At 26.4% G+C, this 57,671-nt stretch carries 58 protein-coding genes and 3 pseudogenes (2 of these 61 running past the window's edge); 7 read left to right on the plus strand and 54 right to left on the minus strand.

Features of this window, described 5'->3' with window-relative positions; genetic code table 11:
- The 38 genes and pseudogenes from PSOL_RS00625 to PSOL_RS00810 all read right to left on the minus strand — a co-directional run.
- Positions 1-1,163, minus strand: the 5' portion of a protein-coding gene (locus PSOL_RS00625; protein WP_349402038.1) for an ATP-dependent helicase. It extends 1,009 nt beyond the left edge of the window; only the first 1,163 of its 2,172 coding nucleotides appear in the window; its start codon is at positions 1,161-1,163; its stop codon lies off the left edge, out of view.
- A 33-nt stretch (positions 1,164-1,196) separates the two neighbouring features.
- Positions 1,197-2,822: a glutamine--tRNA ligase gene (glnS, locus tag PSOL_RS00630; RefSeq protein WP_349402039.1), complete on the minus strand. Its 1,626-nt coding sequence runs from the start codon at positions 2,820-2,822 to the stop codon at positions 1,197-1,199.
- A gap of 1,205 nt (positions 2,823-4,027) precedes the next feature.
- Positions 4,028-4,996: an IS3 family transposase gene (locus PSOL_RS00635; RefSeq protein ID WP_349401936.1), complete on the minus strand. Its 969-nt coding sequence runs from the start codon at positions 4,994-4,996 to the stop codon at positions 4,028-4,030.
- Between the two features lie 474 nt (positions 4,997-5,470).
- Positions 5,471-6,118, minus strand: a complete 648-nt coding sequence (locus PSOL_RS00640) for a hypothetical protein (RefSeq protein WP_349401927.1) — start codon at positions 6,116-6,118, stop codon at positions 5,471-5,473.
- Positions 6,119-6,276: 158 nt separating this feature from the next.
- Positions 6,277-7,602, minus strand: a complete 1,326-nt coding sequence (locus PSOL_RS00645; protein ID WP_349401935.1) for a toprim domain-containing protein — start codon at positions 7,600-7,602, stop codon at positions 6,277-6,279.
- A gap of 11 nt (positions 7,603-7,613) precedes the next feature.
- Positions 7,614-9,107, minus strand: coding sequence for a replicative DNA helicase (locus PSOL_RS00650; RefSeq protein ID WP_349401934.1), 1,494 nt, complete (start codon positions 9,105-9,107; stop codon positions 7,614-7,616).
- A 14-nt stretch (positions 9,108-9,121) separates the two neighbouring features.
- A pseudogene (locus PSOL_RS00655) lies at positions 9,122-9,652 on the minus strand (hypothetical protein); the annotation flags it as partial.
- A gap of 157 nt (positions 9,653-9,809) precedes the next feature.
- A complete protein-coding gene (gene ltrA / locus PSOL_RS00660; protein WP_349401933.1) occupies positions 9,810-11,552 on the minus strand; it encodes a group II intron reverse transcriptase/maturase in 1,743 nt (580 codons plus the stop codon).
- Between the two features lie 739 nt (positions 11,553-12,291).
- A complete protein-coding gene (locus PSOL_RS00665; protein WP_349401932.1) occupies positions 12,292-12,438 on the minus strand; it encodes a hypothetical protein in 147 nt (48 codons plus the stop codon).
- Complete coding sequence (gene tmk, locus PSOL_RS00670; RefSeq protein ID WP_349402040.1) at positions 12,422-13,054, minus strand: dTMP kinase; 633 nt, start codon at positions 13,052-13,054, stop codon at positions 12,422-12,424. Before tmk ends, PSOL_RS00665 begins: the two co-directional genes overlap by 17 nt.
- 74 nt (positions 13,055-13,128) lie before the next feature.
- A complete protein-coding gene (locus tag PSOL_RS00675) occupies positions 13,129-13,683 on the minus strand; it encodes a hypothetical protein (RefSeq protein ID WP_349401931.1) in 555 nt (184 codons plus the stop codon).
- 395 nt (positions 13,684-14,078) lie between these two features.
- Positions 14,079-15,500 carry a hypothetical protein gene (locus PSOL_RS00680; protein WP_349402041.1) on the minus strand — a complete coding sequence of 474 codons (1,422 nt, stop codon included), beginning with the start codon at positions 15,498-15,500 and terminating at the stop codon, positions 14,079-14,081.
- Between the two features lie 210 nt (positions 15,501-15,710).
- Positions 15,711-16,043: a hypothetical protein gene (locus PSOL_RS00685; protein ID WP_349402042.1), complete on the minus strand. Its 333-nt coding sequence runs from the start codon at positions 16,041-16,043 to the stop codon at positions 15,711-15,713.
- A gap of 21 nt (positions 16,044-16,064) precedes the next feature.
- Complete coding sequence (locus tag PSOL_RS00690) at positions 16,065-16,379, minus strand: hypothetical protein (protein WP_349402043.1); 315 nt, start codon at positions 16,377-16,379, stop codon at positions 16,065-16,067.
- 81 nt (positions 16,380-16,460) lie between these two features.
- Entirely contained in the window at positions 16,461-16,811 is a 351-nt protein-coding gene (locus PSOL_RS00695; protein WP_349402044.1) for an SVM family protein, read from the minus strand.
- Between the two features lie 127 nt (positions 16,812-16,938).
- Positions 16,939-17,167, minus strand: a pseudogene (locus PSOL_RS00700) (hypothetical protein); the annotation flags it as partial.
- A gap of 104 nt (positions 17,168-17,271) precedes the next feature.
- Complete coding sequence (locus PSOL_RS00705; RefSeq protein ID WP_349402045.1) at positions 17,272-17,619, minus strand: SVM family protein; 348 nt, start codon at positions 17,617-17,619, stop codon at positions 17,272-17,274.
- A gap of 88 nt (positions 17,620-17,707) precedes the next feature.
- Complete coding sequence (locus tag PSOL_RS00710) at positions 17,708-18,196, minus strand: SVM family protein (protein ID WP_349402046.1); 489 nt, start codon at positions 18,194-18,196, stop codon at positions 17,708-17,710.
- Between the two features lie 23 nt (positions 18,197-18,219).
- Positions 18,220-19,374 (minus strand): hypothetical protein, encoded by a 1,155-nt coding sequence (locus tag PSOL_RS00715; RefSeq protein WP_349402047.1) that lies wholly within the window; start codon positions 19,372-19,374, stop codon positions 18,220-18,222.
- A gap of 122 nt (positions 19,375-19,496) precedes the next feature.
- Positions 19,497-21,179 (minus strand): DNA double-strand break repair protein Rad50, encoded by a 1,683-nt coding sequence (locus PSOL_RS00720; RefSeq protein WP_349402048.1) that lies wholly within the window; start codon positions 21,177-21,179, stop codon positions 19,497-19,499.
- Positions 21,179-22,402 (minus strand): AAA family ATPase, encoded by a 1,224-nt coding sequence (locus PSOL_RS00725; protein WP_349402049.1) that lies wholly within the window; start codon positions 22,400-22,402, stop codon positions 21,179-21,181. The genes PSOL_RS00720 and PSOL_RS00725 overlap by 1 nt, the downstream gene beginning before the upstream one ends.
- A 56-nt stretch (positions 22,403-22,458) precedes the next feature.
- Positions 22,459-23,055 (minus strand): hypothetical protein, encoded by a 597-nt coding sequence (locus tag PSOL_RS00730; protein ID WP_349402050.1) that lies wholly within the window; start codon positions 23,053-23,055, stop codon positions 22,459-22,461.
- Complete coding sequence (locus tag PSOL_RS00735) at positions 23,055-23,420, minus strand: hypothetical protein (protein ID WP_349402051.1); 366 nt, start codon at positions 23,418-23,420, stop codon at positions 23,055-23,057. The genes PSOL_RS00730 and PSOL_RS00735 overlap by 1 nt, the downstream gene beginning before the upstream one ends.
- A gap of 35 nt (positions 23,421-23,455) precedes the next feature.
- Positions 23,456-24,028, minus strand: a complete 573-nt coding sequence (locus PSOL_RS00740; RefSeq protein ID WP_349402052.1) for a DUF2963 domain-containing protein — start codon at positions 24,026-24,028, stop codon at positions 23,456-23,458.
- A 39-nt stretch (positions 24,029-24,067) separates the two neighbouring features.
- Positions 24,068-24,472 carry a hypothetical protein gene (locus tag PSOL_RS00745; RefSeq protein ID WP_349401992.1) on the minus strand — a complete coding sequence of 135 codons (405 nt, stop codon included), beginning with the start codon at positions 24,470-24,472 and terminating at the stop codon, positions 24,068-24,070.
- Between the two features lie 345 nt (positions 24,473-24,817).
- A complete protein-coding gene (locus PSOL_RS00750; RefSeq protein WP_349401991.1) occupies positions 24,818-25,297 on the minus strand; it encodes a hypothetical protein in 480 nt (159 codons plus the stop codon).
- Between the two features lie 42 nt (positions 25,298-25,339).
- Positions 25,340-25,528, minus strand: a complete 189-nt coding sequence (locus PSOL_RS00755; protein WP_349401990.1) for a hypothetical protein — start codon at positions 25,526-25,528, stop codon at positions 25,340-25,342.
- A 108-nt stretch (positions 25,529-25,636) separates the two neighbouring features.
- Positions 25,637-26,008: a hypothetical protein gene (locus PSOL_RS00760; protein ID WP_349402053.1), complete on the minus strand. Its 372-nt coding sequence runs from the start codon at positions 26,006-26,008 to the stop codon at positions 25,637-25,639.
- A gap of 206 nt (positions 26,009-26,214) precedes the next feature.
- Positions 26,215-26,505 carry an HU family DNA-binding protein gene (locus PSOL_RS00765; protein ID WP_349401988.1) on the minus strand — a complete coding sequence of 97 codons (291 nt, stop codon included), beginning with the start codon at positions 26,503-26,505 and terminating at the stop codon, positions 26,215-26,217.
- Positions 26,502-26,774, minus strand: a complete 273-nt coding sequence (locus tag PSOL_RS00770; RefSeq protein ID WP_349401987.1) for a hypothetical protein — start codon at positions 26,772-26,774, stop codon at positions 26,502-26,504. Before PSOL_RS00770 ends, PSOL_RS00765 begins: the two co-directional genes overlap by 4 nt.
- Positions 26,775-26,791: 17 nt before the next feature.
- Positions 26,792-26,977, minus strand: coding sequence for a DUF2963 domain-containing protein (locus PSOL_RS00775; protein WP_349401986.1), 186 nt, complete (start codon positions 26,975-26,977; stop codon positions 26,792-26,794).
- Complete coding sequence (locus PSOL_RS00780) at positions 26,926-27,093, minus strand: DUF2963 domain-containing protein (RefSeq protein WP_349401985.1); 168 nt, start codon at positions 27,091-27,093, stop codon at positions 26,926-26,928. Before PSOL_RS00780 ends, PSOL_RS00775 begins: the two co-directional genes overlap by 52 nt.
- Before the next feature lie 31 nt (positions 27,094-27,124).
- Positions 27,125-27,679 carry a Panacea domain-containing protein gene (locus PSOL_RS00785; RefSeq protein WP_349401984.1) on the minus strand — a complete coding sequence of 185 codons (555 nt, stop codon included), beginning with the start codon at positions 27,677-27,679 and terminating at the stop codon, positions 27,125-27,127.
- Complete coding sequence (locus PSOL_RS00790) at positions 27,676-27,876, minus strand: hypothetical protein (protein ID WP_349401983.1); 201 nt, start codon at positions 27,874-27,876, stop codon at positions 27,676-27,678. Before PSOL_RS00790 ends, PSOL_RS00785 begins: the two co-directional genes overlap by 4 nt.
- A 19-nt stretch (positions 27,877-27,895) precedes the next feature.
- Complete coding sequence (locus PSOL_RS00795) at positions 27,896-28,708, minus strand: DNA adenine methylase (RefSeq protein ID WP_349402054.1); 813 nt, start codon at positions 28,706-28,708, stop codon at positions 27,896-27,898.
- Entirely contained in the window at positions 28,698-28,889 is a 192-nt protein-coding gene (locus PSOL_RS00800; protein ID WP_349401981.1) for a hypothetical protein, read from the minus strand. The genes PSOL_RS00795 and PSOL_RS00800 overlap by 11 nt, the downstream gene beginning before the upstream one ends.
- A gap of 88 nt (positions 28,890-28,977) precedes the next feature.
- Positions 28,978-29,292 (minus strand): single-stranded DNA-binding protein, encoded by a 315-nt coding sequence (locus PSOL_RS00805; protein ID WP_349401980.1) that lies wholly within the window; start codon positions 29,290-29,292, stop codon positions 28,978-28,980.
- Between the two features lie 4 nt (positions 29,293-29,296).
- Positions 29,297-29,932, minus strand: a complete 636-nt coding sequence (locus PSOL_RS00810) for a sigma-70 family RNA polymerase sigma factor (protein WP_349401928.1) — start codon at positions 29,930-29,932, stop codon at positions 29,297-29,299.
- A gap of 126 nt (positions 29,933-30,058) precedes the next feature.
- Here PSOL_RS00810 and PSOL_RS00815 point away from each other — a divergent pair, with 126 nt between their 5' ends.
- From PSOL_RS00815 to PSOL_RS00830, 4 genes and pseudogenes are all read left to right on the plus strand, one after another.
- Positions 30,059-31,630 (plus strand): hypothetical protein, encoded by a 1,572-nt coding sequence (locus tag PSOL_RS00815; RefSeq protein ID WP_349402055.1) that lies wholly within the window; start codon positions 30,059-30,061, stop codon positions 31,628-31,630.
- Positions 31,631-31,716: 86 nt separating this feature from the next.
- Positions 31,717-32,573 (plus strand): annotated as a pseudogene (locus tag PSOL_RS00820) (hypothetical protein).
- A gap of 24 nt (positions 32,574-32,597) precedes the next feature.
- Entirely contained in the window at positions 32,598-33,566 is a 969-nt protein-coding gene (locus tag PSOL_RS00825; protein ID WP_349402056.1) for an SVM family protein, read from the plus strand.
- Between the two features lie 217 nt (positions 33,567-33,783).
- Positions 33,784-34,953 (plus strand): IS3 family transposase, encoded by a 1,170-nt coding sequence (locus tag PSOL_RS00830; RefSeq protein ID WP_349402057.1) that lies wholly within the window; start codon positions 33,784-33,786, stop codon positions 34,951-34,953.
- A 368-nt stretch (positions 34,954-35,321) separates the two neighbouring features.
- Here the strand turns inward: PSOL_RS00830 and PSOL_RS00835 are convergent, their stop codons facing one another.
- The 6 genes from PSOL_RS00835 to PSOL_RS00860 all read right to left on the minus strand — a co-directional run bounded on the left by PSOL_RS00835 (position 35,322) and on the right by PSOL_RS00860 (position 40,073).
- The gene (locus tag PSOL_RS00835) at positions 35,322-35,936 is read right to left on the minus strand and encodes a hypothetical protein (RefSeq protein ID WP_349402058.1); all 615 of its coding nucleotides are present in this window, start codon (positions 35,934-35,936) and stop codon (positions 35,322-35,324) included.
- 450 nt (positions 35,937-36,386) lie between these two features.
- Positions 36,387-36,677 carry a hypothetical protein gene (locus PSOL_RS00840; RefSeq protein ID WP_349402059.1) on the minus strand — a complete coding sequence of 97 codons (291 nt, stop codon included), beginning with the start codon at positions 36,675-36,677 and terminating at the stop codon, positions 36,387-36,389.
- Between the two features lie 77 nt (positions 36,678-36,754).
- Complete coding sequence (locus PSOL_RS00845; protein WP_349402060.1) at positions 36,755-37,033, minus strand: hypothetical protein; 279 nt, start codon at positions 37,031-37,033, stop codon at positions 36,755-36,757.
- A gap of 559 nt (positions 37,034-37,592) precedes the next feature.
- Complete coding sequence (locus tag PSOL_RS00850) at positions 37,593-37,991, minus strand: hypothetical protein (RefSeq protein WP_349402061.1); 399 nt, start codon at positions 37,989-37,991, stop codon at positions 37,593-37,595.
- A 742-nt stretch (positions 37,992-38,733) separates the two neighbouring features.
- Positions 38,734-39,603: a hypothetical protein gene (locus PSOL_RS00855; protein WP_349402062.1), complete on the minus strand. Its 870-nt coding sequence runs from the start codon at positions 39,601-39,603 to the stop codon at positions 38,734-38,736.
- A gap of 71 nt (positions 39,604-39,674) precedes the next feature.
- On the minus strand, positions 39,675-40,073 hold the full coding sequence (locus tag PSOL_RS00860) for a hypothetical protein (protein ID WP_349402063.1): 399 nt from the start codon (positions 40,071-40,073) through the stop codon (positions 39,675-39,677).
- Positions 40,074-40,878: 805 nt separating this feature from the next.
- Between PSOL_RS00860 and PSOL_RS00865 the strand changes: the two genes are divergently transcribed.
- Positions 40,879-42,522: a DEAD/DEAH box helicase gene (locus tag PSOL_RS00865; protein WP_349402064.1), complete on the plus strand. Its 1,644-nt coding sequence runs from the start codon at positions 40,879-40,881 to the stop codon at positions 42,520-42,522.
- A 170-nt stretch (positions 42,523-42,692) separates the two neighbouring features.
- Here PSOL_RS00865 and PSOL_RS00870 read toward each other — a convergent pair whose 3' ends face one another.
- Positions 42,693-43,085 carry an Hsp20 family protein gene (locus PSOL_RS00870; protein ID WP_349402065.1) on the minus strand — a complete coding sequence of 131 codons (393 nt, stop codon included), beginning with the start codon at positions 43,083-43,085 and terminating at the stop codon, positions 42,693-42,695.
- A 317-nt stretch (positions 43,086-43,402) separates the two neighbouring features.
- On the opposite strand from PSOL_RS00870, the gene PSOL_RS00875 reads away from it, so the two are divergent.
- Complete coding sequence (locus tag PSOL_RS00875) at positions 43,403-46,192, plus strand: S1 family peptidase (RefSeq protein WP_349402066.1); 2,790 nt, start codon at positions 43,403-43,405, stop codon at positions 46,190-46,192.
- Between the two features lie 47 nt (positions 46,193-46,239).
- Here the strand turns inward: PSOL_RS00875 and PSOL_RS00880 are convergent, their stop codons facing one another.
- The 5 genes from PSOL_RS00880 to yihA all read right to left on the minus strand — a co-directional run bounded on the left by PSOL_RS00880 (position 46,240) and on the right by yihA (position 52,868).
- Positions 46,240-47,079 (minus strand): energy-coupling factor transporter transmembrane component T family protein, encoded by an 840-nt coding sequence (locus PSOL_RS00880; protein WP_349402067.1) that lies wholly within the window; start codon positions 47,077-47,079, stop codon positions 46,240-46,242.
- Positions 47,076-48,797 (minus strand): ABC transporter ATP-binding protein, encoded by a 1,722-nt coding sequence (locus tag PSOL_RS00885; protein WP_349402068.1) that lies wholly within the window; start codon positions 48,795-48,797, stop codon positions 47,076-47,078. Before PSOL_RS00885 ends, PSOL_RS00880 begins: the two co-directional genes overlap by 4 nt.
- 92 nt (positions 48,798-48,889) lie before the next feature.
- Positions 48,890-49,432: an ECF-type riboflavin transporter substrate-binding protein gene (locus PSOL_RS00890; protein ID WP_349402069.1), complete on the minus strand. Its 543-nt coding sequence runs from the start codon at positions 49,430-49,432 to the stop codon at positions 48,890-48,892.
- Positions 49,433-49,503: 71 nt separating this feature from the next.
- A complete protein-coding gene (locus PSOL_RS00895; RefSeq protein WP_349402070.1) occupies positions 49,504-52,098 on the minus strand; it encodes a valine--tRNA ligase in 2,595 nt (864 codons plus the stop codon).
- A 188-nt stretch (positions 52,099-52,286) separates the two neighbouring features.
- Positions 52,287-52,868, minus strand: a complete 582-nt coding sequence (gene yihA / locus PSOL_RS00900) for a ribosome biogenesis GTP-binding protein YihA/YsxC (protein ID WP_349402071.1) — start codon at positions 52,866-52,868, stop codon at positions 52,287-52,289.
- Positions 52,869-53,086: 218 nt separating this feature from the next.
- On the opposite strand from yihA, the gene holA reads away from it, so the two are divergent.
- Positions 53,087-54,064 carry a DNA polymerase III subunit delta gene (holA, locus tag PSOL_RS00905; RefSeq protein WP_349402072.1) on the plus strand — a complete coding sequence of 326 codons (978 nt, stop codon included), beginning with the start codon at positions 53,087-53,089 and terminating at the stop codon, positions 54,062-54,064.
- Here the strand turns inward: holA and PSOL_RS00910 are convergent, their stop codons facing one another.
- The 4 genes from PSOL_RS00910 to rplI all read right to left on the minus strand — a co-directional run.
- Positions 54,065-54,643: an L-threonylcarbamoyladenylate synthase gene (locus PSOL_RS00910; RefSeq protein WP_349402073.1), complete on the minus strand. Its 579-nt coding sequence runs from the start codon at positions 54,641-54,643 to the stop codon at positions 54,065-54,067.
- Positions 54,636-55,700, minus strand: a complete 1,065-nt coding sequence (gene prfA / locus PSOL_RS00915) for a peptide chain release factor 1 (protein WP_349402074.1) — start codon at positions 55,698-55,700, stop codon at positions 54,636-54,638. The genes PSOL_RS00910 and prfA overlap by 8 nt, the downstream gene beginning before the upstream one ends.
- 124 nt (positions 55,701-55,824) lie before the next feature.
- Positions 55,825-57,168, minus strand: coding sequence for a replicative DNA helicase (dnaB, locus tag PSOL_RS00920; protein WP_349402075.1), 1,344 nt, complete (start codon positions 57,166-57,168; stop codon positions 55,825-55,827).
- A protein-coding gene (rplI, locus tag PSOL_RS00925) for a 50S ribosomal protein L9 (RefSeq protein ID WP_349402076.1) crosses the window boundary here: on the minus strand, positions 57,165-57,671 show its 3' end. The gene runs 2,028 nt beyond the window's last position; 507 of the gene's 2,535 nt are visible here — the last part of the coding sequence; its start codon lies beyond the right edge, outside the window — the gene reads right to left on this strand; the stop codon is at positions 57,165-57,167. The genes dnaB and rplI overlap by 4 nt, the downstream gene beginning before the upstream one ends.

A 57,671-nucleotide genomic window follows, 5' to 3' on the forward strand; every position in this document is an offset into this window, starting at 1 on the left:
ATGCCTGCACTGATAAAATATTTTTCTAAAAATAACCCTAAAGAGTTGTTACGATATAAAATAGCAAAATCTTGATAATTATAATTAGAAGTTTGTATTAAAGTTTTAATTTTTTGAACTATATATTGAGCCTCAATCCTACTATCTGCAAAAAAATGAGAATTAACTATTTTTCCTACCCCTTTAACGCTATTTAATATCTTTTTAAAAGGATGATCTTTATTATGGCTAATCAAAAGATTAGCTTTTTCTAAGATATTTTGTGAAGAACGATAATTTTGCGTAAGAATATATATTTTAGGCTTGAATTTATTTAAAAATAATTGACTATTTTCAAAACAAGCTCCCCTAAAAGAATAAATATTTTGATCAGGATCACCGACTACAAAAATACAAGGATTTTTTTCAATTAAAAAAGTTAAAATTTGATATTGATAAAAATCCGTATCTTGAAACTCATCCACCAAAAGATATTGAAACTTTTCTTGATAAAATTGTTTGACTGACAGCTGTTCTTTTAATAATTGATAAGTATATAAAATTAAATCATCAAAATCAATTAAATTATTTTTTTGTAAATGTTTTTGATATTGGATTTTAATTTTGTTAACCAAAGATGATTTGGAAGCAAGAACATTATGCTCATTTTGTCTAGTTTTGTTAAGAAAACTTTCTATGTCTTCTTGTAAATTATCTTTTCTTTTGAGGTTAGAAATTTGTTGTCTTAATTGATTAACATCTAAGATTTTAGCGTCAATATTGATTTCTTTTAAAACTATCTTAATAATTCGATTACAATCTTTACTATCTAAAATAATAAAATTTTTGTTATAGTTGAAAGGTAAAAGATCAATAAATTTCCTTAAAATTTGATTTCCTAAAGCATGAAAAGTTAAAATAGTTACCCTTTTGCTTTGTTCTCCAACCATTTCTAAAACTTTTTCTTTCATTTGGTTAGCAGATTTATTAGTAAAAGTAAGAGCTAAAATATTTTTGCTAAGAACTTTTTGTTTTGCGATTAAATAAGCAATTTTAGTTGTTAAAGTGGTGGTTTTACCAGTACCTGCTCCAGCTAACAAATAAGTTACTAGTTCTTTAGAAATTACTGCTTCAATTTGATATTTATTTAATTTTTTCAACCAAGTATCTATTTTAGAAGACATTATTTTAACCTTTCAATGGTTTTATGATCATTTTTAAGTGCTCACTTTTAAACTTACTATTTCATTAAAATTTAGTTTTTTATCTTCTTTTTTTGCTAAAACAAAAAAACCTTGTCTTAAAAATTGAAATGTATTTTGAGAAGTTTCTTTTTCTAAATTGTTTTCAACAAAACCTTTTTTACTTTGATAAGAATGTTCATTAAAAACTCCGTTTTCTGTTAAAAGAGGTTTAAAAAAATTAAAAGTGGCTTCTAAAGTAGTTTTACTTTCGACAAAATGAATAGTGCCATTAGGTTTCCGTTCTTTAAAACCACTGCCACTTTTAGTTTGGGGATCGTATGTAGCAATCACTTCAATTACTTCTCCTTGAACGTTTGTGACAATATCACAAGCTTTGATAAAGTAAGCGTGAAATAAACGCACTTCTCCACCTAAAAACAGTCTTTTATATTGAAGATTAGGTTGAGTAATAGCAAAATCATCTTTTTCGATATATAAATGACGAGAAAAGTAAATTTCCCTTATTTTGTTGTTATTGTATTCTTTCGGAAAAAATGGTGCTTCGAGTTTTTCTGTTTGGTTTTCAGGATAATTAAGGATAGTCACTTTTAGAGGATTAATAACTGCCATCCTAGGAAAAGCTTTCGGTTGTAAATCATTGCGGACGAATGATTCTAACATTTCTTTTTTAACTTGGGAATTAACTTTTGATAAACCTGTTTCTGAAACAAAATTTTTAATAGCTTGTGGAGTATATCCTTTATTTCTGATTCCTGATAAAGTAGGCATTCGAGGATCATCCCAACCAAAAACTTTTTTTTCTTCAACTAAAGCTTTAAGATGCCTTTTGCTCATTAAAGTTTGAGTTAAATTAAGACGTCCAAACTCGATTTGACGAGGAATATGAGGAACTTGAGTTTCTTGGATAATCCAATCATATAAAGGTCTGTGATCTTCAAACTCTAAAGAACATAAAGAGTGAGTTATTTTTTCAAAAGCATCTTCTAAAGGGTGAGCATAATCATAAGTGGGGAAAATATACCAATGTTTTTTATTTAAAGTAAAAGCTGAAAAAATGCGGTAAAGAACCGGATCCCTTAAATTAAGATTAGGGCTTGACATATCAATTTTAGCACGCAAAACTTTGCTTCCTTCTGGAAATTGGCCAGCTTTCATTTGTGTAAAAAGTTTTATATTATCTTCAATACTACGATTGCGATAAGGAGAATTAGTACCTTTTTTTAATAAATTTCCTCTTAATTTAGTAATTTCTTCGGCAGTTAAATCATCTATATAAGCTTTTTCTTGTTGAATTAAAAAAAGAGCTTTTTCAAACATTTTATCAAAATAATCCGAAGCGAAAGTAACTTTATCAGGTTGATAGCCTAACCACATTACATCTTGTAAAATAGCATCAACATAAGCTTGTTTTTCATTATTTGGGTTAGTATCATCATAACGTAAATAAGTTTTGCCATGAAAAAATTTGGCTAATTCAAAATTAATAATAATGGCTCTTGCATGTCCTAAATGTAAAAAACCATTAGGTTCAGGCGGAAAACGAGTAATAATTTGTTGATATTTATATTCTTCTAAATCTTTTTGGATAATAGTTTTAATAAAATTAGAATTTGATTTTATTTCTTTGAACTTTTGCATATTTAAAACCTTATTTCCTTGTTGGTTTTTTTAATTTTGACACAAATAAAATTATTTTTAATTAATTTTTGTATAAATTTTAATTAACCTATAATAATACTTATTTTAAACAATTTTTTTCATAAAAAAAACCTATATAAATATTTTACCAAAAGAAATTATGTAAATTAAAATATTTTTTGATGTTAAAAAATGATCATTTCTTCAAGAGCGCAAAAGATGCCTCAATATCAAACGAATTAACCAATCGTAGAGCGACAAATCTCTAAAGACATATGATTTGCCCAGCTTCACTTAACGAAAGACAAGTGAATTACAGCAGACCATAAAAACGGGTTGCAATAAATAAAGTAGTTTAATCAAGAAGATCCCACAAACCAAAGGAAACATGGATAAGTCTTAAAAAGACCTAAGAACAAAAGTAATGTAATATAGCAACCTGTCGACAGCTACATAAACCCGTCAGTCTAGAAAACTAAACATATTTTGTTGGTGTATTAGTATTGTAAATTTAAAAAATCTAGAATCCACCAGAATAAACCCATACCTAATTGATGGTATCTGGTAATGTCATCCTAAATTTCCAAGGTAGATATTGAGAGTAACTTTGAGATTCCTAAACCCCACCTAAAAGGTTAAAATAAATGGACTAAAGAATAAGCCATTTTGAGGCAAGAAAAAAGAGACTACATAGTAATCGTGGGAGTAAAACTTAATTTGGAATAATTAAAAAAATCGTCCCACCAAGCCGAGAATTAACAACTCTTAGAAAGTGAAAGTAGTTAGTATTTATTTGATTAATGCTCAAAAAAACTAATTAGGATTGTATCCAAAGGATAATTCAACGAAATACGTAGCGATCACGTACTAGTCCTTGAAAGAGTGCGCTGTTCCGTTTTTTTGGACATTTTTTTATTTAAAAATTACTCTTTAAGACTTAAAAATAAGTAGATAATTTCATATCTTTTCAAACAAACAAATTATTAAAATTACAAATAAAAAGTGTCTAAACTTTTTTAAATTTGCTAGTTTCAAAAGATATTTTTTTTAAATATTATATCATTTCACTAACTAGCTAGGGAAAAAAAGTGGAAAATCCCCCTAGAAAATGAAATTAAAATTATTTTTTTACGCAATTATGTTGTTTTTAAAAAAAGGTGCAAAAAGATAACCTTTTTCAAGGTTGAATATTTAAATAAAAAATATTATCTAAAATTTAAGGAATATTGAGAGGGAGATGAATAATTTAATTTAGCTAAAAACCATTTAGTATTCCAAAATTTAGGGAAATAATTGATTATTTTTTTAACTTTTTCGGTTGATTTTTGAAATAAAAATGGATTTTGATATTGTAAAATGCTTTTGCTTTTCATTTGGCCAAAAAAGTTTTCAATGACTGCGTTGTCCCTTGGATTGGCTTTACGCGACATACTAATTAAAAAACCTTTTTTCGTTAAAGTTTGTTGGATTTTTTGAGATTGATAAACTGTGCCCTGATCAGAGTGAATGATGCATGGATTTTTTAATTTAGGTAATTTTTTAATTGTATTTAAAATTAATTCTTTATTTTGATACTTTGAAGTATGCCAAGAAATAATTTGGTTGTTAAAAGAATCGATAATACAAGAAAAATATAAAAACCCTTGGGAAGTTTTAAAATAAGTGATGTCGGTAAATAGTTTTTGCATGGGATTAGTTGATATAAAGTCTTGATTGATTAGATTGTCTACTACTTTTAATTTAGGTTTTAAATTGTTTTTATAACTATATTTATTTTTTTTAATTCTTAAACGACAACAAATGCCATTTTCTTTCATAATTGAATAAACTTTTTTCTTGGTAATTATTTCATTAAAGGTTTGTTGATATAAATTAGTGATTTTCCGATGGCCGAAAAAATATTGATTATTTAAACATAAAGCATTAATTCTTTTTTGTTGTAAAAGGTTTTTTTCTTCTTTTTCTTTAATTTTATTTTCGACTTTCAACCAATAATAATAAGTACTTCTTTTGATTTTGATAGTTTTTAAAATTGTGGTTAAATTTAAACTATTTTTAAATTTTTTGACTAAATTAAAAACTGTTTTTTTATTAGTTTTTTGGGTTGTTTTCATTAGAGTTTGTAATAATTTATTTTTTTGTTTTAATATTTCTTTTGATTTTATATTTTTCATGATTGAAATATCGTTTTCCTTTTTTTTATATCATATACATAAATTATTATAGCTCTAATAATTGTATTTGTTTTTAAAAAAAAGGGGGGTACGCGCAATTTGGGGGGCTCTTTCTTTTTCGTCTTTTTTCTTTTATTATATATACTTATAAATTTTGTTAGCGCTTCAGCGCGTTTAGGGCTTTTGGTTGGTTTTGGATTTAAAAAATCTCTTTTAATAATTGGAAGGGGAAATGGGGAATTATTTTTATATCGAATAATAATAATGATGGGTAAAGGATATAACGATAATATCAAATATCGAGTATCATTATCATTATCGATATAATATATAAAATATCACCCCCCCTTTAATGTTTGGTTTTGGCAAGGAAATTTAACTATTCAAATGGTAACAAAGTGGTAACTGAGTGGTAACAAAGTGGTAACTGAGTGGTAACAAAGTGGTAACCAAAAGGTAATAAAGTGGTAATAATTATTTATTAATTTTTGTTTCTTTTTTATTTAAATTTGATAAATATCCAGATCTAAGCTTTTTAACACGATAGCCTTGTTTATTTTTGGTAATAAATAATTTTATATATTTTAAATCTTCTAACTGATAATAAATAACATTTAATCCTTTTTTATAGTTTGTGTTGATGGGGTTATTGTATTTATCTAGTTTTTTGGTATCTAATTTATATAATTTTAAAGTGTCTAGTTTGTCTACATTTATTTTGCCTATCAATTCTTTAATGTAGTCTTTTTGTTCGTTAAGATAATTAATTTGGAAGATAGGGAAATGCGTTTTAAGGGTATTATTTTGGCTTTTAAGGGGCGTTGTGGGGTTGGTGAGTGTTATATTATTATTATCGTTTTCAGGAGAACGATTTTTGATTATTTCTATTCTATACTTTTTGATTTCTTCTAAGATTTGAGGGTCTACAAAGAGGGTTTGGTTTTTTGGGCGGTAATTTGCTTGTTGATAGGAATTTTTCTTTTTAGAGTGAGAAACAATCGTAATATTTAATAAATCTTGTTTTAATGTTTGTAAAAAGTTTTTAATTTGAACTAAGTCGTTGGGGAGTGATTTTGTTTCCCAACCTCCGATTCTAATTTCTTGGTTTGTGTCGTTTTTCATTTTTTTCTCCTTTTAGATTGTTTTGTTGGCTATAAAAATAATAACCCCTAATTTGCGAAAATAAAACGCAAAATTTAGGGGTATATACGTGTTTATAAGGGTATGTTAATGTGGTTTATATGTGCGAGTGTAATATGTTGGTGAAAAAAAGTAATAATTTAATTAATTACTTCAACTTTGTATTCTCCAAAGAAATGAACGGCTAAATCGACTATGATTTTCTTTTTGGCCTCTTCATAAGTAATGTATGGAGCTAAAAAACATTTTTGATATGCTTCTTTTCCGTATTGACGTAATAAATCATCAACATCTTTACAAGTTTTGTCATAAGGGGGTAAAATGCGTCTAATTTCATATAAAATATTTGCTTCTTTAAGTTGTTCTCCTAAGGCTTCGCTGCGTTTTTGTCCTGTTTCATCATTATCTAAAGCGATAACTACTTTGATATTTTCTTTTTTGAGAATTTCTAGTTGAGATTGAGAAAGTAATTGAGTGACGCAAATTAGACCGACCGTGTTTTTAATATTGTTTTGCCAACAACTAATGACATCAAAAAAACCTTCGTGGATGATGATTATTTTAACTTTTTTAATATATGGTAAAGCTTCAAAAAAACGATAGCTGAAATGAAAAGTGGGTGTTTGACTGAAATTATTTAGGGATTTGTATTTTGGTTGGAAATAAGAAACTTCGTGAAAGTTGTTTTGATAAAAATGGAATGTTTTATTATAACCGTTTTCGATAGGGATAATTATGGAACCATGGAAAGTATCGTGATAGTATTTAGTGCCTTTTTGATTGATTTTTTCTTTAATAAAGCCATATTCAACTAGTTTTGTTGTATCAATGTTTTTCTTTTTGCAATAATTTACAAATCGAAAAGATAAGGGTTTATTAGATAGTGGGGCGTAACCAAGTTTAAATTCATTGATGGTTTGTAGGGTTAATTTTCTTTTTTGCGTTAAATATTCTATTCCTGGGTGAGATGCGTTATTGCGATTAGTGGTTAATAAATAATTATAATAATCTCTAATTTGGTTGAATAAAGGTGATATTTCTTTTAATAATCGTGTTTTTTTGGCTTCAACTTCTTTTTCGTTGATGATGATGTTGGTTTTTTTAGGTTGGTATTGGTATTTGAGGGGGATTGATGATGTATTAATTATTGAATTTTGTTTCTGGGTTAATTTTTTGAACTCTTCGGTTTTCATGAAATTCAAAATTCTTTTAATAGCTTCTTCAAAAGAACTAGTTCCTCTTATTTCCTTATAAACATCAACAATATCGTAATCTTTACAACATTTCCAACAATGAATTTTGTTATCTGAAGTTAAATGACAACAAGTGGGGTTTTGGCCTTGATGGATGGGACAAGGGAAACGATATTTGGTGTTGAAGTTTGGCGGTATAATGTTTAGTTTTTTTAATAAAACTGACATAGGGAAGTTGGTTTGAATATGTTTTATTTGTTCTTGAAAATTCATTGATGAACTCCTTAATAACTTTCTAATGGATAAGGTAAAACATAACCGATTTCTTGGAAGGTTTGTGTATTCATCTCAAAGTGATAAACTAAGTTCTTTTTGGTACCACTTCGATTCTTTTTAATAGATAATTCGATGATTTTTTGATTTTCGTTGTCCTTTGATTCTAAATATAGTTCGTTTAAGGTTGAATTATATATATTGATGGGTTTTTCTTTGTCTTTGGATAGTTTAGGTTGGAATTCAGTCATCATTAAGACAATATCGGAGTTAGTTTCGATGCCACCTGAACCTTTTAGAGCAGTTATTTCAGGTGATTTTCCTTGATAATTGTTGTATGTATCTCTTGAAAATTGAGATAAAATGATAATCACGATGTTTAATTCAATGGCTAATTGTTTTAATTTAGTCATAATTTCGTCAATTGCTAGACGGTCATTTTCTAAGTGATTTGTTGTTTTGGTTATTTGGAGATGGTCGATAACGATAATTTCAGCCTTTTTTTCTAAATGGAGGCGATAAACTAAATCAATTACATAATCAATGTTTTTGCTTTTATCGTAACTGAATGATAAATTTATGTTGGCGAATAATTGTTTTGCGGTCTTCATCCTTTCCGTGTAGGTGTGTTGTGTGATGTTTGAGTCTTCAAAACTTTTATCTAAAATAACATCTAATGGAGTTTTAGTGATGTGGGCTAATAAACGACTTAAATTTTCTTCTAAGGTCATTTCATAAGAAAATACCAACATATTTGGATGTTTGTTTGTTTCTTGATGTTTGGTTTTTGAAATGTCTATTAAAAGGTTGTAGACAAAAGTGGTTTTTCCTAAACCAGTATAGCCCCCAATGGTGATAATTTGACCTTTTTTAAAGCCTTTCGTGGCTTGATTTAATCCTTTGAAAGTTTCTGATAGGCGGTAATATTCTTCTTGGATTTTTTGTTTTGCTTGATTATCGGTGTCAAAAAATTCGGGATGCAAAGAGGCCATTTGGTTTAAATTAAAGAGTGTTTTATCGTTTTTGTGAGGAATAAAAGCCATAAATTTTCTTAATTTATCAAAGATTTCTTGATAATAAAAATGTTTGTGATAAGGATCTTTATTTTCAAAAGAAGGACTAATAATTTTTAAGAGTTGTTGGAACAGTTTTTCTTGGGTATAGGTGTGTTTTAGGTTGTCTAAGAAATCAAGGTTGTTTTCCTCATTAACATCATTACTTAAAAAAGATAGTGATTCTTTAGTAAAGTTATCTTGGGGAAAATGGGTTTGAAGATAGGTGATTAATTCTTTAATTATCTCGGGTTGAGACTTTATTTTATCAAAGGGATGCGTTGTTTGTTTTTCTAAAAATAAATATTTTAAGGCGTTAAAGATTTTGGTATTTGTGGGGTCGAGTAGATTTTTGGGGTTAATTATTTGGCAGTAAAGTTTTAACTTTTCCCATTGGCCTTGTTCGATATAAGATATGACTTGTTGCAAGGCGCGTTGTTCGTTGGTTAACATTTTATATTAACTCCTTATTTTTTATTTTTAATCATGTTAATATCGCTAAAAGGGAGGAATTGGTTAGTCAGTAATGTTTGTAAAAAGATGTTAGCTTGGGGCAAAAAACAATCGATCACTTGGTTAATTCCTAAGATTTTCCCTTGTTTGATTTTCTTGTTTAATCTTTGAGCTTCCACAGTGTTATTAGTTAATAAATAGAATTCAAAACGTGTATCGAGTTTTTTTAATTGTTGCCCTTCTACCATGGCTTGTTTATAACGATCTCGCAAACATGTTTTGAAATTGAAGGCGATTATGCGCTTGGTTTTAGTGAATAAAACCAAATCGAATTTGATGTCGGGGATGAAAAACAAGTAAGCCTGGGGGTATAAATTGATGATTCCCTTGTTTTGAAAATATAATAAAATGAAATATTCGTTGATGTTGCCGCGGATTACTTTTTTACTTTGGGAGTTGTGTTGGTTTTTATCTAGATATTCGTTTAGGAGGTTGTGGGTTTTTATCATGTATTCGTTAAATGGTTTATTGAATAAAGATGGTTGGAATACGGATAGATTAATTGCGTCTTATTCAGCGATTTGCGTTTGCTGTTTTATTTACAATCAGCCCCCGTCCAAACCGTACGAGCAAGTTTCCAAGCATACGGCTTTCCATAATTTACTCTCTTTCGAGAACTAATTTCGCCTTACGGCTGATTAGCTATTTATCCTTTTTTGTTCTTTTACTTTTGTTATTTAATCTGATATCATGCATTTGTTGGTTCGTAATATTTCTATGACAATCTATGCATAACACTTTTGTACTCTTATTCATCACGCTTTTGCGGTTTCCATTGCGAACCGTACCACTGTGATGGATTTGAAGTTGGGTTGTTTTGCCGCATTTCTCACATATTTCCGCTTTAAGGCGGTCTGTTAGATTCGTACGACCTTGGAATAGATAAGGATTGATGGTGATATCGGGATTTTCCTTATAATTACGCATTTTCTTGATCTTATCCCAAGGGTAAACAGTCCATGACTCATACTTGGTTTTCCCTTTGTTTAAATACGGAATTGACCAAGTTGCGCCACGATTAACCTTCTTCCGCACTTTGGCAATTGTCATTTTGCGTTTCCTTGCTAAGGTTTTCAAACAACTATATTCCGCTAGATAGGTTAGATGGGTTAATGCATTTAGATTGTTAGCTAAGCAAAAGTATTGGATGATTCCGCGTACGATTGTTTTATAAGTGCGTATTATTTCTAATTCGTCCCTACTTGCTAATGTTTCGTCATGTTTAATCCTTCCTCTTTTTAACCAATTGTACTCATATCCATATTCCTTGGCTTTTGCTTTGGGAACTTGGATTTGTACCCGACCGTTTAGGGATTTTTTGTGGGTTTTTTTGGTGAGTTTACTACTGGTTGAATTTACCTTAACCATGTAGGATAGAAACCTTGTGCTCTTATTGGCTTTTACAATCTTTGATTTATCTTTACTAACTGTTAGTTTTAAATCTTGTTCTAGCCATTGAGTCACTTGGTTTTTAATAGTTTCAGCTTTGTCATATTTTCCTTTAATTCCTATGATAAAATCATCGGCATATCGGATATATTCAACTCTTGTTTTTGGATTTAGGTTAATTCGACTATCAATCCCCAGTTTATGATGCATTCCTTGATGGTATGCTTTTCTATATCCTGGGTTTGTTTTCCTTATTGGTGTCCCTTCTTTAATTAGTTCATCCATTTTGATGTCAATGTAATGTAAATATACATTGGCAAGTAATGGGGAAATGATTCCTCCTTGTGGAGAACCAGATAAAGATTCGTACTTGATGCCATCTTTCATGAACCCAGCTTTTAACCACTTATTAATGGTTGAAAGAGTTTTATTCTTGCGTATAAACTTCCTCAAGGTTTTCATAAGAGTTTCATGATTGATTGTGTCAAAATAACCTTTAAGGTCAATTTTGATGATATAATCAATTCCCTGAAATCTCTGTTTGACGCGTTTGATTGCATCAAGACAGGACTTTTTGGTTCTAAATCCAAAACTCCATTCTAAGAATTGATTTTCAAAATAAGGAGTTAAGAGTTGTTCAAGGCTTTTTTGGACTATTCTATCTTTTATGGTAGGTATTCCAAGAGGTCTAACCTTATCGTTGTCTTTGGGAATGAATATTCTTTTAACAGGCTTTGGCTTGTACTTGTTATTGATGTATTCCTTGTGATATCTTTCTAATTTTTTAAGATCGAGTCTGTCAATTGAATTACCATCAATTCCAGGTGTACCCGCGCCTTTGTTGGTTGCAATTTTGTTAAATGCAATTAATGTGTTATGTAGATTATTCATTCCTTGCTGTAATTCTCTTTTTAGAGGATAGTTATTTGTAGAACAATATAGAATCTTACTCAATGTTCGCGAAAGCTTAGTTTCATCTGAAACAGATGTTGACATATTTATCAACTCCTTCCTTGATTACAGTGAATAAATAGTAAATTACTAGCTACTTTCGCCTTGTAAAGGTTATTAACCTTCGCCCTGGTGGGTCATCATGTTAGCATATTCCAATGTTAACTTTGAATTATCCACGACTATTAAATAGCTTCTTTATCCTTGAGCGTCTCGGCATTTATTCCTTGACTTGTTAATTAAATAACTAGCTTTTAGGATTCTCCAAGTTACTCTAAATATCTACCTTTGTCCTTTAGGTGAAGTAACCGCTTATGTTTTAACGTCTTTCCTGACTGTCGGTGAGATTCCAGGCTTTCTGTTAATTAGATAAACTAACCAAGACAAATAATATATCTTGTTAGACTCTGGACTATACGGCTTCAGTAGTTTGCGTATTAGGTTCTAAGATTACATCTGCTTTCCTTCTTAGACCATTTCAGGCTTATCCATGGGACAATTTGGTGGCGGTATCCTCTTAACTAACTACTTCGTCTCAATCCGCTTTTATGGTCTGCTGTAATCCCTTATTCTTTCGTTTAACGGACCGACCATATCCATTCAGTGTTTATCGCACTGGTTATTGGTTAGATAACACGATATTTAGGCATCTTTGGCGCCCTTATTTGTTTAGTGATGTTAACACACAAAGATTGATGTTTCAAAATATCAATATTTTTGAAATGCAAATCGGTTGATTGTTTCATTTGATTAATTCCCTTTCTATAATAAAAAAAGACTCTAATTAAAGAGTCTTTTTCGGGGGGTAAAATTTTATTTTTTTAGTACGCCATTGAATAGTTCCATCTTTTTTAATAGTTTTGATTTTGCCGTTACTATAATGGATATATAAATTGCCGTTTTGACATTTTTTCTTAATGACTATTGGCATTTGGTATTTCTCCTATTTTTTTTATTATTTGTTTTGTGTTGAAGTTGGAATTTTTAGCTTCCATCGCTTTTAAAACAATTTGAGGACCTAGATTTTTTCTTTTTAAAAATTCCTGATAACCCTTTTCTACTTGATGAAAGTAAGCTAAGGAACTAGTTTCAATAACATCTAATTGGTGGTTGTTTTGATTTAATTTACGTTTTAAACCTATTTGGGGGTGAATTTTTAGATAAACGGTGATATCAGGTTTAATGAATAATTTAGTTAAATTGTTAAAAAGATAATATTTTTTATCAATTTGATTAGGATATACACGATATGCAAAATTAGAGCCTAACCAACGATCAACTAAAATAATTTTAGGGGTTTTTAAGTGGGGTTTGATGCGTTCTTCTTGGGTTTGAATCATGTTGGCAAAACTTAAAAAATATCTAGTTAAATTGTGTAATTTGTTGTGTGTTAAAAACGTTTCACGTATAGAATTCCCGATTGTAGAACTTCCTAATCCGCGAATAACAATCACTTCTTTGCCTTGTTTTTTTAATTCACGTTTAACGCTTTTTATTAGACTTGTTTTTCCACTGCCGTCAAGTCCTTCGAAGATAATTAATTTCATTTTATTGCTCCTTTGATTCTTAATTTGGGTATAAAAAAAGACCTTCAATTTGAAGGTCTAAATTAGGGTTTGTTTTAGTTTTTAAAAATAGGGAAATGCAAGGAATAAATTAATGTTTTAAAATTGGGGGATGAGTCATATTTTAAAATTACAACATCACTTCCGATTGATTGAGTCAAAAATTGTTTTCCTTTGTTTAATTCTTGAATGGTTGTATTCAAGTTTGCGTCCCAAAATTTTTCAGTTCGATCTAAAAAAATAAGTATATTAAAATCAGTAAAAAAACCAATTTCTTGTTGGCTTAATTCAATTATGGGAATAATGTCTTCTTTATCTTCTAAATAAAAAACTGCCATTTTCCCACGAATGATGAAATTATTATCGTAAATTTCAAAACTGAACGTGGAATAACTTTCGTCCCAATTTTTGAAATGGAAAATTAATTGTTTTTTAGGAATTTGAAGGTATATTAATTCTAAACTATTAATAAACACATCAATTAAAGCCATATTTTCCATTTTTTGTAATGTTTTGGTGTTTCTATAATAATATTTTGAAATAAGACGGTCGAAAATATTATGAAATTTTTTAAAATTTTTGTTAACTATTTTTATTCTATTTTTATCCATTTTAATTCTCCTTTAATTTTATTTTGGATATAAAAAAAAGACTCTCATAAAGAGAGTCTTGGTTATGATTTGTTTTGCTTAATATTTGTTTAATCAAAATATTGGTCTTTAAATTGTTTGTAACAATGTTGTTTGAGGCTGACTTCAAATAATTATATAAAATGTTATTAAGGGATAAAATAATGTGTTTTAAGTGTATTGTGGGTTTTTATGTTTTAAGGTTGTGTTTTTCTGTATAAAGGGTTATATAGCTTTTTTGGGATTGAAGTGGAGGTAGTAGGTTTTACATATAACATGATTATCTTCATCTTTTTTTGTTTGTAGGACAATTAACTTCATCCATGAAAAAGTCTTTGTCTTCTTCGAGTAACCATTTAGGGCATTGTAGTTAAAAATTATTCTAATTCTTTTGGTTTTTGAGGAGGTCGAGTAGTATCTAAAAATTGATAATATGTTTTTGCGGTTTTATTTCCGTCAATATACCAATCATCAAAAAAAATATTTGTTACATATTCATAATAATGAGTATTTCCGTTTTCATCATAAAGGGTTTTGCTGCAACGTCCAAGTATAGCGCGGACTTCTGCTTCTGAATAATAAACACCGTATTTGATATAACATTGTTTTACCCATTCAATCAAATTATTTCTATATTTTTCAACTAATTGGGATTTGAATATTCTATCGCCACAAAGAATGGAATAAATCGTATCATCTGTTTCGAAATAACAAAAAACCGTTTTTAATTTTACAGGAATATTAAATTTTCGATAGCAAGGAGAAGTGACTTCAAAATAAGTTTCAGCATGTTCGATTTTTTCAACGTATTCAGCTTCTAGGGTTAATGGCGGAAAAGTAAATAAATTATTTTCACGTTTCCAATCGCGAATTGCTTGATAAGGATCTAAAGAAGGGGGTAATTCGATATACTTGTTTTTCTTTGCTGGTTTTGGTCTTTCTTGGACGTTAAATGAAAATAAATAAGTATTTTTTGCGCCATTGGAAAGTTTTAATAAATCTTCGATATTGCAGTTTTGGTTGTCTTCGGGTAAAATTCGAATCCCATCGTCAAAATAAATGGCCTCAATTGGAATATCGCAGAAAGTTTTTGATGGTAAAGGCAAAACCAAACCAGTAGTGGGTGTTGCATTATAACAACCTAATTTAATCAATTTTGGTTCTTTGATTATGTTATTTTTCATTAAATAATTATTGATTTCTTCTTCTTTGTTTTGGTCGGTAAAGATGTTAGTAACTACTAAATTTATTTGAGGTTGTATTTTATGAGGTTTTTCTTTGGCGTCCCAAAAGAGAAAAGCTTCTTCGATTTCTATTTCGTATTTTAATATTTCTTCAAGTGTATATTTGTAATCTGCACAAGGGTATGTTTGATTAAATGGATTTGTTCTTGGTTTTAAATAAACCCCCATTAAACCTTTTGGCGGGTTTTTAAACCACCAAGTACCTACTATTTTATTAAGACGCGAATTATGACCTGGGGGACTTCCACTCGATCCGTACAGTGAAACTCCATTAACATTAAATAATTCCATTAACTTTGGAATATCGGCTTTTGAAATAATGTTAAGATCGTATCTTTTTAATTTTGGCTGGGTTTTTAACCATTCTTGTTGGAGTTCCTCGTTGTCTGCTAGTTTGATTACAGATTTTGTTCGGCATTGAAAGTAAGAAGAGTTTTGGTTTCCTGCAATGGGGGTTAATGTATAGGTTAGTTTAATAAAAAAAATTAGAAAAATTAAAAGAAAGAAATGACGTTTTTTTGTTTTTAGGTAGTTAATGTTTTGTCCTCCTTTCAATATTTTTTAATTGCTTATGAGCGCTTTTACGTTGTTGTGTGTGAAAAGTGAATTTAGGAATATATAAAAAAAGACTCTCATAAAGTGAGTCTATTAAAATTTTAGTTTTCTGGGGGGGGAATTTAGTTTAATAACCTTTCCGTGTTGCCGTGTGTGATAAAAGAAAAAAGACCCTGGCGGGTCTTTATGTAAAATTAAATTTTATATAAATTATTTTGTTATTTCTTTGAAATTTTTATTAAAATTAGTTGGTTTTATAATGTTTTTTTGTTTTTGAATTTCTTTTTGAGATTCTAAATTTTCTATTTGTTGTTGTTTTTTTTCTAAAAATTCATTTATTGATATTTTTAAATCAGTAAGGTTTGATTCTAAGTTTTTAATTTGTTTTTCCATTTCATTATAATGCCTTTGATTTATCTTTTCAATTTGTTTTTGGTTTTGATAAAATAAAAAAATTTTAATGATAATAACGTTAGATAAAATCATTATTGGAATATAAAATATATAAGGCATATATTTAGATATTTTTTTTATTAAATGCATTTTTATAACCTATCTTATTTATTATTTCCTTTCATATTCATAATTTTTTTCTGTTAATTTGTCAATTTTTTTATCTAATTTATTGAAATTAATTTGTGTTTCTTGTTTGAATTCATCTACTTTTTTTTCAACTTGATTGATGTTTTCTTTTAAGTGTTCGCTTTTTGAATTGATATTGTCTTTTAAGTATTCGCTTTTTGAATTGATATGTTCTTTTAAACTATTATGATTCATATAATAAAAGGTAATACCAAAGGACATAATAATGCCGATTAAAGAAATAATAATGCTGATTAAATAAAAAAACCAGTTTGAATATTGTTTTTCTTTTTGCATTTTTTTAATTCTCCTTTGTTTTGATTATTTTTTTATAATTTACTAATTGGTTTTTTGGTTGAATTTATTATATTGATTTTTTTAATCATTTAAAGATTTTAAAAGTGTTTTATATATTTTCAGTTGTTCTTTTTGATTATTAATTAATTTTGTCAAATTTGTTGATATTTTAGTAAGATTTTCAATTTTTTGAAGATTATTTCGATTATTTCTTTCTTGTGATATTTCTTTTTCTACATTAACTTTTTTGCTTGCATTTTCACGAATTTTATTTTTTATATTAACAATTATTTCTTCTATTGACGGAGCATTACTAGTTCCAGCTTCATTATTATTCATTGCCATTACTGAATTATTATTAATTAAAAATAATTCCAAGAAAATAAACAAACAAATATTTATTATTTTAAATTTATTTTGTAATTTAAACATTATTAATTGAAACTCCTTTGATTTTATTCCTCAGATGAGGTGATTTTGTAGAGGGAATTGAGGGAGGATAGGAGGGGTTGATTTTCTTTATTCATTTTTTTTGATTTTTCCTCCTTTTTCTAATTATTTATTTCTTTTCTAATTGTTCTTTGGTTTTTGTATTAAATTTTTTTGTATATAATGTTATATAGCCTTGTTTGGGGTTGAAGTGGAGGTAGTTAGGTTTTTTTGATGAAAAGATCTCTTTCATCTTTGTCTTTTGATATTCGGCATTCTACTTCATCCATGAAAAAGTCTTTGTCTTCTTCGAGTAACCATTTAGGGCCTTTGTAGTTTAGTTCTATGTAGTGATTTGAACGTTAGTTATATATGTTTTTCATCGCTTTTTTGTTTTTGTTAAATATAACCTTCAATTGAATATCGACTAAATATAATCTTAATTTTTATTTAATTTCTAAAATTATAATTTTTCATCTTCTGGAATTGTGTTTAAATTAAATTTGATTTCTTTTTTTATAATTTCTTTATTTTTTTTAATTTTGTTGTTGATTGTTATTTTTTGAAATCTCTTTTTTTGCTGTTTATTTAAGTATTTAAAATGTTGTGATATAAAATTTAATTTCTCGGGAATTTTTGAAGTATTAATTTCTTTTTCATTTAAATTATAATTAACAGGATTACTCCCGCTTGCCTCAGAATCATTTTGATTCATCGCAATTACTTGAACATTATTATTTATTAAAAATAATCCTAAACCAATAAATAAAAATAAATTTAAAAATAATAAATTATTTTTGATTTTAAACATTATTAAAATCTCCTTTTTTTATTCCTCAACTGAGGTGATTTCATAGAGTGATTGAAGGAAGGAAAGTGGTTATTTTATATAATACGATTTAATAAAATTCATTTAATTTGTATTTCAAATCAATATATATTTGTATCAAATTATTAATTTTTTGGATTATTTCTTGACGTTTATTATTCAATTCTTCTATTGTTGTTATTTGATATCTTCTACTTAAAAGTTTTATTTCTACTTGATTGAGTTTATGTAAATATTGCGAAACCTGGTAATTTATATCTTTTAATGTATTAAGCAACGCAAGCCTTTGATAAAGATTTTTAATTGTTTGATCTAAAATTTTTAATTGTTGTTTTAAATTCATAGTATTTAAATTAAGTTTATCACAATGTAAAATTTTATTAGATAAGTTTTCTTTTTTTAATGAAAGTTGATATATTTTATTATTTATTGCATTTTGATCATTTAAATTATAATTATCCATCGCCATAACTGGATTATTGTTAAATATAAACAAAAATCCTAAACTAATAAACAAAAATATATTAAATAATAATAAATTATTTTTGATTTTAAACATTATTAATTGAAACTCCTTTGATTTTATTCCTCAGCTGGGGGGATAATTTCGTAAAGAGAGTTGAGTTGAGAAATTGTGTCGTTTTTACTTCGTTCTTTTGAACTATCATAATCTCGTTGTAAATGATCTCTTAATTTGATGGCGTTGGATAACGTGCTTTCATACGATTTTTGTTTAATTTCTAATTTACCGATTTTAATTTCAACTTGTCTAATTTGTTTAACTATTTCAAGTCGTTCGTCTTGTAATTTAGAGATTTCGGCTTTTAAATGATTATAGTTGTTCTGTCTTGTTGTTCTAACTGATTCGGGTTGGTTTGGTAAATATTTGAATTGTTGTTGTTTTTCTTTTAAACTATTTATTTTATCGTTTTTTTCGGTTTCTTTTGTTTCTAAGTTGGTTTTTTGAAAATTCAATGAAGGAAATTGAGAATTAATTTCTTGAATTTGGCGATTATAATCATCGATTTCAGCTAATAAATCGTTTAAAGTTTGGTTTTGTTCTTGGCGTCGTTTTTTTGAAGCTAAATTTTGTACCAAATGTTTTCTAATTTTCTCAATTTCTATTTTTTCCTCTTGGGGAAGATTGTTTGGTAATAAAGTTTTGTCATCGGTTTCCGAAAGAATATAAGTTTTAACTTGATCGAAACGAGATTGAGTTGTTTTAAATTTAGATTTTTTATCGTTTCCTATTTTGGGTTTAATTGTTAGGGGGTTTTGTACATCTTTTAAATTTTTAAAACTTTTTTTTAATTCTTCAATTTCTTTTTCATAAAAATTCATTTTCTTAATCTTGTTTCTTTGAAATTCAGAAAAATAAATCCCATCAGGTTTTTGGATTCCTTGAAAATGAGTTTGTAATTCGTCTAATTTTGCTATCAACTGAACCATTTCGGGTGTGTTTATTTGATCTTCGTGTTCTTTATGAAATGTTGCCATTTCTTCGTCAAGTTCATTTAGAGACTTTATTTTTTCATCAATTTTATTCATTGTTAAATTATCTAAATTATCTTTATTCAACGTTAAATTATCCAAATTATCGCTTTTTTTAAAATTAAACCAAACTACCGCGCTTATAAAAACTATCACTAATACAATAATACCAATTATTATCGGTTTATTTGAACGGTTGGCAAGTTGATATTGGTTGTTTTGGTGATTCCCTTTATTATTATTCATAAATTTCATTTCCTTCCCGATAATAGTGATTATTATCAAATATTGAAATATGAATATATCACTATTATACAATTTTATATTTTACAATGTCAATGAAAAAGTTATTAGGTTAATTTTAATAATTATTTATTGGTAATCGGTTGAAAAAATTTAGCATGTTGTTTTTGTTTTTGTTTTTCTTTTAATCTTTGTTGAGCGCGATTGTAGTTTGGAGATTTATTTTTTAATTCTTCTTTTGTGTTTTCGATTTCTACGTTTAAATGTTCGAGTTTTTCTTCTAAATCAGATTGTTCTGTAAATAATTCTTTTGGGTTCGAAATTAATTTTATTTTAGTTTCTAATTCATCAGCGATATTTTGATATTCTTCGATTACAGTTCTTTCTCTATTTTTTCTTCGTTGATCATTATTTTTGAATTCACTTAATTGTTCTTTTTCTGCTTCGATTTCATTATTTAAATTAATACTTTTTTGATTATTTTTATATTCTTCTTTTTTCTTTTCGTAGTCTTTGTAATCGGCATCAAGTTTGTCTTTATCACGTTCAATACGAGCGCAAATAGAGTCATAAGTTTCTTTTGACATCATTTTAGGTGTTCCATCTTCATTAACAAAAAGGTCTTTGGCTAATTTAATTACTCGGTGAGTTTCATGAATTATTAACCCTGCTTTTGTTATGGTGCCAGCTAATTTTTTAGTTATTCCACCACCAATTGCTTTTAGCGCGGCACGTCCCCCGCAGGCATCTAAATAAAGTTCTGCACCTTGAAAAAGCGCGTCTCGAAGGTTACCGAAACTAAATTCGTGTTTTTTATCCCAGTCATCAAGGGCAGTTTTGGATGCTTCTGCGGCTTGGCGTAAAATTCCTAATTGTTTTCTTTCTGCACCGATAGTTATCATTTTGGCGTCAATTTCGTCAATGTTTTTTTGAATTTCGGCTTTGCGTTCTTCAGCGGATGTAATTTCGGCGAATAATTTTTTATCAAAAGAAGATAAGTTATCATAATCTCGTTGTAAATGATCTCTTAATTTGATGGCGTTGGATAACGTGCTTTCATACGATTTTTGTTTAATTTCTAATTTACCGATTTTAATTTCAACTTGTCTAATTTGTTTAACTATTTCAAGTCGTTCGTCTTGTAATTTAGAGATTTCGGCTTTTAGTCTAATTTTATCATCAGGTGAGGCGAGTTTTTCTTCTTCTTGTTTTTTAGCTATTTCTTTGTCTTTTTTGGTTTTTTCTTGTTCTTGTTCTTTTAGTTGCTCTTTTAAAGTATTGATGTTGTTTTCAGTTTCTTGTTTTTGAGCTTTGATATCAGGAATTTTTGATTCGGTTTGTTCTAAAAGTTTTTTAATTTTTTCTTTTTGTTCTTGGTTGATTTCTTTTTGTTCATATAATGTTTTTAATTCTTTTTCACATTTCTTTAATTCGCCTTCCCAATCGGATTTGAGTGCTTTGTAATCGTTGATAGTTTGGTCGTATTTGTCAATAGCTTTGTCGATTTCACCAATTAATTGGCCGACATATTTAGAGGAAGGTTCTTTTGGTTTATAAAAAAAACAAAAATAAATGAAACCTAATATTGTTATGAGGATTAAAAATATTAGTAAATAGCCTTTCCAAGATGTGTGAGAGTTTGAATTGGAAGTTGGTTTTTTGTGTTGACTTTTTTTAATTCCTTTGGTTTGATTATACTTTGGTTTAAAGAAAATAAATATTCCAAAGATGGCGCTTGCTAGCAAAAACCAAATTAAATAAGATTTAAAAGTAAAATAACTTTTCAATAAGACTAAGGGTGATAACATTATTTATCACCTCCTTTCTTTTGGTTTTCGATTTTTTCTAATATTTCGGTGTTTGGGGAAATTATTATTTGATAAGCTTGTTTTAAGTCATCTTGATTGATTTCGTTTCTTCGTGTTTCGCCTTGTCCTCGGTTTTTGGCGAAGATGGTTACTGTTGTTTTTAAAAGGTTTTCTAAAGTTCGGTTCGCTTTTAAAAATTGATGGTTTTTAGGCAAGTGTTCTAAAGCTTCGTTGATGATTTCAAATAAGTATTGTTTAGCTTCTTGGCTATAAGGGTTTTTACGTTTTTTAATCATGAATTCTAAAAACTGTTTTCTTTCTTCTTTATTACCAGGTTTTACTTCGATGTTATAAGTAAATCTTGATTTGATAGCTTCATCAATTAGTTCCTCATGGTTAGTCGCACCAATAATGAAAATAGGTTTTTCAGGGTTGTTTTCCATGGAAGTCATTTCGGTTTTGAATTGGTTAACAACGTTGGCGATTTCTGAACCTGCTTCTAAACTTACTAAATCAGTAAAAATAGTTTCACATTCATCTAAAAAGATAATGGCGCCATTTTTATTGTCTGCTTCTTCTCTAGCTGCATCAAATAAATCTTTGACCATTTGAGGTGCTAATCCTTTATATTTTTGGGAGAATAAAGAACTAGAAACTTCAAAAAAAGGTAATTTCGTTTCTTTGGCTAAGGCTCTCGCTAAAGTGGTTTTACCTGTTCCTGGGCACCCAAACATTAAAATTCCTAATGGTGGTTCTATTTCACCAATTCCTTGGTAATTTTCTTTGTTTTTAAGGTAATCCATAAATCCTTCTCCCGCTTTTAACTCTTCTTTAAAACCAATTAATTGATTAAAAGATAAGAATTTTTGAGGATTAGAAGGTTTAAAAGAGGGATCTTCTTTGGCGGGTTGTTGATATGATGTTGTTAATGTTTCTGATTTAGGTTGTAATTGAGTTTGAAATTCTTTTATGAATTCATGATTTTGAGTTGTTATTTCATTTTTTAATTCATTTTGGGTTTGATGGATTTGGGTTTTTACTTCTTGTAAGTTTTTATTTTGATTTTCTAGTCTTTTATGATGATTGGTTATTTGTTTTTCGGTTTCGATTAAAGTTTGATGGTGAATCCACACATAAGTGCCTAGACAAAAAGAAACAAACAAAAGGATAATGGTAATTAATAGATGTTTTGAAACTGGTTTGTGGTTTATTTTATTTTTCATTTTTCTTCCTTTCTTATGAAAAAAAGACCAAGAAAAACTTGGTCTTCGTTGATAAATTATGCGAATTGAGTGATTTTGTTTTCAATTTTTGTACCACCACCAAAAGATTTTCCTTGGGAGTCAACTAATTCGTAATCACAAATTAATTCTAATTCAGGATTTTTTTCTTCAATAATTTTATCTTGTTGGATGCTGATTTTAATATTTATAATTCCAACCCCGTTTGAGAAAGTCATTAAAGGACGTTTGGCGTCTTGATATCCCGAACCGTTACATTCGGTGTATACAGTAAAATAATTGTTAGGGTTGGCAAAAGTGTTGTTTGTATTGTGTGTATATAATATTTTTAAATATAAAGGAGTGGTAATTTCCATACCGTTTGAATGCAAAATGGCTTTATGTTGGATATCGATTAAATGTTTATATTTTTTTTCATTTAAGTTTGGGATGGGGATGGGTAAAAGAGATTTTTCTTCATTATTTCCCCCTACTCTTTCAACGGTGAAACTAGGAATAGCATTCATTAGTTTAATTTTTTCTTTTCTTTGTTTGGCAAAAAAATTGTCTAAAGCGGCAATAGTTGCAATGGCAAAAAATAAACTGATAAAAACCACTAAAGTGGCAAAGATTTTATTTTTAGTTTGAAGTTTCATTATTTTTCTCCTTTAGGTTTAATTTTTTTCGTTTGTTCGGTTGGATTGGGTTCATTTTCTTTTTGGTTGATTTTTATATCGTCGGTTTTTTGTGTTGATTTATTTTGTGGTTGGTTTAAAGTTTGTGTTGGTTGGGACTTTGGTAAAAAGGGAATTTTGTTGTCGTGGTAGTTTATTGCTACAATGAAAACAAAATGCAAAATGATAGTTACATAAGCGATAATTTTTAAATAATTTATTATTGGTGATTTCATATTTTTGTTCTCCTTTGGATTTGTTATAGTTTGTGTTGATTGTTTAGTTGTTTTTATAATTGGTGATTTTTTTGGTTTGAGTTTGTTTTTTATAGGGGTTGTTTTTGACATAATATTTTCTCACTTTCTTTATTTAATTTTTGATTTTAATAACCACAATATTCGCAATTGCATTCGTGGTCGTCATCATCTTCGGGAAAATTTTCAACCTCTTCAATTGTGCCGTCGGATTTGTAGTAGGTTGATTTGGTTTCGTTTCCTGTTTGGGGGTTGTATTCGGTGATGTACCAAATTGTTGTGCCGTTGGGGCGGAATGTGGTTTGTTTGATTGGTTTATTTGTTTTAGGATTGTATTCGATGATGTAGTCGATTGTTGTGCTATTGGAGTTGTATTCGGTTTTTTTGGTTTGGTATCCTGTTTTGGGGTCATATTCGTCGATGGAACTAATTGTTTTACCATTGGAGCCGTAATAGGTTTCTTTGGTTTGGTATCCTGTTTGAGGATTGTAGTTGGCGATGGCTTCGATTTTACCATCAGAACCGTACCAGGTTTGTTGGGTTTGGTATTCTGTTTGAGGATCGAATTCTTCGATGTACCAAATTGTTGTATTGTCGGAATGGAATGTGGTTTGTTTGATTACTTTATTTGATTGGGGGTCTAGTTCTTGGATTCCTTTGTAACCATATTCGTTGGTTGTTTCTTTTTTTATTGTTTGCATTTTTTTAATTCTCCTTTTATTTTTAGTTTGGTTCATCGGTTAGTTTAATGTGATTTCTTCATATTCTTTTATTTCGTTGGTTTGATTTATTGGGAGTATTTCTTTTTTTATGATTTTTAATTTTCCGTTTATATCACTTTCGAAAATAATTTTTATGTTTCCTTGCTTTAAATAAAATGTTTTTGGTTTGATTCCAAAAATGAATTTAATGAAATTTGATATTCCTTTCAAAATAAAGGTGAAAAAATTAAAAAATATTTCAAAAAATCTTAAACAAAAATTTATAATTACATCAAAAATTGGAATAGACCACAATACTGGTAAAATGATGACATAAATTAAAATAAATCTAATTATGAAATTTGATTCGCGATGCCAAAATTCAACAATTAATTTTAATATTGTTTCAATATAATTTATGAATTTAATTAACCAATTAAACATGTTTTATCACTTTTTGGGGAGTGAAAAACTCAATTGTTTTTAAATTCTTTATTCGTTTTAGTGCGAATTTTGTTGAAAAAAATATAATAATTGGAATTGATAGGACTGTTATAAAAAAAATCCATTTAAAAAAAAATTGACTTAAGTTTTTGAATTGTGTTTTTGACATTTTTTATTTCTTTCTTTTGTTTTTTTTAATTCTTGTTTATTCATTTTTTTTGATTTTTCCTTTCTTTTTTTGGTTAAAAAATTATTTAGTTAGTTAGGTATTTGAAGGTTTTATTGAGGTTATTTTTTCACCGTAGTGGTTGGTTGTTTCTTTTTTGATTGGTTTCATTTTTTGTTTTATTTCTTTTTGGTTTCTAATTGAAGTTTTGATTTTGCTATTTCTTCGTTTAATTTAGTTATTTTTTTATAATTTTCATTTAGTTCGTTATTTTTTTGTAATAATATTTTATTAACTTTTTCCATTTCTTCACTTGCTATTTGCTTTTTATGAGCTTCGTTATTTTCAAATTTTTTGATTAATTGATTAAAATATTGTTTTCTTATTTCTTTGAATGCTTCTGATTTGGTTTTTGAAACTTGGAATAATTTAGTAAGTTTTAAAAAAACATTTAATTGGAAATAAACGATCGCGATAATTGAAACAAAAGGAATGATTTCTAATTTTAACTTTTTTAATTCCTCTATTTTGAAATTTGGATAAGTTATTTTTGTTAAATAAATTATAAAAACTTGGATTGAAATTAGATAAATTGTTTCTATAAAATTAGAAATAAATGTAAAGTGGGGTTTGGTTGGTTGGTTTTCTTGAGTTTGCACCAAATCACCTCCTTTCTTGGTTTGGTTTTGGTGACATTATTTTTATTTGTTTTGTTTGTTTTCGTTAGATTTTTCATCTTTTTTAGTTGAGTCTGATTTTTCAACTGTTGGATTTGAATTGGTTTGTGACACTTTTGCTGATTTAAATGGTTGGAAAAACCAAATTGAAACAGCTACGATTACTGACACAACAATAGCCGCTGTGAATGCGTATATTTGTTTATTTTCCATTTTTTATTTCTCCTTTCTAATGATTTATTTAATTAAAACAGTTTTATGACTTGTTTAGGGCAATATTTTTAGTTTTTTTAATAAAAAAGCTAGTTTTAAACTAGCTTTTTATTTATGATCGTTGGCATCGTTGGCATCGTTGGCATCGTCTTCGTCAATGAAATCGATAATTTCAATGTTTTCATCTTTACAATAATCAAATAAATTATTGATTTCATCATCAAGTGATTCAAGCGTATTTTTACTAATGTCGTTTTGAAGTTCATAAAAATAATCGTGAATTGATGATAAAAAGGAGTTGATTATTTGTTTGTTGTTGTCGGTTAAATTTTTTGAATATTCAATTTCATCTGAAACATCTACATTCCAAACAGTACCATTTACAGCTTCTACAAATTCGTGATAATCTAAATATTGTGCGTCTCCTGTCAAATAAGTAACGGACGGCAAAAACTCTAATAATATTTTTTTATTATTCATTTTATTTTATTTCTCCTTATTTTTTGTTTAGAATAATACGGATAGTTCAATTGCGTTTTATTAGATGTTTTGTGTCATCCTTTTATTTACAGTTAACCACATTCCGACCGTGTGGGAGAGAGTGAGTTGCTAGGTATGGGGTTTTTCATAATTTATTCTCTTTCTTGCCTTTTGTGATAATTGGGTATTTTTGGTGGCTTTCTTTGTTAATTTAATTCCAATTCTTTAACTAAATCTTTGATGGTTTTAGAAAGTTTGAAAGTTACTACTGTTTTAGCAGGAATTTTTAGTTTTTTACCTGTTTGAGGGTTTCTTCCTATGTAGGCTTTTCTTGATTTTAAAATAAATTTACCGATAGAAGGTGATAAAACTACTTCAGCGGTGGATGTTATTGCCTCATTCAAAGCAAATTCAAATGAGTTATAAAATTCCTCAGTTTTTGTGATTGAGGTTTTATTAATTTCGGCGATTTTTTTAATTAATTCTTTTTTATTCATTTTTTGGGTTCTCCTTTTATTTTTAGTATTTCTTTTAATTTATTAAATTGGATTTTTAATTCATCGCTTTCTTTTTGAATTAAATATAAATTTTTAAATTGTTGATACATTTTATCATAATTAAAAGAAAATACAACTTGCGCGTCTTTACTAATTGGAAGTAATGCTTTTAAACATATGATAGTTGAATTTATTTCATTTTTTAGTAATTCGTATTTAATTTTGTTTAAGTTTTTCCCTTCTTTTGTTAATGATTGGTATTTTTCCATTTTTTTCTCCTTTTTGTTTAATTTTTATTATATTTTTGTTGTTCGGTTTTGACAAATTCGCTGTCTGAATAGTGGATTTTTATGTGTTTTCCTGTTTGTGGGTCGAATTCGTGGATGCGCCAAACTGATTTTCCGTCGGGTTGGAACCAAATTATTTTGGTTTTGGTTCCTGTTTGGGGGTCAAATTCGTCAAAATGATCCAAATTGATTTTCCGTCAGGTTGGAATGTGGTTGATTTGATTAGTTTACGTGTTTGGGGGTCTAGTTCTTGGATTACTTTGTAACCATATTCATCGGTTGTTTCTTTAATTATATTCATTTTATTTTATTTCTCCTATTTATCTGATTTATTATATTTTTTTGAGATTTTTTATAAAATAATTTTTTATTATTTCATCTTTAATAACGTTTTTAGACCAATCTTCGTTATTATCCCAAGCTGATTGCCAAGGAGCTTCTTGATGCGTCACATTAGTTAAACTAGTAGGCGCTTTATTTCCATATAATTCTATTATTCTATCGATTAAAACACGATGATCGTTTGTTAAGTGTTTTTCTTCTCCTTTTTTAGTTCCGTGACAAATTGGTTTGTAGGTATAACGTTTAAATTCATTATATAAATTAGGGAAAACAGGACCGTGAAGCCACGCTTCGATTGGTTCTTTAAAAATTGGTTGATTATTTTCAACTAAATATTTAGCGTAACAATAATAAGTTAATTTTTGTAATTTCATATTTGTGATGGCACTCTTATTTTTTTTAATAATATAATTGGCGACATCAAAAATAGTGATTTCGTTATTTTGATTATTCATAATTTTTTTCTTTTTAGTTGGATTTTTTGGTTTTTTTGATCGGTCTTTAAAGTAAGTTCCATGATACGCTTCTGACATTCCATCGCTCATATTTTTTCCTCCTTTGGGTTTATTGAAATTAATATTAAAAATAAAATATTTTGCAACAAAATTCCAAATGTTGTAATGTGAAATACAGCTTTTGCACTTAATTCAAAATAATCAATTATTTTGAAAACAAAAAATGTACTTAATAAGGAGTATATAGTGGTTGCAAAAATAGGAAATGAAGAGTTTTTTAATTTCATATTATTTCTCCTTTGGAATTTAATAATTACTGATAATAATTTCTTCTAAAATATTGCTTTTTGTTAAACAATGTGAGGTGGTTGTTTTGACGGTTGTGATATTAAAATCTTTAAATAATTCGATTATTTCAGGTGAATTATAATTGGTGTATAACCATTTTACATTACGGTGATGGGCGCTTTTTAACGTTTTATAAAGTCTTATATGGTTGTCAAATGTAAATGCTTTTTGATAAAAAGCTTTATCTTTGATGTCTTTCCGAAAATATGGTGGATCGACAAATATAAAATCATTGCTTTGTGATTGGTTGATTACGCTTTCAAAATCTATATTTAAAATTTTTGAATTGGTGGAATTATTTTTATTTTTTTGTAATTCTTCTAAATCAATAATTGGGCTTTTAAATTTGTTTTTGTAACCAAAACTCATATATATTTTTCCGTTTTTTTGATATCTAAAAATGCCGCGAAAAGCATATTTCAATAATACATAAAAAAATGAATTTTTAACAACGCAGGGATTCATTTTGTTAAAAATATTTAATAAAAGTTTATAGTTTTCTTTTTGTGAATGTTGATTGTTGGTTTTATATAATTGGGTTTCAAAATTAATAACATTATTACAAAATAAAACTGGTTCGTTTAATGCGTTTTGCCAAAGTTGAATTAAATTAATATCATTATCGTTTAAAATGGCTTTTTTAGGGTTTAAAGTTTGAAATAATATCCCACTTCCTAAAAAGGGTTCGTAATAGGTGTTGTAATTTGAGGGTATTTTGGTTAATAATTGAGGAATCATTTTCTTTTTACACCCTATCCAATTAATTTTCATTTTTTCGTTGCTCCTTTAACCAAATATAAATTAAAAAAACAACATCAGAAACAAGGCTTATTGTTGTGTTGGCTTTGATCCCTAAATTAAAATCAAAAAATAAAATCATAAGGTTTGTAATTATAAAACCGATATATGTAAAAGTTAAAATAATTAAAATATTTTTTGGTTTTAAGTTCATTTACTTACTCCTTAAATTAATTTGTTAAATTACTTATCTTTGATTTGGGTATAAAAAAAGTCCTTTTAGGGACTTGGTTTTGTAAATATTATTTGGATTTATTATCTAAAAAGATAACGTTTTGGATAATTATTTTGGTGGTAGTTCGTGTTTGGCCTTCGAGGGTGGTATATTTTTGGATTGATAGGGTGCCTTCGACATATATTTTTGAACCTTTATGTAGGTATTTGTGGCAGTTTTCGGCCTGAGTTCTAAAAACCACACAAGGGGTGTATTGTACTTTATCCTTGTTGTTGATTGCTAAATTGAAATCTATTTTTGGTATTTGTTCGTTGTTACTATTAATGTATTGTTTTTCTAAGTTATGGGCGATATTGCCGATTAATTGAACTTTGTTTAACATTTTTTTATATTTTCTCCTTATTTTTTTTATTATTTGGGGTTAGTTTTTGAATGGCGTGTTCTTTTAATTTTTCTATTTGTTTTAAAGTTAAATTTAATTTTGTAGCTATTTCTTGATTTGTATATGTTGGTTGATGTGTGTCGTTAATGTTTTTTGTAGTAACGCCAAAACTCAAACAAATAACGTTGAATTCATTTTTACTTAGTTTGGTTTTTAATTTTTTTATTAATAATTCGTGTTTTACTTGTTTTAACCATAATTGATGCGGATTGGGGATTTTGTCGTAAATTGTTTGTTGTGAGTGTTGGTTTTCGTTAAAACTGATATTTCTTGGTTTGGTGGTTTTTTGGGGGATTGAAGGGGAATGGCTTTTTCTTATTAATTCGCGGATTTCCGATTTGATGGTGGGAGTAGCGTAGGCGATAAAGTCGTAACCTAAGTCATGGTAATTATTTAGGGCTTTGATTAAACCTAAAATCCCTTCCTGGTATAAATCCTCTTTAGTCAAAACTCGCGGATAGAAATTAAATTTGTTTGATAATTTTTTTGCTAACGGATAATGAAGTTCAATTAATTGATTGCGGGCCTCTAAATTCTTTTTATTTTTTAAAAAATCTTTAAATAATTTTTGTCTTAACATTTTAATCCTTTCTAAAAACGTTTTTAGAAAAGATATGAAATTATTTTTTTAGTCTTTAAAACAAAAAAAGACTAACTTAATAGTTAGTCTTAAAGAATTTTTAAAAAATAAAAAGTGTCTAAAGTTTTGGAACAGTGCAAATTATTAACTGAACAAAACAAAATAAACACAATCAACCAAGAATTAGGTAGTCTTTCACAACAACAAATCTCTTTACAACAAGAAATATCAATTTTAACTCAAACTTATGAGGAATGGCAAAAAAATTGTGAAATTAAAGCTAACGAAACATTATCAACTTACGATAATAAAGATGGTATATATTATTCTCCTGTGCCTTTTCAAATAAAAATAAAACCAATTTTACATGCAGAAGATATGGGTGATTGGTATTGTAATAGAGGTTTCCAAGATAAAAATATAACAACAATAGATAGTTATAAAACTGAAATTAACGGAAATGATGTTTATTATATACGTTATAGTGAAAGAAGTAGTTATATAGGAACTTTGACTCATGATGATAAAAGTTGGTTTATGGATGTTGAAAATTATAAAAATGGTCCTAATAAACAAGAATATTGGGAATTAAAATTTAGTCACGATGTAAGTACTACTCCACCACCAAATAAACTCGATAATTATAAATCCATATTAGAAGAAAAAACAAATAATTTAAATGAAATTACGCAACAATTAAACAATAAACAAGAAGAATTAAATAAACAAAAAAATGAAATTACTGATTTAATTACCAACCAAAAATCTGATGACACTTTACAACAAGAATTAAACAACAAAGAAACTCATATCAAAAACTTAAAAGACGAAATGCAACAACTAGAAATTAAAGAACAAGGTTTTAGAAGTGAAATAGATACTTTAAAGTTAGAAAATAAAAACCTTAAAGAAAAATATACTAACGTTTTAAATAAAATTCAAAAAGAACTTGATACATACAAAACTGAAAACGAACAACTAGAAAAAGAAATGCAAGAAATACAAGATGAATTAGTTAAAAATGGAAATGCCAATGAAGCATTAGTCAACCAATTAAACACTAAACAATCCCAAATAAAAGAGTTAAAAGGCAAAATCAACACCTTAGAAGCCAATGAAACTCAATTACAAGAAATCATCAAACAAAAAGACGAAGAAATAGCCAAATTACAACAAACCATCCAAGAACAAGCAGAACAAATTATGAAACTAACTGCTGAAATTGAAAGCAACATGGAAACTTTCAAACAACAAGCAATGAGAATTAAACAACTAGAAGGCGCAATCGCAGGACTTGAAGGCGCTAGTGGTTCATTAGGTTTGGATAACAAAGAATTGCAACATGAAATTGAAAAACTAAAAGAGCAATTGAAAACCGAACAAAACGCACATGAAGCAATGAAAAGGCAATTAGACAAACAAATCCGTGAAGTAGAAGTTGATAGACTAAAATTAACCACCGACGCAAAGGAATTAAGAAATAAAACCACCAATTGGCAAAAAGGTGTAGAAAGAACAGGAGCATTGATTACAACAGGACTTTCGGTTAAATCAGGGGCTGTTTATGGTGCCGCAGCTGGTTCTGCCCTTTTACCAGGTGTTGGCACATTTATTGGTGGACTTGCTGGTGCAGCTTTAGGTGGTGCAACAGCTGTTGCAACAAAATGGGACACATTCAAAGATTGGTTTGGTTGGTAACAATAATGCATATTTTTTTGCATTATTGTTTTGTTTGTGTTAAAATGAAAGTAAGTTAAAATAATAAAAAAGGAATCAAGATTAGAATGGAGTTATTTAAATTATTAGTTATTATAGGTATTTTGGGTATTATTTTTTTATTAATTCCTTTATGGATTTGGTTTATTCAAAAACGAGAAAATACAAATAGGATTAAAAAAGTTAATATAAAGACAGCTTTGATTGTTTATTATGTCATGATGTCTATTATAGTTCTTGCTTTTGGAGTGTTTTTGTTTTTAGATATAAAATATGATATCACCAAAACAAAACCCAAAATTTACACCATCCCCGAAACCAAAAAAGAAACTCATGATGAATGGTTTCAAGCAGAAAGTAAAAGCGGAAGAGACGAAAAGGGAGAGTATAAATATATACCATCATATAGAATTGATTATAGCGAAGAAGATAAGGAAAAAAATAAAAAACATAAAAGCTAACGAATTAGAATTAACAGTAAATGGTATTAAAATCGAAGGTACTCCGATGATTAAAAGAACCTACACTTTCTACGGACTCGCTGGTCTTGGACGCGGAAAACACACCGAACACAAACCAACTGACCTCGCGCCATTCATCAAAAACCCATTTGACAAATGGTATGATGGAAATTTAACTGTAGACCAGTTTCGCGGTTTCCACACAAAAAGACAACATAAAGACTCACAATTTGACGACCATATGCTTGTAGATCCATCAAATCACTACATAGAACTAAACTACGAAGGCCCTAAATGGTTACTCGAAGAAGACGAAGATTTTTTCATGGATGAAGTAAACTGCATCTCAAACAAAAGAAAACCTGAAGGCAGTTTGGCCGACAAAACCTACTACCTCCACCTTCAACCCCAAACAAGGCTACATCACCCTATACACACAAAAATTTAATACAAAAGAGAAATAAATAATTAGAAAGCGAGAAATATTAATGTTTAAATTAAAAAAAGAGAGTATTTTTTTTAAAATAATTTTATTTATTGGTTTAGGATTATTTTTAATTACTAATAGTCATAAAATTATGGCAATTAATGTTGAAGATATTCCCACAAAAACAAATATGCAAATTCACGATATTTTTCTAGAAAAAGTAGAAGATATATCATATTATGTAATAAATAATAATTATTTTGAATGTTTTACTTCTTTAACTTTAGAATATCCATGCTATAATGGAACAAACACTCAACATGAACTTAGTTGGATGATTAAACCACCATATTATTGGATAATCCAACAAAAACCTGTTAAATTATTGTGTGTTGTGTTTGATAAAGGAATTAGAGATAAAATGGATGATAAATACACCTTAGAAGATTTGATTCAAATGGGAAATGGCGCTTCAAATATGTATATTTTTTGGTTAAAAAAACCATTAAATTTAAATTCTAAAATCAATGAAACAAAAAATATAAAAGATATAAATAAACAAATTTATAATCATCTAGAGATAAAATTTCAAAAAAAAGAAATAGGTAAAATAAATAATCAATTAAATTTATTGCAAAACCAAAAATCACAATTAGAAAACCAATTATCTTCAAATAAAAAAGATTTAAATAAATTAGAGCATGAAATTAATCAAAAACAGGCCGAGGTTGAATCAAAAAAGCAACAATTAATCGAGCAAATTAATTTATCAAAAGAAGAAAAAAAACAACTAAATTCAGAAATTAACACTTTAAAAACTGATATCAACCAAGAAAAAGTTAATTTTGAAGTTCAATTATCTCTCAAAGAAGAGGAAATCGATCAATTAAAAAATAAATTAAAGTTATTAAAAGCAGAATTAGAAAACGAAAAAATAAAATATCAAAAAATAATAATAACTTTAGAACAAAAAATAAATACTTATTCAGGAATTTTAGATTCATTATATAAAAAAATTTTTCATTTTTAAAGAAATAATAAAAATTAGAATTTAAAAAATAACTCTAGAGTTATTTTTTTATAATTGACAAACAAATTTACAAAAGAAAATAAATAAACTTCTTTAAAACAACAATAAAATCTTTTTTAGAAGGTTTATTGTTGTTTTTTTTATCAATATAAATAACAAATAAAAAGTTTTTTAACAATAGCAACTTAAAAATTAAGGATATGTTAAAAAAACAGAAATGAGCTTAGAAATGGAGAAGAAATTAAAATCATATTCTTTGGATACTAAATTAAAGGCTGTTGTTTTAAAACAAGAAGGGAAAAAATGTAACGAAATTAAAGAAAAATTTAAAATTAAAAACCGTAGTCAAATTTATAAATGGGTTTGGTTATATGAATTATATGGTCCATCTTATTTTGACAAAGAACCCAAAGAGGAAGAATCAGAAAATGAAATTAATTTGATTAAAAGAAAAATCAAAAGAAAAGTTAATGCTAGTTTGAAAAAAAATAGGAATTTTTATTTAGAAATTATTAATGAATATCAAGGTGATATTTCATTGAATCAATTAACTAGATGGTTAAGTATTTCTAAAAATAGTTATTATCGGTGGATAGAACAAAGTAGTAATCCTAGGCCGCACAATGACTTAGAAAAAGCCTTATTTCAAATATGTAAACAAAATTCATATATTACTACTGATGGCAAAAGAAAAAGACGCCTTGGATATCGTGTAGTTCATCAAAAATTAATTGAACTTAAATTTAAAATTAATCCTAAAACTGTTTTAAAAATGATGCATAAATTTGGTTTGTTATCACAAAGGATTCAACGTAAACATCAATATTATTATGATTTAGCGATTCAAAAAGAATCTAATTTAAAAAATTTAATTAAAAATAATTATCATGCAACAATACCTTTTGAAAAATTATGTACCGATATAACCTATATTACTTTTGGGCCTGAAAATAAAAAAATATTTGTTTCAGCAATAATGGATTTACATAACCGCGAGATTATTGGTTATAATATTTCTAAAGTTGCTGATGTTAATTTTGTGATTGATACTTTGAAATCTATCCCTAAATTAACAAATCCTTGTGTTATGCATTGTGATAGAGGAAGTGTTTATACTTCTAAAAGGTATAAAACTAGTTTAAAAGAAAATAATTTGATTGCTAGTTATTCGGCAAAAGGTATGCCAACTGATAATGCATGTATGGAATCATTTTGGGCCAACATGAAACGCGAAACCATCCATTATGAAAAGATGCAAAAGTTAAATGAATCACAAATTGAAGAAATCATTAGTGATTACATTAGTTATTATAATATTTATCGCAAAATAAAAGTATTAAATTATTTATCGCCTTTGGAATATAAAAATAAGTGTTATCAAAAATAATTAAAATAATATTGTTTAGCGCCCTTCATTAGAAAGGGCAATTTGTGTAGGTTTTTTTAAAATGTTATCTCAAAACGTTCTTAAATTAAAAATTCAAATACCCACCGGTACCTAATTTATCTTTTCGTTGTTATTGTTATAAATATTAAAATTAATGGAAGTTGCAATTTCGCAATCATCTATTTTAACACCATCGTGATGTCCTCTCCACGAAAGACGCCTTAATAAATGAAGACACCTTACTCAATAATTTAATAAGAGGGTTGGTAGGAGGGTTGGTAGGAGGGTTGGTAGGAGGGTTGGTAGGAGGAGGATTGTCAAACTTTGTTTTGATTTCAATATAATTTGTTTTGTTATTAATATGATAATTATTGTTGGGTACCATCATAGAAAATTTCAATACAAAAACTAATACTGGGCGCTTTTTCTTTTAATAAATTAAAAGCGTTTTCATTTTCTTTTTGTTCTAAAACCTTGTTATCTAACGAAATTAATGTTGAAATTTGCATTTCTCCTTTTAATGTTGGTTTGTTATTATTATGGTTGTTGTATATTTGTGTTTTTACACCATCAAACCAGGTGTGTTTAGTTGTTAAAGCGCTTGTTAATAAAGTTTCTATTTGTGTTGTTTCTTCGTTGTTTAATTTTGTTTTAGTTTCTTCAGTTAAAGTTAAAACTGGGTTTTTTAATTCTAAAAGTACACTAGCGTTATCAAACGATTTTAAAGTTGTTTTAACTTCAATTTGGTCTACGTCATTTGGCATTTTTGTTTGATTAGTAGGAATTAAATTGCCTTGTGTTTGATCGGTTTTTACGATTTTTAACAATTCAGTGGGAACACTTAATTTAATAGTAGATGTGTGCTTTTTGCTTAATTTATGCCACATTAAAGCACATATGCCCCCACCAATAAATATAATAATTATTAAAATAATAGCTACAAAACTAATAATTATAGTTCTTTTATTCTTTAAACAATTCATTTTTTATCCTTTACTATTAATTTTTTTAATTTTATTTTAAAATGATTTTTTTTAGTAATTGTTTTTTTATCACTCTGCACTGTTCCAAAACTTTAGACACTTTTTTATTTTAAAAAACATCATTTAAAATGCATAAAATAAAAGGTAAACAACCTATTACAACAGTCCAAATGATAAAAATAGACTGGTTTTATCAACAACACTTCTTATGTTGTGATAAAAAAATATTGCCAAGTATTCAAATTATCTATAATTGTTTTTTTTACCTTCTTAATTAAGATTTCATTTTTTTATAATGATTACTAAAAAAACCATTTTGCAGTCTTTTAAAAGCTACTTTATAACTGAACACAATTATAAAGAAAATAATCAAAAAAAATATTTTCAAAATAAATTTAATAATTGTACTTATACTTATATCTTTGAACATAAAATCACCAAACTTTTTAATTAATTTTTAAAAAACATGTGTTTAAAGAATAAAAAGATATAATGCAATACTTTACAAACTAAAAAAAATATTGTAGAAACAAAAGGATAACATAACAAACATAACCATAAAGTAAATACTTTAGATACGATTGCTTGATGCTTTTCTAAAACAATATAAAACCAAAAATATTTTAAGAAAAAATTATTAACTTCATTAAGACCAGGTATTTTATATATATACAATAAAAAATATTGATCAATCCAATCAATTACCTTTGGTAATAGTAAAAAAAATTTATTTAAAGTCATTTATATTCACCTAAGAAATATTTTCATTAATATTTTTTTTATATTTTAAATAAAAAGTTATTTTTTTATAATTAATTTTAATTTCTAAAACTGTTAGACCATCGATTTATTATTTGCGATATATTTTTAGCTTCTTCTAAGGTTATTTTGCGATTATCAATATTTTTATCCATATTACTTAGAAATTCTATCATTTCTTTAACCACAATGTTATCTTTAATAAATTTTTTCATCATCATACAACAACACAAAAAAGAAGTAATAGACATTGCCATTAACAAATAAAAAGGTGCGTCATAAGAAATGTTTTTATCATATTTGTTCCAACTTAAAATTCCGAATAAAATCGATAACATAAAAAGCAGGAATACCACTTTTTTTAAATTATTTTTATCTTTACTGTTTTTTTATATTTAATTCATTATTCATTATTTTTTACCTCTTTTGTTGTATGTAAATAACAAAAATATTTTTGATACTTAGTGTTGTTTATACTTAATTTAAGTAAAAATCAAAAGTTTTTAATTTTTTTTATAGTTTAGTTTTCATTAAAAATAATTTCTTTAATTTTATAAATATCGGATTTAAAGATATAATGTTTATATTCTGTTATTTTAGTTGGTTGTTGTGTTTGAAGATTATAGTCTGTTATGAAAGCGATTGTTTCATCTTCAAAACATTTAATTCTTTGTATTAAAATACCTAAAGTAAGATCAAATATGTCTATTTATCCTAATTGTTCTTTTGAAAGGTATAACCAAGGAAAAATTAGTATTATAATATATTATTTTGATAATTTTTCCTTGTTGATTGTATATTTTTTTCTTTATGAAAAAAATCACTAAAAAAACCCATTTTTATATTCTTCCTTGTTATTTTTTTTATATTTCTAAATAATTATATTTTTTATTTTTTTTAATATCTTGGTGGATATTGAGGATTTTGTGGTGGATATTGAGGATTTTGTGGTGGATATTGAGGATTTTGTGGTGGATAAAGGGGATAGGGTGGGTTTTGCGGGTAAAAAAATTGTTTATCTTTTTTGCCACTAAAACAAATAAAACCAGAAAGAACAATTAAAGATATATGAATTGCATATATTTTAATCAAGTGTTTTTGATCCCATTTAATTTCTGCTTGTTCCGCTAATTGACGTTTATTTTGGTATTCACTGTCGTTAGGATTTGCTAAAATTAAATCTGTTAATTCTGGGATATAAGTTTGCTTTATTTGAGAAATCAATCTAATGTATCCCCCTAATAAAATGGGCGTTAAAACTAAAAAACCGATTACTCGTCCCAAAGAAAATTTCATAATATTTTAATTAAACTCCTTTTTTAGTTTTTATTATATTTTAAATGTTTATTTTATTGTAATAAATAACTCAAATGTTTATTAGTTGATAATTATTTTTGAAAATAATATTTTAAATTCTTACTTTGTTTTTATATTTATTTATTATTTCTGAAATTCTTCCAATTAAAAATTCAACTAGGAATTCAAGACCATGTTATAGAGGTTTGTGACGATCGGTTATCAAACCTTTAATTTGAATATTTTGTTTTGTTTGATTAAAATGATAATTATTGTTGCACACCAACATATTCAATTGCAAGTTCAAAGTGCACACCGGGGGAACTTTTTTCTTCAATACTTCTTCATTTTCTTTTTTTATCTAAAACATCATTATTTAGCGAAATTTCAGTCTTTACTTTTTACCGTCGGTTTTTGTTTGCAATATATGGAATTTTGTTGCTTTATTGAATAATAAAATGTTTAGTATTTAAAGTGGTTTGTAACAAATTAGTAATTGTATTCATTTCATTTTTTTATTTTTTTCTTTCGATATTTGGTTTTAAAGTGGTTGTTTTTTTTATTCTTTTAAAATATATCAAAAATAAATATTCAACTAGTTTTGTTTAAAAATATTCATCTCAACTAAAGTTATTTATCGTTGTTAAGAGTGTGTGACAAATAACTTCATTTTAAGCAATAAAGTTTTTTAGTTTATTGTTTTGATGATAAATGAAAGAATTAGAACAATATATAATTATTCCTAATCTTTCATATTTGATAAATAATTTTGATTAGTTTTTGATATCATATCATTAACAAATGATGTTAATTTTTTTAGAAACTCTTTTTGAACTTCTTTATTATCGAAAAATAATCCAAAAAAATGGTCTTTGTCTTTAAGATAAAGTGCATCTAGCAATGTATTTAAATTTTTAGTTTCTTGATTTTCTTTAATAAATTTTTTAACTGTGTCTAATTGTAAAAGTTTAGCTTCTTGAAAACAAACATTTAATTCTTTATAAAGTCCAGTTCGTTCGCCTTCATCCATTTTTCTATGTTTAAATTCTTCAATCCATTTTTTAATATTTGTTATTTCCAATAACTCAAAATAAATTTTAGTATTACTAAATTTTTTTAAGTATGTTTCTTCAGTTTTTGGATTATTTAGCGTTTTGTCTAATTCTTTTTTAATTTTAATTTTTAAATTTTCAAAAACAGTAAAAATATTTTTTATATCAATAATCTCTGCAATAATTGTTTTTGCATCAGTTAAATATTCTTTATTTAAATCTTGACATAATTTATCCCATATTTTATAATCTTCATGATCAAAAGAAACTTCATCAGTTTTCTTTTTAATTGTTTTAATCATTTGAGGAATTCTTTTGTAATTTTCATTTTCTAAATTAACTAGATATTTGATATTTTTATACATTATAGTAATTAATCCCGCTAAAAATAATTCTAATAAAACAAAAAAGATAATAAATTGGTATTTCATATCGGAAAAATAACACCAAAAAAACCATAATGTACCACAAAATACTAAAATACTAAAAAATGAAACAATAAAAAACAATTTAAAATTTTTATCAGATTTAAATTTATATTTAAAATTTCTACCAAACATTATAATCAATCTCCTTGTTTTTTATAATATATGATTAAAAAAATTACTATTTTAAAAATAAAATAAAAAAATTAAGATTCTTTATTGGATTTTTTAAAGATGCAGTTTATAACTTGAATATTATAGATAAGAACAAAAACTATATATCCTACAAAACCCCATCTATAAAATAAGACATAATTATTGCATAATTCAAGATTGTTAGTATAAGTAATTTTTTTAAAGAAAAAATCATAAAAAACAGAAGAATTAGTTAATATATTTTCATCAATAAACCTTGTAGATAACAAAATATTGATAGTTTCATGACATAAAAAAATCGTGATAAAAAATAATAATGGGGTAATAAAAAAATTTAATAATAATAATTTTACTACAGGTAAAAGGATAACATTGTTTTGTGGTTCAGCTATTTTTTTGCTAATTGGTTTTTTTCTAGGAGAAGTTTTTACATTTGCACTTTCAGCCATATTTTTTTCCTTTCTTTTTTTATATTTTTCTAATTAAAATTAATAGTAATTTGAGAAAAATAATCACTATTAGTTTTAATTATACACCAAAAAAAATAAAAAGACAAGTTTAATGCTCAGAAAAATTAATTTACTAAAACTTTTACTTATTTTTTATTTTTTTATTTTTTCCAATTAATAAAAAAATATAACCAAATGAACTAAATTTTTTTATTAATAACAGTTTTACATGATTGCAACTTTTTTTAAAATCTCTTATATCAAATAAAAAGAAAATCCATTATTTACAAAAGTTATAAAAATAGATAAAAGGGTTGTTTTTTTATGCTTTTAAAAGTATAATATAAGAGATACAGTAAAAATTTATGAAATGTTAAAATCAAAAAAACTATTATAAAAATAATATAACTATTCTATTTTTTTGAAGTTATTTTATAAATTCAAAACAAATGATGTTTCGATGAAAATAAGTGTTTTATTCAATATTGAATAATAAAATAAGACTTTTAAAAAAACTTAAAAAATATTTTTTATTCAATTGGTGAAAACTTTTTTTGCTTGTTTGATGAAAACAACTATTTTAATTTTCAAAAAGTTTAAAAAACAATAGTTTGAAAATAATTCTTTCTTGTTTGGATATCTTTTAAAATAAACTAACAGATAACAACCAAGGTCTTATCTTACAATTCAACCTTCTTCCAACAATCTTTAAAAGTATTCAGAAGTGTTTGTGTAAAAACATTTTATATTTTTTACTTGTATAAATTTATTTTAAATATCAACAAAAGAAAGAAATGAGGAAATTATGAATACTTTATTCGAACAATTACCCATCTTAGAACAAACTAAAAAAGCTTTAAAAGAGCTTAATTTTATTGAAGCAACACCAATTCAAGCTTTGGTAATTCCAGAAATTATTCAAGGACATGACATTATTGGACAAGCACAAACAGGAACTGGGAAAACATTTGCTTTTGGGATACCCATTATTGAAAAAATTGATCATAAATTGGCTAAAACTCAAAGTTTAATTTTATGTCCTACTAGAGAATTAACTTTACAAGTATATGAAGAATTAAAAAAACTACTCCGTTTTTATCCTGAAATCAGGATTGCTGTTGTTTTTGGTGGTGAATCTTACACTAAGCAATTTATAGCTTTGGAAAAAAAACCACATTTAATTATTGCGACCCCTGGAAGAGTTATTGATCACATAGAAAGAGGAAAAATTGATTTATCAGCTTTAAAAATTTTGACTTTAGATGAAGCAGATGAAATGTTAAAAATGGGATTCCAAGAAGCTTTAGAAACTATTTTAAAGCAAATTCCCAAAGAAAGACAAACTGTTTTATTTTCTGCCACCTTACCCCTTTCTATTAAAAAAATAGCTATCAAATATCAAAAAAATACTAAAATTTTGCAAGTTCCTAACAAAACAATTGCTGTCAATGCGATTGAACAATTTTATTTCTTAGTCAAAGAATTTGATAAAAATAAACTATTAGTACGTTTATTAGACTTAAAAAGAGATTGTTCAACAATTTTATTTGCTAACACCAAAAAAGATGTTGATGAAATTACTTCTTATTTACAAGAAAAAGGATTTTTAGCTGATGCTGTTCATGGAGATTTAAAACAAAATCAAAGACAATATGTGATGAATAATTTTCGTAAAAATAAAATCAAAATTTTAATTGCTACCGATGTAGCCGCAAGAGGACTTGATATTTCCGATATTAAAATGATAGTTAACTATGACTTACCTCACGAAGATGAAGTTTATGTTCACAGAATCGGAAGAACTGGACGCGCCGGTAAAAAAGGTTTGGCTTATAGTTTTATTAGTCCAAGAAAAATAAGTCAACTAAAAAAATTAGAATATTATTTAAAAGAAAAAATTACTTTTTTAGAAATTCCTTCTATTGATGAAATTAAACAACAAATTTTAAAAACTTTTGAAAAAAAAATATTAGATATTGTTGAAAAAAATAGCCAAGAAAAAACTGATTATCCAATTATAGAAAAATTATTACAAAAATTTGTTCCCGAACAAATTATTCAAGGATTGTTAAAACATATTTTACCAAAAGAAAGAAATTATTCAGATATTATTCCACCGAGAATTATCTCTAATAATAACTCTTTTACACCTAGAAAATTTGGAGAAAATCGCTTTCATAATTCTAAATTTAACTCTTATAGTTCTTATAATAGAAATGATTTTATTGAAGTAGTAGTTAATCTTGGTAAAAAAGATAACATTAACCCAACAATCTTAATTAAATTATTAAAAGAAGAATTTCAGATTTATGGAAAAAATATCGGTAATATTAAACATTTAACTCATGAAACTATTTTTGAAGTGGCAAGTCGCTTTTGGCATCAACTAAAAAATAAATCTAACGTTTTCTTCCAAAACAAAACTTTAATTATTAATAAAAAAGAGTAAAAAGGTAAAAATAAGATTTATAAAATTTTTTCTTATAATTAATAAAAAGCTAGTCTTGTTTTTATAAGCTCGCTTTTTTTTTAATCTACAATAATTAAATTTGAAAAAAACAAAAAAAAGACTAACTTTTTTTCGAGTTAGTCTTTTATTATAAATTCTATTATTATGTTTTATTGCAATTCTAAATAACGTTTTTCTTCGATTTTATTTTTTTCTTTTTTAGCAATGGTTAGTTTTAATAACCCTTCTTCTAAACTTCCTTGAATATCTTCTAAAGTAAACCCTTCTCCTAAGTAAAAATTACGTCTAAAAAGTCCTTGTAATCTTTCTTTTCTTAAAAAATTATTTTCTTCTTTTTCACTTTCTTGGGCAGTTTTAGCCTCAACAATCAAATAACCTTTCTCTAAAGCTACTTTAATATCTTCTTTCTTAAAACCCGGTAATTCAATAGTTATTAAATATTGATTATCTTTTTCTTGAACATCAGCTTTCATAATAGATTTAGTTTCAACAAATAAATCTTCAAATAAATCTTTTTCTTGGTTAATTAAATTAAATAACATTTTTATTACCCCCCTTTTTTTTTACATTTTTAAAAACAACTTTTTCATCAAACTTAAAGCAATTCTTTAAGTTCAATTTTATTTTAACAAAAAAAAATAGCACTGTCAACTCCTTAGTGCTATGTTTTTCTAAGATGATTAAATAGTATTTTAAGTTAAAATATTAATGAAAGATGTTAGTAAAAATATAAAAAATCAAATAAAACTTAGATAAAATAAAGAAATGAGTGTTTATTTAATTGAAAAGAATTAGTTATTATCAAAAGTTTATTCTCTTTTTTGGCATATCCATTTTTTTTTGGATAGGTTTAATTCAATTGATAAATTATCCTCAAAAAGAACATACTCATCATAATGATTTGCCGAGCAAAAATATTGAATATTCCGAAAAAGAAAAAAAAATTGATGAAAAAATAAAAGAATTAGAACCAACAGAAAAAAAGTTAAAAGGTATACTAAAAGAAGAAGAACAAAAAAAATCCGAAAACATTAAAAAACAGCAAAAGCAATTATGTCTTTTGCAAATAACTAATAACAAAAAAACTTTAGGAGTTGTTATTCACCAAGAAATAAATGAACTACAAGAAGAAAAACAATATTGGATTATTACACCTAAAACAACAGATAACCAAACACAAGATAATGTAATAATTCAACTTCAAAATCAAGAATCTTTAGATAATAAGGAACAAGGAAAATTAATTCAAGGTCAAGACCGAAAGATGCCAGCAAAATTAAAAAATTTTTTGAAAGATTTTGATATTATTACTTTTAAATCTAAAAAAGTTTATGAAATTATTTCATTAGATAGTCAAAATGTCGGCAAAAAATATTTTCAAGGACAAATACTATATTCTTTTGTGATGGCACCTTTAGAAGTAATAGCTTTTCAAGAAAGTTATGTTAGTGAAGAAATTAGTAAAAAACAACAGGATGAAGAGATTCAAATCCCTGTTTATAGTCGTAATCATTCTCAAAATCAACAAACTATTTTTTTTACCGAAGAAGGTAAATTAATCGGTTTTTTAATTCCTGCTCAAAACAAAAATGAAAAAGGTATTAAATATTTAAAAGTTATACCTCCCATAGAACAAACCACAACAAACAATTATACAGTTTTAAACGCTAGTGATTCATCACCTTTTTCACATTTCGAAAAAGATTTGAATACAGTTACTGTCTGTGTTAATACTGGTTTTAGCTTAGGAACGGGGATTATTGTTAAAAAAAAAGATTCAGATAATTATTATGTTTTAACTAATCGTCATGTAATTAAAACATTTTTTTATGAATCATTAAAATTATTAAACAACATAAACCCAATAACTCTAACAAATAAAAATTTAGGATTAAAAGAAGTTGAAGCCAAACTTTTTGCTTTTATTAGAAATAATCGCGAATATGATGATATCGCTATTTTAACTTTTAAGATGGATTCAGAAGAAAATAAAAATAAAATTGATTCAATTATTAACAAATATATTGATTTTAATGAAAACATAAAAATACCTATCACTCAAGGAGAGGAAGTTTATGCTTTGGGTTGTCAAAAAGGGTTACAAGAAACAAAGAAAACTATTTCTTTTATTGAATGGTTTTTTCAATTATCTCATCAAGAAAGGAATAAATACAAAAAAAATTTATTCAAACAAGGAATTATTTCTTATTTTAACGAAAGAGAAATTAATTCTGATATGACTTTAGATCCTGGCAACAGCGGTGGTCCTCTTTTTAATTCCAAAGGAAAACTAATAGGAATGAATAAAAGTTATTATAAAGATGTGCGTATTTCCCAATCTATTAATCTTAACCACATTAAAAAACAATTTTACTCTATATTAAACAAACATAAACAAAGTCCACAAATAATTTCTTTTGAATCACCAGAAAAAGAAAGTTCCATCACTGAAGAAAAAATAAAATATTTATCCAAAAATTTAGAAGAAATAAATGTTCAAATTATTTTAGAAGATTTATTAAATTTAAATCAAAAAACAATTGATTTCAAAAGAAAAAATAATTTATTTAAAAACAAAATTTTAACAATTCAATTACACGGATTAGAAACATTGCAATTTGTTGCTTGTAATTTCGAAAAATATGAACACTTAGAAATAAGTTGGAGATATGATTCAGAAACCAATATTTATTTTTTAACGAGCAAAATTTATATCAAAGAAAACCCTAGTATTCCCATCTATGAAGAAAACATTGGCATTAAAAAAGAAAATATTAATAAATTATTTTTAGTATTTAACATAAAAAACTTTTCTTATGATAATCTTTTAAATAAAAAAGAAGAAGAGTTGAAACTAAACGCTAATTTAATTGAGGAGAAAAACATTACGGCAATTATTAAAAAAGAAATCTTACAAACTTTAGTTTTATGTCAAAACCACCAAAATAATCAAAATCCTTCTTTAGGTGTGATAATTAACAAAGAAAATTTAAATGACAAAAATAAAAAGTTTTTATATACAGTTCTTTTACAAAAAAGTGATATCATAAATCTAATTAGTCCTCAAATAAAAATCACTATTCAAACTCCTTATGGTCTTCAGGATGAAGAAGGTAATTACCAATATATAACAACACCATTCAATCATTTTAGCTATATTACTTTTGTTTCTAATAAAAATTATCCAATAGCTAAAATAAAATTAGAAGTTGAAGAAAAAAAATTATTAGGAGAAACTATTTATTTAATCAGTGATTGTAATGATGTTTCTGATAAAGCTTTAGCCCCTCATATTTTTCAAAGTCATTTAGCTACTGAAATGAACCAAGAAAAACCTCAAATAATGGTAGATACAACCTTTTTAAAAGAATGTTTCAATCCTAACAACAACGAACATTATAATAATTGGTTTATTTTTAACTCCCAAGGAAATTTAATCAATGTTTGCGATAAAAAAGATATTGCAACTTTCAACAAGCAAGCATTTCCTTTTATTGTTTTTCCTCAAATCAATATGACCTCTCCTAACCCTTTTTTAAGTGTTAACTGGATAAAAATTTATATTTTTAGCTTTTGGGCTTTTTTATGTGCTACAATTTTTATCATAATCGATTATCAAAATCAAAAAAAAGGTAAATATTATTTGTAAGCAAAGAAATCATCCAAAAATAAAAATAAAAAATCCCCTTCTATTATTTAAAGGGGATTTTTTGCAAAAGGATAGTAAAATCTTTGATATTTGAATAACAAGTATACACTTAATAATAACAGATTAATACCCAAGAATAAAGTTAGTAAATCTAAGAAGGTTAATTTTTTTTGATAATACCAAGTTCTTTTTTGGTTTTTACCAAAACGCCTTAATTCCATAGCGTTAGTAATAATATCAATTTTTTCTAAATTAAAAAAAATTAAAGGATAGATGACAAGCGATATTTTTTTGATTTTTTGGATTATTTTAGTAATAAAATTATTATTTTGAGGAATTTTCATACCGCGTGATTGTTGTGCTGAAGAGATGTTTTGAAAATCTTTTTGTATTTCGGGAATATAACGAATGGTCAACGCTAAAGCATAACTAATTTTATAACTAACCCCCCATTTATTTAAACTAACTGCTAGTTCGCTTGGGTTGGTAGTTAAAATAAAAACTAAAAATAAAGGAATAATGCAACAATACTTTAAAATCAAATTTAATTGATAAAAGAGTTGTTCTTGGGTAACAAAATAACAAATAGGGGTTTTAGAATGATATACCTTAATACCATGTTGGTTAAAAAAGAAAAAAATAATAAGATTGTTGATCAATAAATAAAAGAAAAAACCTTTGACTACAAAAGACACTTGATACCATTTAATTTGAGCACTAAAAAACAAAAATAAAGATAAAAAAGCAATTCCTAATAAAAACCAAATATGATAAATCATCATAGAAGCAATTGAAATCAAAAGCAAAAAAAATAATTTTGTAGCTCCTTGAATTTGGTAAATGAAATTTTTTTGCTCTTGATATTTCAAAGTAAAATTTTGATTCATTTTAAATAGAGCTCCTTGTTGTGATCTATAATATATTTGATGAAACTAGCTTTATTTTGGGGTTTAATTTTGAATTTATTGATTAAATCAATCATACTAATAGTTTTTAATCCTGCTTTTTGTATTAAAAGATCATCAGTTAAAATAGAGATCGGATCATTTTGAGCAATAATTTTTCCTTTTGACAAAATTAATGTTGTTTGAGTGTATTCCAAAATTAAAGGCATATCGTTAGTAATAATAATGATAGTAGTACCTTTTTTATTTAATTTTTTTAAAAACAACATAACTTTAGTATAATGATAAAAGTCTTGTCCTGCTGTTGGTTCATCTAAAACAATGATTTGCGGTTGTAAAACTAAAATAGCAGCAATGGTCAATCTTTTTTTTTGCCCAAAACTAATAGCATTAATCGGCCAAGAAGCAAAAGGAGATAAATCACAAATATTTAAAATGGATGTAACCTGCTGATTAATTTCTTTTTGAGAAAGTTTTTGTAAACGTAGCCCTAAAGCCACTTCTTCAAAAACAGTTTTTTGAGACAGCATATGATAGGGATTTTGTGTGACAAATCCAACTTTAATATTTTTTGTCTCCGATAAAAAATCTCCCCATTTAATTTTCCCTTTTTGAGGAATTAACAAACCAGTAATAATTTTTCCTAAAGTACTTTTGCCACAACCATTAGGTCCGATGATACTAATCATTTCGCCTGCAAACAAAGTTAAAGAAAGGTTATCTAAAATATTTTGGTTTTTGTTAGGATTACGATAAGTAATATTTTTAAGTTCTAATAACTTTTGATTATCATTTAAAAATAGTAAGGGAGTTGATTTTGGTTTTATTTTTAATGATGAATTCATAAAAACAATAAATTCTTTAAAAAAATTATCAATAGTAATTTTTTTAAGATTTAATAAATAATTAATTTTAGTTAAATCAATCTTGGCAAATCTTAAAACTTGAATATAAGATGGTTCTTTAATTCCTTGTTGAAGTAAAATTTTATTCTTAATGATTTGTTCACCTGTCATATCAGCAATTATTTTGCCATCTTCAAAAACTATTACACGATCAAAAGAATCATCAAGTATATCATCTAAATAATGTTCAACCATTAAAATAGTATTTTTATTTTCTTGATGCAACTGATCAATTAAAGAAATAATTTGACTACGCATTTTTGGATCAACATTAGATAAAGATTCATCAAACAATAAAATAGAAGGGCTATAAATCAAAACGCCAGCCATAGTGACTAATTGTTTCTTTCCTTCTGATAAATCTTGAGGTTTGTGATGCAAAAAAGAGGTTAAATTTAATTTTTGTGCCCATTGGTTAACTTGTTGATGTATTTTTAGAGAAGCAAGAGCATCATTTTCTAAAGCAAAAGCAATATCTTCTGCCACCGTTAAGCCAACAAACTGATTATCTGTATCTTGCATTATGGTGCCTACTTCTAAAGATAAATCAAAAATACTAGTTTGCGGTATTTTTTTTTCTTTAATTGTAGCACTTCCTGTTATTTTACCATGATAACTATGAGGAATTAATCCGTTAATACATTTGAGAAAGGTTGATTTACCACTACCATTTTTGCCAACAATTAAGATTTTTTCACCTTCATAAATAGTGATATTAAGATCAGTTAAAGTATTTTTTTTTTGACTATAATATCGAAAACTAAAATTTTTAAAAATGATTAATGGTTTTTTCACGAATTCCTCTTTTTGAATAATTAATAATCTAAAAGTAGTAAAAAAATAAATAATTTATTTATTTTTAAAATCTATTTGACAAATCACTGGTTTTAACTTAAAACTTCCTTTTTAACATAATTATTAGAATATTTCAACATTAATGAAATTCCAAACAAACTATAAGAAACAATGTTAGAGATAACCACTAAAAAACCTTGAAAAAAGACTAATGCACAGGGTTGTGCATAAATCCATAAATCAGATATAGGGGCAATTAAACCAAAAACTAAACAATTAGCAAATACTTGGTATAACCAAAAAGAAATAATTTTTTTAAGATTAAAAGGTTGGTGTTTTAAATCAATTGTTTTTTGAGGTAAACCATAAAGAAAACCAAGAATACCAGAACAAATAACCCAATTAAAGCAAACATTACCAAAAATAAGAAAATCTTTAATAGTGTGACCTAAAAGACCTACATAAAAACCAACTATAGGTCCAAATAAAACTGCTACAAAAACTAAAAAAGGCGAAGAAGTTTCTAAAACGACATTATGTCCAATAGGGATGGAAGCAAAACAACTTAAAATCACATAAATGGCAGCACTAACAGCAATAGTCACAGTTTGTTTAACAGAAGTAAGGTTTGTCATTGGTTTTTAGCTTTTCCTATATTTCTAAAAGGACACAATATACCAAAAAAAAAGAATATGTTTGAAATACATTAAGAGTTGTTTTTTTCTAATAATTTTTGGTATTGTTTACAATAAGTTTGATATTTCTTTTTTTCAATGGCAATTTTTTGTGACGAAGCTTTAGTTAAAAATGATGGATTATTTAAGATATTTTCACTTCTTTTAATTTCTGATAAAATCATTTTTTTTTGTTTTAAAAAATTAATTTCTAATTTATTTTCGTTTAAACGTTCGAAAACTTTTTGATCAATATAAAGATTTATCTTTTTTCCTAAAAATAAAAGAGTTTTGTGAGGTTCTATTACTTTGTTAGTTATTTTAAAATGATTAGCTTTAAAAAATTTTTTTAACGTATTTGCTAAATTAAGCCAATTTTGCTTTTGGTCAGAAACTACTTCTAATTCGATATCTAATAAAGTTTGATTGTCTAGTTTGTATTTATTTCTAAAATGACGCATTTGTGTAATTAATTGCTTTAAATCTTTAAAATCTTGTTCATCTTGAATATTTTGATATGTCACTTCTGATAATAAAGTTTGAGTTATATTTTTTTTATCATCAAAATAACAATAAAGAGCGTCAGTGACAAAAGGGATAAAAGGATGGAGTAATTGTAAAATATATTTCATAATATAAACTAAAAAAAATTGTGTATTTTGATTATTTTTACAATTATTTAAATCATGTTTCACAAATTCTAAATGCCAATTAGCAAAATCTTCCCAGACAAAATGATATAAGATTTGGCCGATTTCTTTTAATTCGTATTTTTGATATAATTGGGTAATTTTTTTAGTAGTTAAAGATAATTGAGTTAAAAGGGCAATTTGAGGCAAAGTCAACTTCTTAATATCAAAACAATCCTCTAATGTATCGGTGTTTAGTTTAATAAAACGAGTAATATTCCATAATTTATTAATGAAATTCCAAGAAGCTTTTATTTTGGTTTCGTCATACAATAAATCAAATCCAGGAGAAACACTTGTGGTTAAAAAAAAACGTAAAGAATCGGTGCCATATTTATGAGTTATATCTAAAGGATCAACACCATTACCTTTCGATTTAGACATTTTTTGTCCTTGACTGTCCCTGACTAAGCCATGCAACAAAACATCTTTAAAAGGATCTTTTTTGGTTAACAAAATACTTTGAAAAACCATTTTAGAAACCCAAAAGGTTAAAATATCATATCCTGTTACTAAAACATCAACTGGAAAACGTTTATGAAAAAAACTGTTTTCATTCGGCCAATCTAAAGTACTAAAAGGCCATAAAGCCGAAGAAAACCATGTATCTAAAACATCACAATCCATATTCCAGCATTTTCCAGGACTTTCTATTTGAACTTTGATTTCTTTGTCTTTGTGCCAAGCAGGAATAGGGTGACCCCACCATAACTGACGTGAAATACACCAATCTTCAATATTGTTTAACCAATTATTAAAAATATTTAAAAAACGCGAAGGATAAAAATTAATTTTATTGCTTTTTAAAGCTTCTTTGGCGATAGCTTTAGTTTTTAAAAACCATTGCAAAGAAAGTCTTGGTTCAATAATGGCCCCTGATACACTGGAATAACCAATTTGATGGAAATGATTTTTAATTTTAGTAATTATTTGTTTTTTTTCTAAATCTTTAACTAAATTGGTGCGACAAATAAAACGATTTAATCCTTGATAATCTCCAGCTAAATCGTTCATAGTTCCATCTTCATTCATACAAAGAAAAGTTTTTAATTGATGTCTTTGAGCTACCCCAAAATCATTTACATCGTGCCCCGGAGTAACTTTGACAACTCCTGTGCCAAATTGAGGATCAACATAAGTATCACCGATAACAGGAATTTGGATGTTAGTTTCAGGGATAAAAACTTTTTGACCAATATAAACTTGATAACGTAAATCATCTGGATGAACCATTAAAGCTTGATCAGCAAACATCGTTTCTGGTCTGGTAGTAGCAATTTCTAAAAAAGGATTTTTTTGCCCTTGCAAAGATAAATCATGAGTTGAAACTAAAAAATATTTAAGATAATATAATTTACCTTCTATTTCTTGATAATTAACTTCTACATTTGACAAAGCTGTCTTAGTTTCGGGATCCCAATTAATAATTTTATAATCACGATAAATAAGACCTTGATGATATAATTTAATAAAAACATCTTGAACTGTCTTGTTTAAATCAGGATCAAGGGTAAATTTTTCAAAATTATAATCTAGATGTAGTCCTAAAGTTTGCCATTGCTTTCTAATGTTTGTGGCATATTTTTCTTTCCATCTCCAAGCGTATTTTAAAAAAGTAGTTTTATCTAAATTTTTAGTTAAAAGACCTGCTTTTTTTAAATGCTCTTTGACTTTGTTTTGTGTGGCAATTCCTGCATGATCCATTCCAGGAAGGAAAAGAACATCAAAACCTTGAAGTTTTTTGAAACGTATAATAATATCTTGAATAACATTATTCCAAGCATGTCCTAAGTGAAGTTTTCCTGTAACGTTTGGAGGTGGAATAACAATAGTAAAACTTTTTTTATTGCCAGTATTGTTAGATTCAAAATATTTGTTAGCTAACCATTTTTGATATCTTTGCAATTCAACTTCTTTAAAATCATATTTCTTTTGCATATAAAAAGTATCCTTTTTTATTTTTTCAATTATTAAAATCAGTTAAATTTTTTTTAATTTTGTAAAAATAGTTTCTTTTTTTGTTATTAAAATGTTATAATATTATGAATATATATTTGTTAAAAAAATAACTAAAATGATTATAAAAAAAGAAATGTTAACAATAAAACTTAAAAATTTGGAATAGGTTAAACATTTTTGATTAAAGAAACAAGAAATTCTTTTAAAGATTCTAACCCTTCTTGCTTGGTTGAAGAAACTAAAAAAAAATGTTTAATACAAGAAAAATGATGCATTAGTTTTTTTAATTGGTTTGATTGAAATGTTTTTTTAACTTGGTCTTTTTTGACCAATATCAAAATCAATTCAAATTTAGCTTTAAGAAGAGCTTGATGAATCCTATCATCTTCTTTGGTAGGGCCTACTTTAAAATCAATTAAATGACATATTGCTTTTAATTGATTGCTTTTTTCCAAAAAAGATATAATCATTGGCAATAATTGTTTTTGAATAATTTTACTCCTTTTGGCATAACCATAGCCTGGAGTATCGATTAAATAAAATTCATTATTAATGTTATAATAGTTCAAAGTTATTGTTTTTCCTGGAATTTTAGAGGTTTTAGCCAGTTTTTTTCTTTGAGTTAAAGCGTTAATAAAAGTGCTTTTTCCGACGTTACTTCTACCCATTAAAATAATTTCAGGATATTTTTCCAAAGGACAATCTTGAATATCAGTAATGCTGCGAATAAAAGTGGCTTTTTTAATCATATTATTACTTCCTTTTTATATTATATGAATAAAAATCATAATTCCTGTCTAAAAATTTTTTTAAAAACTAAATTTACAAATTTCATTATAACAAATGCAAACTTTTTATAATATTATATTTTGTTTATTATTTTATTGGATAAAATTATTTTTTGATAAAATAATTAATAGTCGATACATTAATTAAATTTGTAAAAAAATAGAAAAGTAGGTTTTTTATGTTCGAACATCAAATATACTTGATTTCAGGAAAACAAAGGTTTTTTCTCGAAAAAAAAATAAAAAAATTAATTAATTATTTTCAAAATAAATCTTTTGACGTTGTTTATTATCAAATGAAAAAAGATCTTTACATTGATTTAGAAAAAGAATTAAAAATAGTTTCTTTGTTTCGCAAAATCATTATTGTTGATCAAAGTGAAATTTTATTACAAAGAAAAAAAGAAGAATTAACTTTTTTAAATTATTACTTGAAAAACCCTTCTCAAGAAATTTTTTTATATTTTTTTGCAGAAAAACAACCTTATAATACTGAAACTTATCAAATATTTAAGCAATATTGTTTTTGTGAAACAATTGCATTTTTAGAAAAAAAAGATTTTTTTACTTATATTTTAACATCTTTTGAAAAAGAAGGTTTTCAAATCGAAAAAAAAGCTATTTGGAATTTATTAAAAGACACCAATTATAATCTTTTTTTTTTAAGTCAAGAAATTAAAAAATTAAAATTATGTCAATTTGAAAATAAAAATATAACTTATCAATTAGTTGAAAAATTAAGTATTTTTAAGAAAAAAGACAATATTTTTACACTAATTGATTTTTTTTTAAATAACAATAAAATTGCTGCTTATAAATTATATCAAAAATTAAAAGCACAAAAAAACAATAATTTTCAAATACTATATCAATTAATTAACAAAATCAAAGATTTATTATTAGTTAAAGATATGATAAAGGAAAACTACAATCAAGAAAAAATATCCCAAATTTTAAAATGTTCTTCTTCAAAAACATTTTTTTTAAACAAAGAAGTCCAAACTATAAAATCAACTCCTCAATCTTTAAAAAAACATTTTTTAACTTTAATAGAATTAGAATATCAAGCCAAAATAGGAGCTATCAATCTAAATATCGGTTTAGAATTATTTTTCTTAGGAAAAAATAATATTTTTAATACTGAAATAGTATTATAATTATTCTTTTATAACTTTTTGAATGGTTTCTTTTTTAATGTTTCCTTGTCTTAAAATAATCAATTTATTAGTGGTTGCATCAACAATAGTAGAAGATACTTTCGAAATAGGAAAGTTGTTGGGATAAATAAAGAGTACTTTTTGACAATACATTTTATAAATGATATTGTAATCATTTAAAGGGGGACCCCCACTTTCATTAACAGAAGTAGTTTTTAAAGGTCCATGTTTTTTCAAAAGAGATAAAGCTAAAGGATGTTTGGGGACTCTTATACCTATTGTTTTTTTTCCTGTTGCTTCAAAATAAGCAGTTTGAGTTTTTAAAATTAAAGTTAAAGGGCCTGGCCAAAATGATGCAGCTAATTGATAACTGATTTCGTTTAATTGGACTAAAATTTGAGCTTCTTGCAAAGAAGCGCATAAAACAATAATCTCTTTTTCTAAAGATCTTTTTTTAAGTTGATAAATTGTTTGTAGTCCTTTTCGATCATACAATTTAACTCCCATGCCATAAACTGTATCTGTTGGAAAAATAATAATGTTGTTAAATGACAAATTTTTTTTATTTTTGTTATTCATTTTGAGTTAATTTTTCTTTTTGTGCCGCATCAATTAAAGGTTCAATAATAAAATCTAATTTACCTTCCATAACAAAGTCTAACTTTTGCAAAGTAAGTCCAATGCGATGATCTGTAACTCGATTTTGGGGATAATTATAAGTTCTAATTTTTTCACTACGATCCCCTGTTCCAATCAAACTTTTACGATGTTTATTTTCTGCTTCTTGTTTAACAGCCAACATTTGATTATAAATTCTTGCTTTAAGTAAAGTAAAAGCTTTTTCTTTGTTTTCATGTTGACTTTTACCTTCTTGACAAGCAACATTAATTCCTGAAGGTATATGTGAAAGTCTAACAGCTGATTTGGTAGTGTTAACAGATTGTCCTCCAGGTCCACTTGCATTAAAAGTATCTATCCGAATATCATTCCAATCAATTTTGATTTCTATTTCTTTAGCTTCAGGCAGAACTAAAACAATTGCAGTTGAAGTGTGAATGCGCCCTTGAACTTCGGTTGCAGGTACTCGTTGGACTCGATGAACTCCTGATTCATATTTTAAAAAAGAATAGATATTTTTTCCTGAAATTAATAATTCCACAGAAGATAAACCACCTTTAATGCTAGGATTTAAATTTAGAATTTCTACTTTCCATTTTTTACTTTCAGCATATTTAATATAAGTTCTTAGTAAATCGGCTGCAAAAAGATTAGCTTCATTCCCTCCGACAGCCCCTTTGATTTCTAAAATAACATTTTTTTTATCTTCGGGATCTTGAGGTAATAATAAAATACGTAATTGTTTCCAAAGATTTTTTTTTTGGTTAAAAAGAGATTCTTTTTCTTTTTGAGACAACTCAAAAATTTCTTTGTCTTGTATTTGAACTTGATTAAGAACTGCTTCTATTTGAATTAATTGTTCTTCTAAAACTAAATATTTTTGAAAAAGTTTTACTATTGGCTCTACTTTACTTAAATTTTTTAAAATTTCAATTTTATCAGATATACTTTGATTTTGGAGTAAAAGTTGTTGCCAAGTTTGATATTTTTGGTGAATTTTTTTTAATCTTGCAAGCATATTTAACTATTACCTCTTTTTTTCATCAAATTTATTATTATTTTATCAATAATTTCTTAAATACTGTTTTTTTAAATAAGTCAACTTTATTCTAAGAAATTATTTGCTCAAAGTTTTATCAAAATTAATTTTCGATGATATAGGGTTCGATTTCGGAAAAAAACATAAAATCAAAATTAATGTTAAACTCACGAATTCCAATCGCACCTTGACGATTTTTAGCGATAATTACTTGAGTTTTACCGGTGTTTATTTTTTTATCTTTTTGATAATAATCTTCTCGATATAAAAACATCACAATATCAGCATCTTGTTCGATTGAACCTGAATCTCTTAAATCTGCTAAAATAGGTCTTTTGTCTTCTCTTTTTTCAACATCTCTTGATAATTGGGATAAAGCAATCACAGGTATTTTTAATTCACGCGCCATTTGTTTTAAACTTTGAGAAATTTCTGCCACTTCTTCTTGACGGTTATGTTTTTTGGTTTTATGAATTAATTGTAAATAGTCTATCATAACAACATCTAGTTTTTGTTGAGTTTTTAATTTGCGACATTTGGCTTTGATATCTAAAATATTAACCGTAGCTGAATCATCAAAGTAAACATTTAATGAATTCATTTTATCAATAGCCATCTCTAAAATTAATTTATCTTCTTTGTCAACGCGACTTAATTGAATTTTTTTGTGTTCTACTTTGGCAACAGAACTTAACATCCGCATCGCTAATTGTTCATTTGACATTTCTAAACTAAAAATGGCAATATGTGGATTATGATTATTATAACTAGGGTTAGCAACATTTAAAGCTAAATTAAGCATAAAAGTACTTTTACCCATAGAAGGTCTTGCTGCTATAATAATAAATTCTTCTGGTTTAAAACCTAAAGTAATGTTGTTAAGGTTTTCAAAACCAGTTGAAAGTCCTACTAAATCTTTTTTACGTTGTACTTGAATATTTTTATTTTTAATCTCTTTTAACAAATTTTTTAATTCTAATAAATCACTAGTTTTTTTTCTTTGAGTTAAATTAAATATTTTTTCTTCAGCTTCATCTAAATAACTTTGAACATCGATATCCTCATATCCTTTTTGTGCCAAAAAAGAAGCAGCTTCAATAATTTCTCTTTTGAGGGCATTTTCTTTGATTAAATCAATGTATGTTTCTAAATATTGACTCGAGGGAGTCATTTCAACTAATTCAATTAAATAGTCAATATTGCCAATTTGACTTAATAATTGTTCATTTTCTAAGATGGAACTAACAGAAACATAATCAATTTTATGTTCTTCTTGATGTAATTTTTTCATCGCTTTAAAAATATATTGATGTTTGGTGTCATAAAAGGCATTTTCGTTAATCATATCAATAGCAAAAGAAATTTTTTCTGGATTTAACAATAAAACCCCAATTAAAGCACGTTCTGCTTCAGGACTAAAAGGTTTATTTTTATGATATTGGCTCATTTATTTTTTCTTTCGATAACGTTTAGAAAAAAAGTAGCTTTGATTTGTTCTGTTAAGTTAACATAAACATGATAAATCCCAACAGAAGTAATCTCATTTTCTAAAGAAATTTTTCTGCGATCAATTATAATGTGATGTACCTTTTGAAATTCATCAGCAATTTGTTTTAAAGTTATTTTACCATAAACCTTACCTTTAGGACCTACTTGAATATCTAAAGAAATGGTTTTATCATCAATCTCTGTTTTTAGTTTTTGCATTAAAAGTTCATAATTTTGTTTTTTTTGTTTTTCTAAAATTTGGTTTTGTTGAATTTTTGCTAAATTGTTTTTATCAGCTAAGAGCGCTTTTTGAGTTTGAATTAAAAAATTACCATATCCATTATTAACTTTAATAATATCATGTTTTTTCCCTTTGTTAGGAATATCAGTTAATAAAATAATTTCCATATTTGCGTCTCCTTTTTCGTATTCCAAGTTTAATAAATGCTTTAAATTTTGAAT

It is taken from the genome of Candidatus Phytoplasma solani, assembly GCF_040126175.1.
In the GTDB taxonomy this organism is placed as follows: domain Bacteria; phylum Bacillota_I; class Bacilli_A; order Acholeplasmatales; family Acholeplasmataceae; genus Phytoplasma; species Phytoplasma solani_A.

Coding starts and splice junctions, on each gene's coding strand:
- glnS (WP_349402039.1), bottom strand. CDS start 2,822: ATGCAAAAGTTCAAAGAAATAAAATCAAATTCTAATTTTATTAAAACT.
- PSOL_RS00635 (WP_349401936.1), bottom strand. CDS start 4,996: ATGAAAAATATAAAATCAAAAGAAATATTAAAACAAAAAAATAAATTA.
- PSOL_RS00640 (WP_349401927.1), bottom strand. CDS start 6,118: ATGAAAAACGACACAAACCAAGAAATTAGAATCGGAGGTTGGGAAACA.
- PSOL_RS00645 (WP_349401935.1), bottom strand. CDS start 7,602: ATGAATTTTCAAGAACAAATAAAACATATTCAAACCAACTTCCCTATG.
- PSOL_RS00650 (WP_349401934.1), bottom strand. CDS start 9,107: ATGTTAACCAACGAACAACGCGCCTTGCAACAAGTCATATCTTATATC.
- ltrA (WP_349401933.1), bottom strand. CDS start 11,552: ATGTCAACATCTGTTTCAGATGAAACTAAGCTTTCGCGAACATTGAGT.
- PSOL_RS00665 (WP_349401932.1), bottom strand. CDS start 12,438: ATGCCAATAGTCATTAAGAAAAAATGTCAAAACGGCAATTTATATATC.
- tmk (WP_349402040.1), bottom strand. CDS start 13,054: ATGAAATTAATTATCTTCGAAGGACTTGACGGCAGTGGAAAAACAAGT.
- PSOL_RS00675 (WP_349401931.1), bottom strand. CDS start 13,683: ATGGATAAAAATAGAATAAAAATAGTTAACAAAAATTTTAAAAAATTT.
- PSOL_RS00685 (WP_349402042.1), bottom strand. CDS start 16,043: ATGCATTTAATAAAAAAAATATCTAAATATATGCCTTATATATTTTAT.
- PSOL_RS00690 (WP_349402043.1), bottom strand. CDS start 16,379: ATGCAAAAAGAAAAACAATATTCAAACTGGTTTTTTTATTTAATCAGC.
- PSOL_RS00695 (WP_349402044.1), bottom strand. CDS start 16,811: ATGTTTAAATTACAAAATAAATTTAAAATAATAAATATTTGTTTGTTT.
- PSOL_RS00705 (WP_349402045.1), bottom strand. CDS start 17,619: ATGTTTAAAATCAAAAATAATTTATTATTTTTAAATTTATTTTTATTT.
- PSOL_RS00710 (WP_349402046.1), bottom strand. CDS start 18,196: ATGTTTAAAATCAAAAATAATTTATTATTATTTAATATATTTTTGTTT.
- PSOL_RS00715 (WP_349402047.1), bottom strand. CDS start 19,374: ATGAATAATAATAAAGGGAATCACCAAAACAACCAATATCAACTTGCC.
- PSOL_RS00720 (WP_349402048.1), bottom strand. CDS start 21,179: ATGTTATCACCCTTAGTCTTATTGAAAAGTTATTTTACTTTTAAATCT.
- PSOL_RS00725 (WP_349402049.1), bottom strand. CDS start 22,402: ATGAAAAATAAAATAAACCACAAACCAGTTTCAAAACATCTATTAATT.
- PSOL_RS00730 (WP_349402050.1), bottom strand. CDS start 23,055: ATGAAACTTCAAACTAAAAATAAAATCTTTGCCACTTTAGTGGTTTTT.
- PSOL_RS00735 (WP_349402051.1), bottom strand. CDS start 23,420: ATGTCAAAAACAACCCCTATAAAAAACAAACTCAAACCAAAAAAATCA.
- PSOL_RS00740 (WP_349402052.1), bottom strand. CDS start 24,028: ATGCAAACAATAAAAAAAGAAACAACCAACGAATATGGTTACAAAGGA.
- PSOL_RS00745 (WP_349401992.1), bottom strand. CDS start 24,472: ATGTTTAATTGGTTAATTAAATTCATAAATTATATTGAAACAATATTA.
- PSOL_RS00755 (WP_349401990.1), bottom strand. CDS start 25,528: ATGGAAAATAAACAAATATACGCATTCACAGCGGCTATTGTTGTGTCA.
- PSOL_RS00760 (WP_349402053.1), bottom strand. CDS start 26,008: ATGAATAATAAAAAAATATTATTAGAGTTTTTGCCGTCCGTTACTTAT.
- PSOL_RS00765 (WP_349401988.1), bottom strand. CDS start 26,505: ATGAATAAAAAAGAATTAATTAAAAAAATCGCCGAAATTAATAAAACC.
- PSOL_RS00770 (WP_349401987.1), bottom strand. CDS start 26,774: ATGGAAAAATACCAATCATTAACAAAAGAAGGGAAAAACTTAAACAAA.
- PSOL_RS00780 (WP_349401985.1), bottom strand. CDS start 27,093: ATGAATATAATTAAAGAAACAACCGATGAATATGGTTACAAAGTAATC.
- PSOL_RS00785 (WP_349401984.1), bottom strand. CDS start 27,679: ATGAGCGATGGAATGTCAGAAGCGTATCATGGAACTTACTTTAAAGAC.
- PSOL_RS00790 (WP_349401983.1), bottom strand. CDS start 27,876: ATGAAATTAAAAAACTCTTCATTTCCTATTTTTGCAACCACTATATAC.
- PSOL_RS00795 (WP_349402054.1), bottom strand. CDS start 28,708: ATGAAAATTAATTGGATAGGGTGTAAAAAGAAAATGATTCCTCAATTA.
- PSOL_RS00800 (WP_349401981.1), bottom strand. CDS start 28,889: ATGAACTTAAAACCAAAAAATATTTTAATTATTTTAACTTTTACATAT.
- PSOL_RS00805 (WP_349401980.1), bottom strand. CDS start 29,292: ATGTTAAACAAAGTTCAATTAATCGGCAATATCGCCCATAACTTAGAA.
- PSOL_RS00810 (WP_349401928.1), bottom strand. CDS start 29,932: ATGTTAAGACAAAAATTATTTAAAGATTTTTTAAAAAATAAAAAGAAT.
- PSOL_RS00825 (WP_349402056.1), top strand. CDS start 32,598: ATGTTTAAATTAAAAAAAGAGAGTATTTTTTTTAAAATAATTTTATTT.
- PSOL_RS00830 (WP_349402057.1), top strand. CDS start 33,784: ATGAGCTTAGAAATGGAGAAGAAATTAAAATCATATTCTTTGGATACT.
- PSOL_RS00835 (WP_349402058.1), bottom strand. CDS start 35,936: ATGAATTGTTTAAAGAATAAAAGAACTATAATTATTAGTTTTGTAGCT.
- PSOL_RS00840 (WP_349402059.1), bottom strand. CDS start 36,677: ATGACTTTAAATAAATTTTTTTTACTATTACCAAAGGTAATTGATTGG.
- PSOL_RS00845 (WP_349402060.1), bottom strand. CDS start 37,033: ATGTTATCGATTTTATTCGGAATTTTAAGTTGGAACAAATATGATAAA.
- PSOL_RS00850 (WP_349402061.1), bottom strand. CDS start 37,991: ATGAAATTTTCTTTGGGACGAGTAATCGGTTTTTTAGTTTTAACGCCC.
- PSOL_RS00855 (WP_349402062.1), bottom strand. CDS start 39,603: ATGTTTGGTAGAAATTTTAAATATAAATTTAAATCTGATAAAAATTTT.
- PSOL_RS00860 (WP_349402063.1), bottom strand. CDS start 40,073: ATGGCTGAAAGTGCAAATGTAAAAACTTCTCCTAGAAAAAAACCAATT.
- PSOL_RS00865 (WP_349402064.1), top strand. CDS start 40,879: ATGAATACTTTATTCGAACAATTACCCATCTTAGAACAAACTAAAAAA.
- PSOL_RS00870 (WP_349402065.1), bottom strand. CDS start 43,085: ATGTTATTTAATTTAATTAACCAAGAAAAAGATTTATTTGAAGATTTA.
- PSOL_RS00880 (WP_349402067.1), bottom strand. CDS start 47,079: ATGAATCAAAATTTTACTTTGAAATATCAAGAGCAAAAAAATTTCATT.
- PSOL_RS00890 (WP_349402069.1), bottom strand. CDS start 49,432: ATGACAAACCTTACTTCTGTTAAACAAACTGTGACTATTGCTGTTAGT.
- PSOL_RS00895 (WP_349402070.1), bottom strand. CDS start 52,098: ATGCAAAAGAAATATGATTTTAAAGAAGTTGAATTGCAAAGATATCAA.
- yihA (WP_349402071.1), bottom strand. CDS start 52,868: ATGATTAAAAAAGCCACTTTTATTCGCAGCATTACTGATATTCAAGAT.
- holA (WP_349402072.1), top strand. CDS start 53,087: ATGTTCGAACATCAAATATACTTGATTTCAGGAAAACAAAGGTTTTTT.
- PSOL_RS00910 (WP_349402073.1), bottom strand. CDS start 54,643: ATGAATAACAAAAATAAAAAAAATTTGTCATTTAACAACATTATTATT.
- prfA (WP_349402074.1), bottom strand. CDS start 55,700: ATGCTTGCAAGATTAAAAAAAATTCACCAAAAATATCAAACTTGGCAA.
- dnaB (WP_349402075.1), bottom strand. CDS start 57,168: ATGAGCCAATATCATAAAAATAAACCTTTTAGTCCTGAAGCAGAACGT.